The sequence below is a fragment of the Pseudoxanthomonas sp. 68-E7 genome, assembly GCF_057773145.1.
This window is the reverse complement of the sequence record NZ_JBYMTI010000007.1, coordinates 224215-279834: the sequence shown is the minus strand read 5'-3', so window position 1 is coordinate 279834 and position 55620 is coordinate 224215. Positions and strand designations below refer to the sequence as shown.

The window sequence follows — 55620 nt, the reverse complement described above, 5'->3', positions numbered from 1 at the left end:
GGATGGAGCTTTCGGCGGCATCGTTGCCGCCCTGCGCGGGCGCGGCGGGTGCGCCCGCGGTGGCTGCGAGGCTGATCGCCTCCAACGGCGCGGGCGGCGCGGCGATCGCGGCGGGAATCGGCTGGATGTCCAGTTCGCAGTCGTCGGCGACCCAGGCGAAGGCTTCCTCGACCGCGTTGCGCGGGACCGCGCCGAGCAGGCCGAGGTCCCAGGCCAGGTAGGCTTCCAGCGGATCCATCTGTTCGAAGCCGGGCAGGCGGTCCAGCCGGCAGGCCACTTCCAGCGGCGCCAGGTGTTCGAGTTCGCGCAGGATCCGCAGCGGATCGTTGCCGGTCATGAACAGCGACGGCGCCGGGGTGAAGCCGATGCGCCAGCCTTCCGGCGGGGCGTCCTTCGTCGCCGGCGTGGCTGCCGCGGCCGGGGCCGCATCGCCGGCCAGCACCGCGGCCAGGCGCGCGTGCACGTCCTTCACCGCGGTGGGATCGGCGGGATGGCCGTGCTCGGCTTCCGCCAGCAGGCTGCGCAGCACGTCGACCGAGGCGAGCATCGCATCGATGGCCGGCGTGGCGACTTCGCGCTTGCCGGCGCGCAGTTCATCCAGCAGGGTTTCCAGCACGTGGGTCAGGCCGGCGACCGCGTCGAAGCCGAAGGTGGCCGCGCCGCCCTTGATCGAATGCGCCGCGCGGAAGATCGAGTTGATCAGTTCGCCGTCGCGGTTGCCCTGTTCCAGCTGTAGCAGGCCCGCTTCCATCGCTTCCAGCCCTTCGCGGCTTTCCTCGAAGAAGGTGGCGTGGAAACGTTGCATGTCCATGTTCATCGATGCGGAACCCGGGCGGCGTCAGGAGAGGGCGGAAATCGTCGGAAAAAGGGCGGATCAGCCCAGGACTTTCTGGATGGTGGCGACCAGCTGTTCGGGATTGAACGGCTTGACCAGCCAGCCGGTCGCGCCGGCGGCCTTGCCTTCGGCCTTCTTGTCGGCGGCCGACTCGGTGGTGAGCATCAGCAGCGGGGTGAACTTGTAGTCGGGCAGGCCGCGCAAGGCGCGAATCAGCGCGATGCCGTCCATGTTGGGCATGTTGACGTCGGTGACCACGGCGTTGAAGCGCTGTCCCTGCGCGCGTCCCAGGGCGACCTGGCCATCCTCGGCCTCGTCCACGGCGTATCCGGCGGAGGTCAGGGCGAAGGCGACCATCTGGCGCATCGAGGCCGAATCGTCCACCACCAAAATACGTGCGCTCATGCGGCGTTCTCCACAGTTTTCGAATCGTTGTTGTCGGAAGAGGAAAGACCCAGCCGGTCGGCCAGCCCGAGCAGGCGGGCGGCGTCGCGGAAGGCGGGGCTGCTGCCGGCGAAGGCGGTGGCGCGGCCGGCCTGTTCGCGTTCGCGGAAGAAGGTGCACAGCACCTGCAGGCTGGCGGTGTGCACGCGCTGCACGGTCCCGGCATCCAGCAGCAGGGGCTGCGGCTGGGCCAGGTGCGGCGCCAGTTGCTGCTTCAGATCGCTGGCGGCCTCGATGCCGAGGTCCGCGCCCAGGGGTACTGCGCTCATCTTCGCTCCGATGGGTCGGTTCCTGCGAGGTATCGGCCGAAGCGGCCAGGTCTTGAGCGGCACCGTGAAAAAATGGGAAGCGCGTCGCGGATGGGGCGCAGATTCCGCTCGATCCCGCGGGAGGGCGAACATGGCGCCGTTGACCGGCCATTCGGCGGAACGCACGCGAAAAGCAAATCCCCCTCGGTCCCCCTTCTTCGAAGGGGGAGGAAAAGCTCAGCTTTCCCTAATCCCGAATCCCGAATCCCCAATCCCCAATCCCCGCCTTACTTCAGCAACTCCGAGGCGTCCAGCAGGATCACCGTGCGACCGGACAGGCGGGCCACGCCGCGGAACAGGGGATGGGTGATGCGGCACATGCGGGTGTTGTCGGGCGGTTCGATCTGCTGCTCGCTCAGGGAGGTGACGTCCTCCACCGCGGACACCCGCAGACCGAGGATTTCGCCGTTCTCCTCCAGCACCACGATGCGGACATGGCTGTCCGGGGTGATCGCGGCGCGACCCAGGTACAGGCCCAGGTCGAGTACGGGCACCACCTGGCCGCGCAGGTTCATCACCCCGAGCATGTGCGGGGCGGCGCCGCGCAGCGGCAGCAGGGTGGCCGGCAGCACCACCTCCTGCACCTTCAGCAGTTCCAGCGCGTAGTGCTGCTCGTCGCAGCGCATGCGCAGCCAGCGGGTGCTGCGGTCGCTGGCGCGACGGCGCTCCCCGTGCGGGGAACTGGCCGGGGCCTCGTCGTCCTCGTGGCGGCGACGCTGGAGCATGTCGAACACCGGCTTGGCGTACGCCGGCATCGATGGCATCGCCGGCGGCGCGGCGACGGGCGCGGGCGCAACGAAAGGGGCCTGCAGCGCGGGAGGGACGGGTTCGGGTACCGCGCGCTCGGCGACGGCGCGCTCCGGCGCGACGGGTTCCGGCGCAGGCGGCTCCCGCCCGCGCGCGGCATCCGCGGCACGCGCGCCGGGCGCGGCGCCGCCGTGCAGTTGATCGAGCAGGGCTTCGAACTCGTCGTCGCTGATCAGATCGCCGGCGGGCGGCGCGATCGTCGCGGGTGTCGCCTCGACGGGTGTCATCGGGATCTCCCCGGTCTCTGGAAGGGGCGTGGGTGGATCGGACGCCACCGGAGTGGCGGCGGGCTGCGCGACTTCCATCCGTTGCAGCGCCAGGATGGCGTCCGGGTCGTCGGCCACGGCGATGCCGCGGGTCGTGGCGAGCAGGCGTTCCAGCACGTCTTCGTGTTCGGCGTCGAACGCGTCCGTGCCGTCGCCGGCGTCCCCGGCGGGCGTGACGAGGCTCAGCGCGACGGTGGCCGGCGTTCGGTCGGCGTCGTGATCGATCGGCGGCGGGTTCGCCACCGCCTGCAACACCGGCGGCGGGGCCGGCGCGGCGACCACCGGCGCGGGCGCGGGCGCGATATCCGCGCCCAGCAGATCCCGCAGGTAGTCGTCGAGCGCCGGCTGCGCGCTCACGCGGCCTGCTCCATCTGCACGCGCTCGCTGCTCAGCAGCCAGTCGAGCGCGCGCCGATAGGCGGACAGGCCACGGCCCGGATACTGATCCGCCGCCAGCGGCTTGACCAGTTCATCGACGCTGCAGATGCGGGTGTCGTTGGGAATGGCGTCTTCCCACACGCGCTCGCCGTGGGCTTCCTGCATCTGCCGCAGGGTGTCGTTGCCGGTGCGGGTGCGCTTGTCGTGCAGGGTGGGCAGCACGGAGGCCGGCAGCGGACGGCGGCGCGAACGTTCGATCATGTCCACGGTCCGGCACATGCCGGCCAGGCCGTGCAGCGCCAGCGGCTCGGTCTGGGTGGGGATGATCACGCGATCGGCGGCGGCCAGCGCGTTGACCATCAGCAGGCCCAGCGTGGGCGGGCAATCGAACAGCACGTAGTCGTAGTCCTGGCCGCCGCGCGCCAGTGCGTTGGCCAGCGCCAGGCCAAGGCCGGGCTGGGTGGCGCTGCGGCGTTCCAGCGTGGCCAGCGCGGTCTGCGCGGCGACGAAGGAGAGATTCTCGATGCCGGTCGCGCGCACCAGCGGCGCCAGTTCCGCGCTGGCCTGGTCGAACAGGTCCAGCACGCCGGCGGGCGCCGGTTCGGCCGGCACGCCGAAGGCGCGGGTCAGCGAGGAATGTGGATCCAGATCCATCAGCAACACGCGGTGGCCGCGCATCGCCAGGCCACGACCCAGCGCCAGGGTGGTGGTGGTCTTGCCCACGCCGCCCTTCTGGTTGGCGATTGCCCACACGCGCATCAGTTCAATCCTCCTTCAAGGGTGGGCGCCAGCGCATCGGCGTCGGCGGCCGTGGCGGGCGTCAGTGTTTCGACCGGCGTCGGCGCGATGGCCGGCGCGGCGGGCGAGGCGGCAATCGCCGGCAGCGAACCGCCCGGCGCGTGCTCGCCCTCGCTGGCCAGGATCACCAGCAGCACCCGGCGGTTGCTGTTGCGGCCTTCGGCGGTGGCGTTGTCGCCGATCGGACGGAACTCGCCGTAGCCGATCATCGCCAGCCGTTCCGGCGGGATGCCGTCGCGCACGAACAGGTGCACCACGCTGGCCGCGCGCGCGGCCGACAGTTCCCAGTTGGAAGGGAACTGGAACGTGCGGATCGGGCGGTCGTCGGTATACCCCTCCACCCGCACGCCGTTGGGCACGCCGGCCAGCACGTCGGCCAGGCTGGACACGGTGCGCTGCGCGGCCGGTTCCAGCGCGGCCGAGCCGGTGGCGAACAGGATGTCGCTGTTGATCTGCACTTCCAGCCACAGCTCGGCGCGGCGCACCACCACCAGTTTTTGGTCGACCAGCGGCGCCAGCGCCTTCTCGATGTTGTCGGCGATGGTGTCCAGTTGCTGGTGCGCGTTCTGCATGCCCTTGGCGTCCACGCTCATGTTCATCTGCGAGGCCATCGCCGCCAGCAGGGTGACGTTGGGTGCGGGCGAGGGCGCGGACGGGCCCTGCTTGGCGCCGGACTTGATCGGCGAGGGGCGATCGAAATCGGCGCCCTGCAACTGGTGGTTGCCGACCTGGACCGGATTGATGGTGCGCGGCGCGCCGCCGAACGCGGCGGTGAGCGCGTCGGCCATCACCCGGTACTTGCCCTCGTTGAGGGTGGAAATGGCGTACATGACCACGAAGAAGGCCAGCAGCAGCGTCATCAGATCGGCGTAGGGAATGGCCCAGGCCTCGTGGTTGACGTGTTCCTCGTGGGATTTCCGGCGTGCCATGCGGGTGCCCGATCAGTGCAGGAAGCCGGCCAGCTTGGATTCGATGTTGCGCGGGTTCTCGCCCTGGGCAATCGCGATCAGGCCCTCGATGATCATCTCGCGCTCGCGGCTCTGTCCGCCGATCACGCTTTTCAGCTTGCTGGCGACCGGCAGGAAGAACAGGTTGGCCGAGGCGATGCCGTAGATGGTGGCGGTGAACGCGGCGGCGATGCCGTGGCCCAGCTTGCTCGGGTCGGCCAGGTTCTTCATCACCGCGATCAGGCCGAACACGGCGCCGATGATGCCCAGCGTGGGCGCGTAGATGCCCATCGCCTCGAACACCTTGGCGGCGGCCAGGTCCTGGTGTTCCTGGCTGTTGAGATCGATTTCGAGCATGTGCCGGATGGCTTCCGGCTCCAGGCCGTCGACCAGCATCTGCAGGCCCTTCTTCAGGAACGGATCGTTCTGTTCGTTGACCAGTGGTTCCAGCCCCAGCAGGCCCTGCTTGCGGGCGATGTTGCTCCACTCGACGATCTGCGCCACCAGGCTATCGTGGTTGGCGCCGGGGGGGCGGATCACCCAGCGCGCAATCGACACCGCGCGCTTGAACACCGCCGGTGGCGTGTGCACCAGGATCGCGGCGACGGTGCCGAGGATGACGATGACGAAGGCCGCCGAGGACCACAACGACGACACGCCGGCACCCTTGAGGATGCTGCCACCGACGAGGGCGACCAGGGCGAGGATGAGACCGATGAGGCTGAAGATATCCATATGCGGTGGTATCGGCCGTGGCGGCGCGGACTTGAGTTGGCGGGGGCGATCCGGTCCTGCCCGGTCTTCGGCCGCGGGCGGCTTGCCGGGACGAATCGACAAGTCCGGGATTCGTGTCGGGGGCGGGATATCAGCGGAGCAGGCTCAGCACCACGGGTGTCGCATGCGCCCCCATCCGCCCCCGTATCAAGTACGGGGCAGGCTCTTCGGGCACCTTCCCCCGCGGGCGGGGGAAGGGAAGCGGGACGGTCACGCGGCCGCTTCGCGCAGGCCGTCCACGTCCAGGATCAGGGCCATGCGGCCATCGCCGATCAGGGTCGCGCCGGCGTAGCCGCGCAGGCCGCGCACCGCGCGCGGCAATGGCTTGATCACCACTTCCTCGCGTCCGCGCACCTGGTCGACTACCAGGCCGAAGCGCTGGTCGCCCATCTGCAACACCACGATGGTCAGCAGCGGCGCCTTGATCGCCTCCACGCCCAGCCAGCGGCGCAGGTCGACCAGCGGCAGCGTGTTCGATTGCCGGTCCAGCACGGCCTGGCCGTCGAACCAGCGCAGGCTGGAGGCCGGTGCATGCAGCACCTCCATCACCCGCGCCAGCGGCAGCGCGTAGACCGGGTCGCCGGCCTGCACCAGCAGGGTCGGCAGGATCGCCAGGGTCAGCGGCACCCGGATCAGGAAACGGCTGCCGCGCCCCAGCTGCGAATGGATCTGGATCTGTCCGCTGAGTTCGCGGATGCGCGACTGCACCACGTCCATGCCGACGCCGCGGCCGGAGATGTCGGTGATCTCGGCCTTGGTGGAAAAGCCCGGCAGGAAAATCAGTTGCAGGCATTCGTCGTGCGACAGGCGAGCCGCCGCTTCCGGATCGATCAGGCCCTTTTCCAGCGCCTTGTCGCGCAGCCGTTCGGGATCGATGCCGGCGCCGTCGTCGCGGATCTCGATGGTGACGTAGTCGCCTTCCTGCTGCGCCGCCAGCCGCACCTGGCCGCTGCGCGGCTTGCCGGTGGCCTCGCGCAGGTCGGGCAGTTCGATGCCGTGGTCGATGGCGTTGCGGACCAGGTGCACGAGCGGATCGGACAGCGCCTCGACCAGATTGCGATCCAGTTCGGTGTCCGCGCCGATCAGTTCGAGGTCCACTTCCTTCTTCAGCGAGCGGGCGACGTCGCGCGCGACCTTGGGGAAGCGCGAGAACACCTTGCCGACCGGCTGCATGCGGGTGCGCATGACCGCGTTCTGCAGGCGCGCGGTGGCGATATCCAGGCCACTGACCGCGCGATCCAGTTCCTCGTCGCGCAGGCGCGCGCGCAGGGTCTTCAGGCGATTGCGCGAGAGCACCAGTTCGCCGACCAGGTTGACGATCGCGTCCAGTCGCCTGGTGTCCACGCGGATGGTCTGCTCGGCCTCGCTGGCGCGCGCGGCCGGACGCGGTGGCGCGGGCGAAGGCGCCACGGGGCGCGGTGGCGCGGCCGCCGGCGGCGCGGCCTTCGGTGGCGGGACGACCGCCGCGCCGGGCACGGCGCCGCCATGCAATTGATCCAGCAGCGCTTCGAACTCGTCCTCGCTGATCAGATCGCCTCCGGCGGATGGCGCCGTGGTCGGCGCGCCGCCGCCGTGCAACTGGTCGAGCAGGGCTTCGAACTCGTCGTCGGTGATCAGGTCGCCGCCGGCGGCGGCGACCGGACGCGGCGCGGCCCGGGCCGCGGGCGCGTTGCCGGTATCCACGTTGAACTGGGCGATCAGCGCGGCGGGCGCGTGCGGCGGCTCCTCGCCCGCGCCGACCGCGTCGAGCATGCGCTGCAGCCAGTCCAGCGATTGCTGGGCGGCGTCGAAATGATCCGCCTCCAGGGTCGCCTTGCCGGCGCGGACCATGCCCAGCGCTTCCTCGGCGGCATGGCACAGGTGCACCATCGCCTGGATGCCGAGGAAACCGGCGCCGCCCTTGAGCGTGTGGAAGCCGCGGAACACCGCGTTGAGCTGTCCGCTGTCGCCGGGATCCTGCTCCAGCGTCACCAGCTGTTCGCCGAGGCGTTCCAGGATTTCCTGGGCCTCGATGAGGAAGTCGGCGGCGATTTCAGGCGTGACGGCGGACATGGTTCGGCTCGGTGGCGGAGGCTGCGGAGGGCGGGCGGCTAGAGGCCCAGGCCCGACAGCAGGTCGTCGGCGTCATCCTGCGAGAACGCGTTCTTGTCCAGGCCGGCGACGGCGGGGCCGGCCAGGCCGCCGTCCTTCTTTTCCGGCGGCGGCAGCCCGAGTTCGCCGAAGCCTTCGTGCACGCGGCGGACGATGCCGGCGACGCGGCGGATGATCTGGCCGGTGAGATCCTGGTAGCTCTGCGCCAGCGCCATCTCCGACAGCCCGGCGCGGATCTCGTCCACCACCCGGGTCTGCTCGGCGCTGAGCGCGGTCGCCTTGAGCTGGTCGGCCAGGCCGCGGCACTGTTCGGCCAGATCGAGAGTCTTGTGGCTGGCCTGCTCGGTCATCGCGACCACGTGATCCAGGCGCGCGCAGGCGTCGTCGAGATCGCCGGCGCCGTGGGTGGGCGGCAGTTCGCCGAGGGTCTGCGCGAGCTCGCGGGCCAACCGGCCCAGGCCCTGCATCATCGGCTGCGTGCGCCAGGCGGCGATGGTGTCCAGTTCGCGCCGCCAGCCGGCCTCATCGCCCTGTTCCAGCGCGTCCAGCGCGTGCTGCAGGCGCTCGACCAGCGCGGCGCGGGCGCTGCCGGCTTCCATGACCGCCGCCATCAGGCCGCGGCTCCGAGGCGTTCGAAAATCTTGCCGAGTTTCTCTTCCAGGGTCTGCGCGGTGAACGGCTTGATGATGTAGCCGTTCACGCCGTTCTGCGCAGCCTCGATGATCTGCTCGCGCTTGGCCTCGGCGGTGACCATCAGCACGGGCAGGGTCTTGAAGCGGTCGTCGGCGCGGATCGCCTTGAGCAGTTCGATACCGGTCATGCCCGGCATGTTCCAGTCGGTGACCACGAAATCGAAGCTGCCCTGGGCCAGCGCGGTCAGCGCGCTGGAGCCGTCGTCGGCCTCGGCGGTATTGGTGTAGCCCAGATCGTTGAGGAGGTTCTTGATGATGCGGCGCATCGTCGAGAAGTCGTCCACGATCAGGATCCGCATGTTCTTGTTGGCTGTCACGAAAGGCTCCGGGTGAAGCAGGGCAAGGGTGGTCTCGAGGACCTTATCGGCAGGAAGCGGGGAAACTTTTGGGTCGGGATTGGAGGCTTGGGCGGGGATTGGGGATTGGGGATTCGCAAGAGCTTTTGCTTTGCCTCCCCCTTTGCAAAAGGGGGATTGAGGGGGATTTGCTTTTGGCGCCAAAAGCAAGCGCTTTTCAACCGCCGAATGGCGGGTCAATCCCGGTCGCCCGCTCCGCGGGCGCCCGCCCCCTTTTCCAAAGGGGGCTCTTCCAATCTCGACTCCCCAATCCCCAATCCCCGCCCAAGCCCCAATCCCGGCTCAATCCTCCAGCCCGGCGTCCACGCTCTCGAATACATTCAGCCGGCCGCGCAGGCGCAGCATGGCCTGGCCGTGGATCTGGCAGACGCGCGATTCGCTGACGCCGAGCACCGCGCCGATTTCCTTCAGGTTGAGCTCCTGCTCGTAGTACATCGACAGCACCAACTGCTCGCGTTCGGGCAACTGGCCGATGGCCTTGATCAGCGACTGGCGGAACTCGCCGCGTTCGAGCTGCTGCTGCGGGCTGGGGCCGCCGGTGACCGCGGTCTGCGGTTCGCCGTGGTCCTCGATGTGCGATTCCAGGCTCAGCACCTGGCCGCGGGCGGCGTCCTCAAGCAGGCGCAGGTACTCGGGCAGCGGCATCTCCATCGCCGACGCCACTTCGGTGGCGATGGCGGCGCGGCCGGTGCGCTGCTCGATCTCGCGCACGGTGGCCGCGGCCTGGCGGGCGCGCCGGTGCACCGAGCGCGGTACCCAGTCGCCGCGGCGGATCTCGTCGATCATCGAGCCGCGGATGCGGATCGAGGCGAAGGTCTCGAACGAGGCGCCCTGTTCGGCGTCGTAGCTGCGCGAGGCTTCGAGCAGGCCGATCATGCCGGCCTGGATCAGGTCGTCGACCTCCACGCTGGCGGGCAGGCGCGCGGCCAGGTGGTGGGCGATGCGGCGGACCAGGTCCGCGTGCACCGTGACGAAGTCGGTGGCCGCCGCTTTCTGGACGGCACGGTATTGGGCGGCGCCGGTACTCATGCAGGCACGCTCCGGTTGATCATGCGTTCGACGAAGAACTCGACGTTGCCGCGGGCGCCGGACGGCGGCTGCCAGCGTGCGGCGACCCGGGCGATTTCGTTGATGGCGCGCGCGGACGGACTGCCCGGATACGCCTTCACCACCGCCTGCTGGCGCTGCACCGCGCGGCGCAGCCAGTCATCCTGCGGCACCGCGCCCAGGTAGTGCAGGGCGACGTCGCCGAGGAAGCGCTCGCACACGCGGGCCAGCTTCTCGTACAGCTTGCGGCCCTCGTTGGGGTCGCGGACCATGTTGGCGATCACGTGCACGCGGTCCACGCCGCGCTCGCGCGAAAGCACCTTGATCAGGGCGTAGGCGTCGGTGATCGAGGCGGGCTCGTCGCACACCACCACCACCGTGTCCTGCGCGGCCTGGCAGAAGGTCAGCACGCTGTCGGTGATGCCGGCGGCGGTATCCACCACCATCACGTCCAGGGCGCGCTGCAGTTCGGAGAACACGTTGACCAGGCCGACGTGCTCGGCCGGCGAGAGTTCGGCCATGTGCCGGAAACCCGACGAGGCCGGGACGATCAGCAATCCCTCCGGGCCTTCCAGCAACACGTCCTCCAACTGGCAGCGTTGGGCGACCAGATCGGCCAGGGTGTACTTGGGGGTCAGCCCGAGCAGCACGTCGACGTTGGCCAGGCCGAGGTCGGCGTCCATCAGCAGGGTGCGCTTGCCCATTTCGGCCAGCGACGCCGCCAGGTTGACCGACACATTGGTCTTGCCGACGCCACCCTTGCCGCCGGTCACCGCGATCACGCGGACCGGATGGAAGGCGCCGGTCAGCGGCGGGGTGCTGCGCGGATTGGTCTGCAGCAGGTGTTCATGCGACATGGATGGTCTCCGCGTGGCTGGGTTCGTCGGCTTCCCGACGCAGTTGATCCAGGCGCAGGACCAGGTTGGGCGCGCTGGCGCGATGCAGGTCGTCCGGCACGCGCTGGCCGTCGGTGATCCAGGCCATCGGCAACTGGTGATCGACGATGACGGACAGGGCGCTGCCGAGCCGGCCGGTCTCGTCCACCTTGGTCAGCACCACGCCGTGCGGCTGGGCGCCGCTGAAGCGGCGGACCACTTCGTCCAGATCGCCGAAATGCGAGTTGGCCGGCAGCACCAGAAGGGTATGCGCCTGTCCGGCGGCGCGCAGCCAGTTGAGCTGGCCGACCAGGTTGCGATCGCGCTGGCCCATGCCGGCGGTGTCGATCAGCACCAGCTTGTAGTCGCGCAGGCGCTCCAGGGTCTGCGCCAGGCGCACGTCGCTGTCGGCCTCGTGCACGGCGATGCCCAGTTGGCGGCCGTAGCTGTGCAGTTGTTCGCGGCCGCCGACGCGCACGGTATCGGTGGTGACCAGGGCCACGTCGCGCGGATTGTGGCGGTCGGCGTAGGCCGCCGCCAGCTTGGCGATGGTGGTGGTCTTGCCGGCACCGGTCGGGCCGACCAGGGCGATCACGCCGCCCTGTTCCAGCGGATCCTGCGGCAGGATCGGCAGCTTGCGCGACAACAGGCCCAGCATCAGGCCGCGGCCACGATGCAGTTCGGTGTCGGCGGGAATCTGCAGGGCGACGTCGCGGGTGATGCCGGCATCGAAGCCGTAATCGTCCAGCAGGTCCATCGCCTGCGCGCGCACCGGCGAACCGCGCAGGCGCTCGTCGGTGAGGCGGTGCATTTCGCCTTCGATCATTTCGCGCATCGCCGCCAGTTCGGCGCGCATCTGCACCAGTTGTTCGTCCTCGGCGCGGGCGCGCGCGGCGTTGTCGGCGACCACGCTCAGGGTCGGCGCGGCCGGCATGTCCGCGTGAGGCGCGGCGGCCACCGGCTCGGGGGCGGGTGCGGATGCGGGAATGTCCACCGGAACCGGCGGCAGGCTGGCGGCCAGGCGCGCGGCGAAGGACTGCGGATCCACGGCGAAGGTGGCCGGGGCGGGGCGTTCGGATTCGAACGCGGCGATCGGCGCGGCGGGTGCGCTCGGCACGACGGACGCGACGGGCGCGACGGGCGCCTGCGGGTCGTTGGTCGCGGGCGCGGCGGCCACCCGGCTGAAGTAGGCGGCGGCCGCTTCGGCCGGCGACAGCGCGGGCGCGGTGGAAGTGGAAGACGCGGGCGGTTCGTTTCGAACCTGCGCCTGCGCGCCACGCGCGAACGACGGAACCACCGGCGCCGGTTCGGCGGGCGCGGCCGGACGCATCGCTTCCAGCGTCCGCTGCACCAGGGTCTCGTCGTAGTTGGAGGCCGCCACGATCTCGACGCCGTCGTCGGTCATCCGGTTGGACAGGATCACCGCGTCCGGTCCCTGTTCCTGCCGGACCAGCGCGAAGGCGGTGCGCATGTCGGGAGCGACGAAACGTTTGATTTTCATTTTAGGGGCCGGGATTGGGGATTCGGGATTGGGGATTGGGTAAAGCAGGGCGACGGCAAACCGTTCGCAGCGGTGGAGCATCTAGGTCGTGTCGTGTTCGTCTTCATTGCTGCATCCCCGTCATGAACCCGCTTCTGCGAATCCCCAATCCCGAATCCCGAATCCCGTCGCTTCAGCTAATCGTTCCCACCAGCTTCAACCGCTTGTCCTCCGGCACTTCGCTGTAGGACAGGACCGACAGCGTGGGAACGCTGTGCCGGACCAGTCGCGCCAGCGCGGCGCGGACGCCACCGGGGACCAGCACCACCGCCGGCTCGCTGCGCGCGTCCTGCTGGGCGACGCAGTCGGCCAGGCTCTGGTGGAGCCGTTCGGCCAGGCCGGGTTCCAGCGCGGCGCCGGTGCCCTGCACGCTGTCCTGCAAGACGCGTTCCAGTTGCGGCGCCAGGGTGTAGACGGGAAGTTCCGGCGCCATGCCGGAAATCTCCTGGACGATGAAGCGGCCCAGCGAGGTGCGCACGGCGGCGGTGAGCGCGGCCGGATCCGGGTTCTGCGGGCCGAATTCGACCAGCGCTTCGACGATGCGGCGCAACTGGCGGATCGGCACGCGTTCGATCAGCAGGTTCTGCAGCACCCGCACTACCGTCGACAGCGTCAGGGTCTTGGGGGTCAGGTCCTCGACCAGCTTGGGCGCGGTCTTGCCGAGGTTGGCGAGCAGTTGCTGCACTTCCTCGTGGCCCAGCAGTTCCGGCGCGTGTTCGCGCACCAGGTGCGAGAGATGGGTGGCGACCACGGTGGAGGCGTCGACCACGGTGTAGCCCAGCGACTCGGCCATCGCGTGCTGGGCGGGGGTGATCCAGGTGGCGTCCAGGCCGAACGCGGGATCCCGTCCGGGAATGCCGTCGAGCGCGCCGAACGCGCCGCCCGGATCCAGCGCCAGTTCGCGGTCCGGGTGGATCTCGGCGGTGGCGACCGGCACGCCATGCACCAGCAGGCGGTAGCCGTTGGACGGCAGTTCCAGGTTGTCGCGGATGTGCACCGGCGGCACCAGGAAACCCAGATCCTGGGTGAGCTTGCGGCGCACCGCCTTGATCCGCGACATCAGTTCGCCGCCCTGCGCCTTGTCCACCAGCGGAATCAGCCGGTAGCCGACCTCCAGCCCCAGCGGATCCACCGGCCGCACTTCGTCCCAGGTCAGTTCGGCCTGCGGGTTGGACGGCGCGGGCAGGGCGGGATCGGCGGCCGCGCCGCTCTCGCCGCCGGTGCCGGGCTGCTGCTTTTTCCACAGTTTCCAGGCGATGTAGCCGAGCACCGCCGCCAGCGTCAAAAACACGACATTGGGCATGCCCGGGACCAGCCCGACCACGCCAATCAGGCTGGCCGCCACCGCCAGCGCCTTGTGCTGGCCGAACACCTGGCCGACCATCGCGCCGCCCATATCCTGGGCGCGCGAGGCGCGGGTGACCAGCATCGCCACCGCCGAGGACACCAGCAGCGCCGGCAGCTGCGCCACCAGGCCGTCGCCGATCGACAGCAGGGTGTAGATCTTGGCCGCCTCGCCGACCGGCAGGCCGTGCTGCAGCACGCCGATCGCCAGGCCGCCGACCAGGTTGATGAACAGGATCAGGATGCCGGCGATGGCGTCGCCGCGGATGAACTTGCTGGCGCCGTCCATCGCGCCGTAGAAGTCGGCTTCCTCGCGCACTTCCTCGCGCCGGGCCTTGGCCTCCTCGCGGGTCAGCAGGCCGGCGTTGAGGTCGGCGTCGATCGCCATCTGCTTGCCGGGCATCGCGTCCAGGATGAAGCGCGCCGACACTTCCGAGATGCGCCCGGCGCCCTTGGTGATGACCACGAAGTTGATGATGGTCAGGATCGCGAATACCACCAGGCCGACCGCGAAATTGCCGCCGACCACGAACTCGCCGAACGCCTCGATGACCTTGCCGGCCGCGCCGTGGCCGTCCTGGCCGTGCAGCAGCACCACGCGGGTGGATGCCACGTTGAGCGCCAGCCGCAGCATCGTGGTCATCAGCAGCACGATCGGGAAGATGGTGAAGTCGAGCGGGCGGCGCACGTAGACCACCGCCAGCAGCACCACCAGCGAGATGGCGATGTTGAAACTGAAGAGCGCGTCCAGCACCGGCGGCGCCAGCGGGACGATGACCATGGCCAGCATCGCCAGCACGATCAGCGGCGCACCCAGGCCGTGGCGCAGCATGTCCATCATCCGCGAGGTGGGGCTGGGGACCGCGCTCATGCCGGCTTGCCCTCATCCACGTCCACGGCAGGCAGATCCGGGTGATCGGCCAGGGTGCCGTCGCGCCAGGCGCGCAGCTGGTAGACGTAGGACAGGATCTGGGCGACGGCGGTATACAGTCTCACGGGGATCTCCCTCCCGAGTTGCCCTTCGCGATACAAGGCCCGTGCCAGTGGCGGCGCCGAGACGATGGCGACCCGGTGGGCCTCGGCGACCTCGCGGATGCGCAGGGCGATTTCGTCCACGCCCTTGGCGACCACCCGCGGCGCGCCCATCTGCCCGGCTTCGTACTTCAGGGCCACCGCGTAGTGGGTCGGGTTGACCACGATGACGTCGGCGGTCGGCACTTCCTCGATCATCCGGCGCTGCGACAACTGGTGCTGCATCTGCCGGATCCGGCCCTTCACCTCCGGCCGGCCCTCGCTTTCCTTCAGTTCCTCGCGCAATTCCTGGCGGGTCATCTTCAGCTTCCGCATCCAGTTCCACTTCTGGTATGGGGCGTCGATGGCGGCCAGCAGCGCCAAGGCGCCGGCGCAGGCCAGCAGCAGGCCCCCGGCGAAGCCCATGCCCGAACGCACCGCCTGTTCCAGCGGCATGGTCAGCAGCTCGCGCAGGGCGTTCAGGCCCAGCTTCAGGCTCAGCCCCGCGGCCAGGCCGACGAAGGCCACGCGCAGCAACGACTTCAGCAGTTCGGCCACGCTCTCGGCGCCGTACAGGCGCTTGATGCCCGCCAGCGGGCTGAGCCGCTTCAGGTCCGGGGTCAACGCCTTGCCGGAGAACCGCAGTCCGCCCATCAGGACCGGACCGATGAACCCGGCCAGCACGCACAGGACGACCATCGGCAGGACCACCCAAAGCAGTTGCAGCATCAGCGCGCCGACGTGGCCGAACAGTTGATCCGGGTGCTTGAATAGCTGCGGGTCCGGGCTGAGCGCGATCTTCATCCAGCCCAGCGAGCCGCGCGCCAGCGGCGCCGACATCGTCAGCAGGGCGACCACGCCGGCACCGAACACCGCCGCCGTCGCCAGTTCGCGGGAGCGCGGGATGTTGCCCTGCTCACGGGCCTCGCGCAGGCGTTTTTCACTGGGTTGTTCGGTGCGTTCGCCGCTTTCGTCCTGCTCGGCCATGGGGGTGTGTCAGGGAAACCTGGTCGCCTTCGTGCAAGGACTGTTCCAGTCCGGTGACGGAAACCGGGCGTTGCCATTGGGAGGCGCCTTTTTCGCCAACAAGGAACAGGAGCCCCCGTGGAGCGGAGTTTGCTGCGCTGCTTGTGTGGTTCGCTGTTGAGTTTCGCTTGGGCAGGCTGCGGGGCTGCTGGGCGCTGAAGCGCATGGTTGCTATCGGTGGTCGCAGATGGTGCGCTTGCCGCGGGGCGTCACTTTGACCAGCCATTCGGCTGTTGAGAGGCGCTTCTTTGCTTGTGCAAAGAAAAGTAACCAAAAGAAACACACCCCTGGCGGCGTGCCCTTCGCTGCGCGAAGGGTCCGCAATCGGACCGGGAATTTTCGGAAGGGGCATCCTGCCCCTGCCGAAAACGGCGCACGTCCTTGTGCGCCGCCCTGCGGGTTTTACCCGGCCCGCTTGCCACGCCTGAACGGGGGCCCGAAGAGCCAAAGCAAAGCAACAGCAACGGCGGCTATCGGGAAGTCGGGCCTTTGCTCTTGGGGGCCCCATCCGCAGCGGTGGCGACGGTGGGTAAACCCGCAGGGCGCCGCCCACGACGCGCGGCGTTTTGGGCCGGCACACGGATGTGCCGTCCCAAAATTCCCACCGGCGACACGGACCCCAGCCGCGCAGCGGCTGGGGCGCGAGGACCGGGGTGTGCTTTCTTTTGGTTACTTTTCTTTGCACAAGCAAAGAAAAGCAACGCCCCGCGGCGAGCGCGCCATCGGCGAGAACCGATAGCAACGCCCCGCGTCAGCGCCAGGACGACAACGAAAAAACCCCAGCGAGCGTCTGCCCTGTCCGGGCGGATCATTTCTAGAAGAGCCGACTCAAAACAAATCTTCGGCGATCACATAACTGTCCCGCCCATTGGACTTGGCCCGATACAACGCCGCATCCGCCCGCGAAAACCAGTCATGCCAGTCCCGCTCATGCCCCAGCAGCGCGCCGCCCAGAGAAATCGTGATGCGTCCCCCCGGCCCGCGCAGCGAACCCCGCACCGCCTTGCGCAGGCGTTCCGTGGCCGCCTCCAGCTCGTCGCGGCTGGTCACCTGCAACAGCACCACGAATTCCTCGCCACCGAACCGGTACACCTGATCGTCCTTGCGCATCTCGTAGCGCAGGATCGAGGCCAGATCGGCGATGGCGTCGTCGCCGGCCGCGTGGCCGTAGAGGTCGTTGACCTCCTTGAAGCGGTCCAGATCCAGCACGATCAGTCCGTACCTGCCGCGGCCCTGCGCCTGCTGCTCCACCGCCAGGGTCAGGGCGCGCTCCATCATCCGGCGGTTGGGAACGTTGGTCAGCGCGTCCAGCGAGGCCAGTTCCTGCAGTTCCACCCGGTCGTCCTGGCTGCGGGTGGCGAAGGTGTAGGAGAACAGCGCGGTCAGCGCCGCCGTCACCAGGGTGGAGACGGCATGGAACATGTCGGGGAACACCCCGGGCAGCAGGCACAGGGCCACCAGCATGGCCAGCCCGGCGCCCAGCGCCAGCCGCCGGTCGGCGAGGAAGAAATTGGTCAGCAGCACCAGGTACAGCCAGGTCAGGGCGATCGGGCCGATCAGGCCGACCGCCAGCAGGCAGCCGCAGGAGTTCAGCAGGCACATCAGGTTGCCGGCGCGCTGGCTGTTGCCGCTGGCCCGGGCATACACCACCACGCCCAGGATGGCGCCGGCGATCACCGTGTCCACCAGCAGCGCGGTCAGGTTGCCGTGCGCGAGCCGGTAGATCGCGAAAGCGGCGATCACCACGGTCGTGGTCACGCCCAGCAGGGTGATCAGTTCCAGGCGGATGTCGCGATTCTTGGGGGTCATCCCGGTAACGGTTCGGCGCCCCGTGGCGCCATCATCGGTGATTTCGTCGTGTTTCCGGATGCAAGTCTAGTGCCGGAAATCCGACTTCGGGTGAATCCCGTCAAGGAACCGTTGTGGCGACCTCCCGGACACGGACCTCCGGCAGGAGCGACATGGGGCGCGAGCTCGGAGTGTCCGGCTGGCGGCCGGCTGGGTGGTCGCGACTCACGTCGCTCCTACGGCCCGGCGGCAGGCGGGCGTGGCTCAGCGGTTTGGAATCAGGCTCAGGTCGACCCGATATTCCCAGGTCTCGATATCGGCCGAGATCACGGAGTCCGCCAGCGCCGCCGCGACTACCTTGGCCTGCGGATCGGACGAGCGGGCGAGCAGGGCGTCGAGATCGTCGGCGCCGCGATCATGATCGCGCCAGCCCTGCCGGGCGACCAGCCGCAGGTAACCTGGCGCGTCGCCGCTGACCGGTTCGTACCAGGTGTGCGCGGGGGCGTCGGCGGGCAGCGCGGCGCGGGCCAGCCGGACCGCCTGTTCGAAGGCCGCGCGCGCGCCCGGCCGGACCACGTAGCGGGTGACCTGGAGCCGGGGCGAGGGTTGCCAGCGTTCCAGCGGGAAGCCGCTGCTCAGATCCCGCCGCAGCCGGTAGCTGGCGCGGAAGGCCGGCTCGACGAACGGGGTGACGTTGCGACCCGCGTCGGCGCTGTCACCGGCCGGATCGACGCGCTGGTCGAACGCGGCGAACGGTGCGCCGAAACTGCCATCGACGAACATGCCCGCGCGCTTGCCGTCGCTGACATACCAGCCGTACCAGACCAGCGGGTCCCCGGCCTGGCGATGCCAGGCCAGGTGCCGGCGATAGCCTTCGTCGAACGCGGCGCGCTGGCCCGGCTTGGGCCAGTAGCCGAACAGGTGCGCCGCGTCGCCGCTGTCGCGGGTGGAACCGGCGGGCGAGGCGGCGTGGGCGGTGGGCAGGGCGGCGGCCAACAGCAGGCAGGCGAACAGACGGCGCATGGAATGGTTCCGGCGAGGGGATGGCCACAGGCTAGGCGCTGGCGCGGCCGGCGGCCATTTCAAATACCCGCGCCCCCGTTCGATGCGATGGAACGACCGCGCACGCCGTACCATCCGGGTTCCCCCGTTCGCCGATCCGCCGATGCTCCCCGATTTCCGCCGCCTGGCCGTATTCCGCACCGTGGTCGCCGAAGGTGGCGTCAACGCCGCCGCGCGCGCCCTGCACAAATCGCCTTCGGCGGTCACCTACGACCTGCAGCAGCTCGAAGGCCAGCTCGGCACGCCACTGTTTCGTCGCAGCGGCAGCCGGCTGGTGTTGACCCCGCGCGGACGGGTGCTGGCCGCGTCGATCGAACGCGCCTACCTGGACTTGGGCCAGGCCTGGGAGAACGTGCGCGAGGACGTGGCCGCCGAACCGCTGCGGATCGCCTGCGTATCCGGCTTCGGCCGCTATCGGCTGGTGCCGCGCCTGCTGGGCCTGCTGCCGGAGGGACGTCCGCTGGAAGTGCTGTTCCGCACCGCCAGCCAGGTGCTCGCGTTGCTGGAGACCGGACGGGTGGCACTGGGCGTGAGCTACCGGCCGCTGGTGACCACCGGCATCGCCTCGGTGCCGCTGGGCAGCGAGGAACTGGCTTTGGTGGGACCGAAGACCCGCAAGGCGACACCGAGAGCCGGCGACATCGCCGCGCTGCCGTTCGTCACCTACGAAGAGTTCGAATACGTGTTCTTCCGCTGGTTCGAAAGCCAGCAATTGCCGCTGCCGGCGCGCTGGCTGCGCAGCGATCATTTCGACGAGTTGGAAGAAGCACTGGAAAGCGTGGCGCAGGGACGCGGCTGGTCCATCGTGCCGCTGGATTCGGCGTTGGGGAGCGCGTATCGCTCACGGGTGCGGGTGCATCGGTTGGGGCGGCCTTGCCTCAACGAGGTGCATTTGATCGGGCGGGAGCGGGATTTGCGGAGTGAGGATGCGGGGTTGTTGCGGGCGGCTGCCGGGTAGGGCGTGGCTGGCCGGCATCGGTGTCTGTGCGGGAACGGATGCTCGTAGAGCGGAGCTTGCACCGCTGCTGCTGTTTGTTCTGGACTTGCCGCTTTGGAGTCTTTGCGGTTGCTGTGTGCTGACGCGCAGGATTGCTGTCGGTCAACACCCAAGGCGCGCTTGCCGCGGGGTGTCACTTTGACCAGCCATTCGGCTGTTGAGAGGCGCTTCTTTGCTTGTGCAAAGAAAAGTAACCAAAAGAAGCGCTTCTCAACAGTCGGAGGCTGGTCCAGCACACCCTGGTCGTCGTGCGCAGCCCCCCCGTGTCAAGTACGGGGCAGGCTCTGCGGGTTTGCCCATCGTCGCCACCGCTGCGGATGGGGCCCTCGGGAGCGAAAGCAAAGGCCTTGCCTTGTCTTTGCCTTTGTAGGGCGCTGGCGCGCATATATTTGCCATCGGTTGCCACCGATGGTGCGCTTGCCGCGAGGCGTCACTTTTCTTTGCTTGTGCAAAGAAAATTAACCAAAAGAAAGCACACCCCGGTCCTCGCGCCCCAACGGCTTTGCCGTTGGGGTCCGTGTCGCCGGTGGGAATTTTGGGACGGCACATCCATGTGCCGGCCCAAAACGCCGCGCGTCCTGCGCGGCGCCCTGCGGGTTTGCCCACCGTCGCCACCGCTGCGGATGGGGCCCCCATAGAGCAAGAACAAAAGCCAAAGCCCGAAGCTCAAAAAGCCAATAGGGCAGCTCCGGAAGGAGCGGCTTCCAGCCGCGAACTTCTGCTTTGCTGTTGCTGTTGCTTTCGCCTTTCGGGCCCCCGTCAAGGCGTGGCAAGCGGGCCGGGTAAAACCCGTAGGGCGGCGCACAAGGATGTGCGCCGTTTCCGGCAGGGGCAGGATGCCCCTTCCGGAAATTCCCGGAACGATTGCGAACCCTGCGCGCGCAGCGCGCAGGGCACGCCGCCAGGGGTGTGTTTCTTTGGTTCCTTTCTTTGCACAAGCAAAGAAAGGGACGCCCCGCGGCGAGCGCGCCATCTGTGACCACCGAGAACAACCAGGCGCGTCAGCGCCCAGTAACCCCAACAACCCGCCCAAGCGAAACCCAACAACAAACAGCACAAGCGGCGGCGCGAGCTCCGCTCTACCGAATTCGGCATTCCCCCGTGCTGGTACGGGCAAGACGGCGCCTCCCCAACAGGAGAACGGTCAAGCGACTACGCCGTAATCCGCCGCGCAGCCTCAAACGTCTGATCAAAAATGCGCTGCACCGGCGGCCCCAGCTCCCCCGACAACAACGCCAGCAGGAACAATCCCAGCAACAACGCCGTCGGCAATCCCAACTGGATCGGATTCAACGCCGGCGCCGCACGCCCCAGCACGCCGAAGGCTAGGTTGACCGCCAGCATCGCCACCATCACCGGCAGCGCCAGGCTCAGCGCCGCGCGCAGCATCTGCATGAAGAACGCCGGCGCGACCTGCAACACCGCCTGCGGATCCGGCAGCGCGGTACCGATGGGCAGGGAGTGGTAGCTGTCGACCAGCAGCGCGATCAGCGCCAGATGGCCGTTGAGGGTGAAGAACACCAGGCCGAACGCCAGGTAGAACCACTGGCCGACCACGCCTGAATTGACGCCACGCAACGGGTCGGACATCTGTGCGAAAGCCAGGCCGGTGCCCTGCGAGATCAGTTCGCCGGCCAGCGCGCCCGCCTCGAAGGCAAGGCGCAGCAGAAAGCCGATGCAGGCGCCCACCGCCAGCTCGCGCGCGGCGGTCAGCACATTGGCCGAGTCGAAGGCGATCTGCGCCGGTGGCGACGGCAGCATCGGCGCCAGTGCCAGCGACAATGCGCCGGCCAGGATCACGCGTACCCGCACGGGCACCGCGCGGGTGCCGATCAGCGGCATCGCCATCAGCATCGCGCCGGTGCGCAGCATCACCCACATCAGCGCGTTGACCAGGCCGAACGCCTGCTGTCCGTCGATGACCATCTGGGTGGCGGCATTCATCCGCGCCGCTCCATGAAATCATCCGTGCTCGCGGTAATCCACCGCGCCCGGAGAGACGAAACGGCCACCGGACATTCCCCCCTTTGCAAAAGGGGGGGCAAGGGGGGATTCCCGCGCGATGTCGAATCCGCCGCCACCCCTTCACCCAATCAGATGCGGCAGCCGCTGGAACAACGCCGTGGTGTACTCCACCAGCGTGCCCATCAGGTAGCCGCCCATCGCGAACAGCGCAGCGGTCAGCGCGATGGCCTTGGCGACGAAGGCGATGGTGGGTTCGTTCAACTGGGTCGCGGCCTGGATCACGCCAATCACCACGCCGACGATCAGCACCACCAGCAACAGCGGTCCACCCACCCACAGCGCGATTTCAAGGCCGCCACGCAGTTCGGTCAATGCGGTTTCGGGAGTCATGGGGGTGCCGGGATTCGGGATTGGGAATTAGGGATTGGAGAAAAGGCTCTTCGGTTCTTGCGAATCCCGAATCCCCAATCTCCAATCTCCGCCTTCAATTGAAACTCGCCGCCAGCGAGCCGACGATCAGCACCCAGCCGTCGACCAGCACGAACAGCAGGATCTTGAAAGGTGCGGAGACCAGCATTGGCGAAAGCATCATCATGCCCATCGACATCAACACGCTGGCGACCACCAGGTCGATGATCACGAACGGGATGAAGATCAGGAAGCCGATTTCGAAGGCGGTCTTGAGTTCGCTGGTGATGAACGAGGCGACCACGATCGGGAACGGCACGTCGGCCGGGCTGGCGTAACTGGCGTGGCCGGCCATGCCGGCGAAGGTCATCAGATCGGTTTCGCGCACCTGCGCCAGCATGAAATCGCGCAGCGGGCCGGTGGTCAGGGTCCAGGCGCTGGCGAAATCGATCTGGCCGTCGAGATAGGGCGCCATGCCCTGCGCCCAGGCCTTTTCGCCGACCGGCATCATCACCAGCATGGTCAGGAACAGCGCCAGCCCTACCAGCACTTGGTTGGACGGGGTCTGGCCGGTGCCCAGCGCCTGCCGCAGCAGGCCGAGCACGATGATGATGCGGGTGAACGCGGTCATCGCCAGCAGGATCGACGGGATCAGGGTGATCGCCGTCATCAGCAGCAGCGTCTGCAACGGCAGGCTGACGTTGCGATCGCCAATCTGGCCGACGTTCACGTCCGGCAGCGCCGGCAGGGTCGGCTTGCCCGGCGGCGTCGGCGCGGCGGGCGCGGTGGCGGCGTTCGCGGCGGCGGGCGCGGCGGGTGTCGCGGCGGCCTGAGCGTTCTGCGCGAAGGCCAGCACGGGCGCGGCCAGCAGCCACAGGCACAGCAGGAAGGGCAACAGGCGACGCATCGTCATTTCTCTTTGCGCAGGCGCTTGGCCAGCAGTTCGGCGAAGTTGGGCAGGGGTTGCACCGGCACCGGCGGCAGGGCCTCCGGCAGGCGATGCAGGGCGGTGATGCCGCCGGGGCTGACGCCGACCAGCAACTGCTCGCCGCCCACCTCGATCACCAGCAGGCGTTCCTTGGTGCCGACCGACAGGCTGGTGATCACCCGCAGCTGATCGTTCGGACGCAGGCCCAGGCCGGCGCCGGGCAGGCGCTTGAGCAGCCAGGCCAAGCCGAGAATCAGGCCCAGCACCAGGATCAGGCCGACCAGCGCGCCGCCGATGCCCGGCGTCGCGGGTGCGGCGTGGCCGATTTTCTGCGCGGGCGCGGTGGCCGCGGCGAGGAGGGGAAGCGCGAACGACATGGGAATCAGCGCAGGCGGCGGATGCGTTCGCTGGGGCTGACCACGTCGGTCAGGCGCACGCCGAAGCGTTCGTTGACGACCACCACTTCGCCGTGGGCGATCAGGGTGCCGTTGACGAACACGTCCAGCGGTTCGCCCGCGCCGCGCTCCAGTTCCACCACCGAGCCCTGGTTGAGCTGCAGCAGGTTGCGGATCGGAATGCGGGTGCGGCCGACTTCCAGCGACAGCACCACCGGCACGTCCAGGATGACGTCCAGGCTCATGTCGCTGAGGCTGCGCCCGGCGTCGGCCTGCAGGGCCTCGAATTGCGCGGCGGCGGCTTCTTCGGAGAGGGGTTGGTTCATGGCTGGGAATCCTGGATGACGATGTCGGAAGCGAGCGCAGGCGCCGCGGGTGGTGGCGTGACCAGCGCGCCGGGTGGACGGTGGGCGACGATCTTCACGGCGTTGTTGCCGTTGGAGGTGCCGAATTCGCCGGTGAACACCGGCACCTGTTCGACGCACACCGGCACCGTGCGTGGCAGGTCGATGGGCAGCACGTCGCCCACCTTCAGGCGGGTGAGGTCGCGCAGGCTGATGCGTTTCTCGGCCAGCACGCTGGACAGGGTGACCTCGGCGCCGCGCAGCAGCTCGTTGACGCTGTCGCGGAAGGTGTCGTCGTCGTGCACGCGGTCGGACTGGATGCCGGCGTCGAGCAGTTCGCGGATCGGCTCCAGCATGGAATAGGGCAGGGTGATGTGCAGATCGCCGCCGCCGCCGTCGAGTTCGACGTGGAAACGGCTGACCACCACGTACTCGCGCGGACTGACGATATTGGCGAAGTGCGGATTGACTTCCGAGTTGATGTACTCGAAATCCACCGGCATCACCGGTGCCCAGGCGTCGATCAGGTCGGTGAAGGTCTGCTTGAGCAGCAGGTGGATGACCCGCATCTCGGTCGCGGTGAACTCGCGGCCCTCGATCTTGGCGGGATAGCGGCCGTCGCCACCGAAGAAGTTGTCGACCACGGTGTAGACCAGCTTGGGCTCGAACACGATCAGGCCCACGCCACGCAGCGGCTTGAGCCGGATCAGGTTGAGGTTGGTCGGCACGTACAGCGAATGCAGGTATTCGCCGAACTTGATCATCTCGATGCCGCGCACCGACAGGTCGGCCGAGCGGCGCAGCAGGTTGAACAGGCCGATGCGCCAGGTGCGGATGAAGCGTTCGTTGATCATCTCCAGCGTCGGCAGGCGGCCGCGGACGATGCGGTCCTGGCTGGCGAAGTCGTACAGGCGGGCGACGCCCGGATCCGGCGGCGGCTCGTCGGTCCCGATCGCGCCGGAATCGACGCCATGCAGCAGGGCGTCGATTTCGTCTTGCGAAAGCAGGTCGCTCATCATCGCGCGCTTCCCCTCACTGCATCACGAAGCTGGTGAACAGCAGTTGCTCGGCGCCGGGCTTGCCGGTTTCGGCCTTCATCAGCTTGCGCACTTCGGCCAGCGCTTGTGCCTGCAGCTTTTCCTTGCCGGCGCGGGTGATCAGTTCCTCGGCGTTCTGCTGGGCGAACAGCATCAGCAGCTTGGCGCGCAGGGCCGGGGCGTGCAGTTCGATGGCCTTGAGCGATTCCGGGTCCCGGGTCATCAGCTGCACTTCGACCTGCAGGTAGCGGGCGCCGCCGGCCGAGCCGATCAGGTTGACGACGAAGGGCGGTTCCAAGGCGAAGTACTGGGCCGGCAACGGAACCTTGCCGGCTTCCGGGGTTGCCTTGGCCTCGGGTTTGGCGGGGCCGGCGTTGCGGGACGCGAAGAACCAGGCGCCACCACCGGCCGCGCCGGCGGCGATGATCGCGACCAGGCCGATGATCAGCCAGGGCTTGCCCGCCTTGGGCGCGGGTTTGAGCAGCTTGGGGTCGGGTTTCTCGGCGGGGGGCACGCGGGGCATCTCCTGGGTGGACGGGGGAGGGGATGCAAGGGGTGTGCCGAGGGGATGGGGTGGGGGTGTCGGAAAACCGGCGGGGAGGCTGTTATCCAGGTGGGGCCGGGATCGTCATTTGTTCGACGGGGATGGATGTGGGCGCCGGTTGGGCTTGGGCTTGTTGGCTCTTGGGCGCTGACGCGCTTGATTGCTATCGGTTTTCAACCATGGTGCGCTTGCCGCGGGGCGTCACTTTTCTTTGCTTGTGCAAAGAAAAGTGACCAAAAGAAAGCACACCCCGGTCCTCGCGCCCCAGCCGCTGCGCGGCCGGGGTCCGTGTCGCCGGTGGGAATTTTGGGACGGCACATCCTTGTGCCGACCCAAAACGCTGCACATCCATGTGCAGCGCCCTTCGGGTTTACCCACCGTCGCCACCGCTGCGGATGGGGCCCACAGGGCAAGAGCAAAAGCCAAAGCCGGTAGGTAGCTTCGGAAGGAGCGGCCTCCGGCCGCGAACTTCTGCTCTGCTGCTGTTGCTTTGCTTTTGCTTGGCCTTTCGGGCCCCCGTTCAGGCGTGGCAAGCGGGCCGGGTAAAACCCGTAGGGCGGCGCACAAGGATGTGCGCCGTTTCCGGCAGGGGCAGGATGCCCCTTCCGGAAATTCCCGGAACGATTGCGAACCCTGTGCGCGCAGCGCGCAGGGCACGCCGCCAGGGGTGTGTTTCTTTGCCTACTTTCTTTGCACAAGCAAAGAAAGTAGGGCCCCGCGGCGAGCGCGCCATCTGGGGCCATCGATAACAACACTGCGCGCCAGCGCCCAGCAACCCCGCAACCCCGCAACCCACCCAAGCAAAACTCACCAGCAAACCGCACAAGCAGCGAAGCAAGCTCCGCTCCACGCGTGCGATATCAAGTATCGGCCGGAAGATGAAGCTCCCCGAAAACGGTCACGCGTAGGCGTCCAGCAACCCGCGCAACGTCCGCACCGTCGTCGTCACCACCCCCTGCCCGGACTCCACCGCACTCCCGTCACCCCGACCACCCGCCGACGATTGCGAAGGCGTCGATGACTGCGATGAAGACTGCTGCCGATGCCCCACATCCGCCTGCGCCAGTTGGAACCCCTGTTGCCCCAGCATCTCGCGCAGCTTCGGCAGGCTGTCCTGCAAGGCCTGCCGGACTTCCGGCTGCGCGCTGCTGAAATCCGCGTGCACGCGATCGCCGTCCAGGCGCAGGCTGACCTCGATCGCGCCCAGGTCGCCGGGACTGACCCGGATATGCGCGTGGCCGATCTTCTGCTCGGCCATCCAGGTCATCTGGGTGCCGAGCGTGTCGCCGAAACGATCGCCGCGCAGATCCGGCGTCATCGCGGTCAGCGGGTTGACGGTGGCGGTGCGGGCGAGGCCATGATCGGACACCGGCGACGGTGCGCCGAACAGGGCGGCGGACGTCGGCGCGGGCGCGTCGGCGTCGTTGCCGCTGGCGTCGCCGGCCAATTCCTTGAGCGCGGCGAAACCGAGAGCGAGCGGGGACGGCAAGGACTCGCCGGTGGCGGCGATGTCGGGCAACGCGATCGCGGCGACGGGCGAGGGGGGCGTGGACGGCGTCGCGATCGGTTCGCCCGTCGTGCGGGCGGAGGTCGCAGCGGCTTCGCCGGACGCGGGCGCGATGGTCGCGGCGACGGTCGTGCCGATGGGCAGCGCGGCGTCGCCCGGAGTGATGTCGCCTGTCCATGCAGATGCGGCATGGCCGGACAGGCGCAGTCCCGACGCGGACAGCGGGGGCAGTGTCGGTGCTCCGGTGAGCAGGGCATCCGTGGCCGGCGCGGCGACGGCGCCCGCGTCGACGGCATCCACGGGCAGCGGGATCGCCGGCAGGATCAGGCCCATCGGCGGCCATGGCGCCGCGGTGTCGCGGTCGTCTTCGCCGGAGGCGCGCGCAGGTTCGCGCTCCGTCCCGGCGCTTGCATCGTCGACGGGTGTCTCGTTGGCGGAGCTCTTGTCGGCGCGGCGCGAGGCGCCGGTGCGGGTGTCGCGGGTGTCGGTGCGCGAGGACGGGGCGGATGATTGCGACGTGCGTTCGCGCGGGGCGGCGGCGGTATCGCGTTCGCGCGCTTCGGCCGCGGCCGCGCGTTCGCCGCGCGCCGGCGGCGAAGCGCGGCGCAGCAGGCGGTCGAAGGCGGGCGCCTGCTCCGCCGTGTCGGCGGGACGCGAACCCGGCGCACCCGCCGGCCCGGGCGCGGCGCCGCCGGCGAGGCCGGACAGCCAGCCGGAAGCGTCGGCCTTCACTTGCTCTCCTCGGTTTCCTCGGCGGCGGCGGTCGCCGCCAGGCGCGCGCGGCGCGCGCCCAGATCGTCCATTTCGCGCTGGTTGCGGCGCTCGACCACCTGGTGCTCCTGCACCCGGTAGCTGGCGGCCAGCTGCTCCAGCACCTGCTTGTCGCGGCTGGCCAGCAGCAGCCGATCGCGCTCGATGTCCACGCTGGCGCGGCTGCGGTCCACGGTCTGCACCTGCTGCTGCACCGCGTTGTCCAGGCGGTCCAGGAAGGCGCGCCGGTTGGCCAGCTGCGCCGGGCTGGTCGCGGCCATCTGGCTGCCGGCGTACTCGTCGGCGTAGCGGCGCAGTTCCTCCAGCCGGGATTCGTGCATCGCCAGGGTGCGCTGGCGCTCGGCCAGGTCGCGCGCCACCGCGTCTTCCTTCTCCTGGGCGCGGCGCAGCAGCGGGTCGATTCGACGGGATTGCATCATGGCTTAAGGTTCCTTGCGGGCTTGCGCATTGCGTTCGACCAGTTGCTCCAGCGCATCGCGGCTGTCGCGAAGATCCGCCGAGCGGGCCACGTCCTGGCCGAGGAATTCGACGATTTCCGGCCAGCGTTCCAGTGCTTCATCGACGGTCGGATCGCTGCCGCGCTGGTAGGCGCCGATGGCGATCAGATCGCGGTTGCTGGTGTAGGCCGACAGCAGCCGCTTGAGTTTGCGGATGCGGTCGCGCCAGGTTTCGTCGGCGATCTCGGTGACCACGCGGCTGACCGAGGACTCGACGTCGATGGCCGGGTACAGGCCGCTGTCGGCGACCCGGCGCGAGAGCAGGATGTGGCCGTCGAGGATTGCGCGGGCCGCGTCGGCGATCGGATCCTGCGGATCGTCGCCTTCGGTCAGCACGGTGTAGAAGGCGGTGATGGAACCGCGCCCGGCCGAACCGTTGCCGGCGCGCTCGACCAGCGCCGGCAGGCGCGCGAACACCGACGGCGGATAGCCGCGGGTGGTCGGCGGCTCGCCCACCGACAGGCCGATTTCGCGCTGGGCCTGGGCGAAGCGGGTCAGCGAGTCCATCAGCAGCAACACGTTCAGCCCCTGATCGCGGAACCACTCGGCGATCGCGGTGGCGCGGTAGGCGCCCTGCAGGCGCGCCAGCGGCGGACGATCGGCCGGACTGGCGACCACCACCGCGCGCGCCAGGCCCGCCGGGCCCAGCGTGCTTTCGACGAAGTCGCGCACTTCGCGGCCACGCTCGCCGATCAGGCCGACCACGATCACGTCGGCGGCGGTATAGCGGGTCATCATGCCGAGCAGGGTCGATTTGCCGACGCCCGAGCCGGCGAACAGGCCGACGCGCTGGCCGCGGCCGATCGGCAGCAGCGCGTTGATCGCGCGCACGCCCACGTCCAGCGGCTGGGTGATGGGTTCGCGCGAGAGCGGATTGATCGCCACGCCCGACAGGCTCACGGTGGATTCGGCGCGGATCGGACCGCGGCCGTCCAGCGGCACGCCATCCGAATCGATGACCCGGCCCAGCAGGCCTTCACCGACCTCCACGCCGCCGCGCCGGCGCAGCGGCACCACCCGCGCGTTGGGCAGCAGGCCATGCAGTTCGGCGCTGGGCATCAGGTAGGTGCGCTCGCCGGCGAAGCCGACCACTTCCGCATCCACCCAGCCGCCGTCGACGACTTCGACCTTGCAGGTGGCGCCCAGTGGCGCCTCGCAACCGATCGCTTCCAGGGTCAGGCCGACCGCGCGGCGCAGGATGCCTTCGCGGATCAGGCCGTGGCTGCCCAGGTTGGGGCGGATCTGCGACAGCCGCGCGGCCAGCCGCAAGTCGCGGGCGTTCAGCCATTCCAGCGGTTGCGCGCTCATCCGGCGGCGCCTCCGCGTTGCAACACGTTTTCCAGCGCGCCACGCAGGCGCGCTTCCAGGGTGCCGTCGATGCGCACGCTTTCGGCGTGCACGCGCAGGTCGCCGCGGCTGAGCGAAGTGTCGGCGGTCAGGCGGGTGGACGGCATCATCGACAGCACCGGCGTCAACGCGGCGATGTCGTCCGGATGCAGGCGCAGCTCCACCTCGCGGCTGGTGCCGCCGACCGCGTCGAGCGCGGCGCTGGCCAGTTCCGACAGCAGCATCGGATCGGCCTGGTAGGCGCGGCCGACCAGGCTGCCGGCGATGCGCACCGCCAGTTCCGACAGCGCGCCCATCACTTCGTTTTCCAGCCGATCCAGCGGACGCGAGAAGTTGTCCAGGATGCCCTCGATCTGCGCGGTCAGCCGGCGCACCTCGGTCTGGCCCTGGGCGAATCCTTCGGCATGCCCCTCGGCGCGGCCCCGCTCCAGGCCTTCGCGGTAGGCGGCCTCCTCGATGGCCTGGACTTCCTCCAGGCTGGGCGGGCGCGGCACCGGCACTTCGACGGACTGCTCGCGGCGGGCCACGAAATCCAGCGGCGGGGCCATCCAGCGCACGGGGTCGTTCATACCATCTCCTCACTGCTGGCGTTGAGCGAGATGACGCCCTGGTCGGCGAGGCGGCGGACGATGGCGAGGATTTCCTTCTGCGCGCCTTCCACGTCGGACAGGCGCACCGGGCCGCGCGCCTCCATGTCCTCCATCAGGATCTGTGCCGCGCGCTGGGACATGTTGCGGGTGATCTTCTCGCGCACCTTGGCGTCGGCGCCGCGCAGGGCCAGGCCCAGGCGATCGTTGGGCACCTCGCGCAGCATCGCCTGCAGCTCGCGGTCGTCCAGGTCGATCAGGTTGTCGAACACGAACATCAGGTCCTGGATGCGCGCGCCCAGGTCGGCGTCGATCTGGTTGATGGTGCCCAGGATGGTCTGGTCCTGGCCGCTGTCCATGAAATTGAGGATGTTGGCCGCGACCTTGATGCCGCCGATGTTCGAGGACTTCAGGTTCTGGTTGCCGGAGAACTGGCGCTCCATGATCTCGTTGAGTTCGTTGAGCGCGTTCGGCGGGATGCCGTCGAGGGTGGCGATGCGCAGCAGCACGTCGGAGCGCGCGCGCTCGGGCAGCAGCTTGAGGGTTTCGGCGGCCTGGTCGCCGTCGAGGTGCGAGAGCACGATGGCGATGATCTGCGGGTGCTCGTTGCGGACCAGATCGGCGATGGCGCGCGGGTCCATCCACTTCAGGGTGTCCAGGCCGGTGGTGTTGCGGCCCAGCAGGATGCGGTCGATCAGGCTGCCGGCCTTGTCCTCGCCCAGCGCCTGCACCAGCACCTTGCGCACGTAGTCGTCGGCGCCCATGCCCAGCGAGGTCTGCTTGTCCAGCGAGTGGTTGAAGGTGTCCATCACCTGCAGTACCTGCTCGCGGCTGATGCCGCTGATGGTGGCCATGGCGATGCCGAGTTTCTGCACTTCCTTGGCGTTCATGTGCTTGAGCACTTCGGCGGCGTCCTGCTCGCCCAGCGAGAGCAGCAGGACGGCGGCGCGCTGCACGCCGGTCAGGCCGGGATCGTTCGGGTTAGTCATCGCTGGCCACCCAGTCCTTGACCACCTGCGCGACCTGCTTGGAGTCGTTCTTCACCGCTTCACGCGCCTGGCGCAGCCGGTCCTCGTAGGCGTCGGAGGCGAGCGCGCGCGGCACGCTGATCTCGGCGCGGTCCTGGCGCAGGGCGGCGACGATGCGGGCATCCTCGTCGCCGTCCTCGACCAGGCTCACGTCGACCTCGGCCGGCGCGCTCTTCTTCGCGCGCGGCTGGATGATCTGGCGCATCGCCGGGCGCAGCACGCCGAACAGCAGCGCCAGCACCACGATCGCGCCCAGGCCATAGCGGGCGACGTCGCGCACCATCGGGTTCTGCAGCCACGGGCTTTCCCACAATGGCACGTCCTCGACCGGCACCGGCTCGCGCACGAACGGCGCGTTCATCACCGACACCGAGTCGCCGCGCGCGGCGTCGAAGCCCACCGCTTCCTTCACCAGCGACTCGACCCGGGCGAGGGTGGCCGCGTCCAGCGGGACCATCGTGGTCTTGCCGTTGGCGCCGGCGCGCGGCACGTGGTCGACCAGCACCGCGGCGGTGACCCGGCGCACCCGGCCGGCGGGCTGGCGGGTGTGCTGCAGGGTGCGGTCCATCTCGAAGTTGCGGGTCGCGCTGCTGGCGGTTTCCACCGGCGCATTCGGGTTGGGCGCGGCGGCCGCGTTGGGGCCGGGCGGGGTGTTGCTGGTCGCGCCGGGCACGCCTTCCGGACCGGGCTGGGCGACGGTGTTCTGGCTGACCTGTTCACTGCGCACCTTGGCCGGATCGTTGGCGAAGGTCTCGCGCGCTTCCTCGACCACCGAGAAGTCCATGTCCACCGCGACTTCGGCATTGACCCGGCCGGGGCCGGTCAGCGGCTCCAGCAGTTCCTTGATGCGCTGGTTGAGCGAGGTCTCCAGCTTGCGCACGCGCTCGAACTGGGCGGCATTGAGCGCGGCCTCGCTGTTGGGATCACTGATGGTCAGCATGCGGCCGCTCTGGTCGACCACGGTGACCCGCTCGGGCGCCAGATCCGGAATGCTGGAGGACACCAGATGGACGATGGCGTCGACCTGGTTGCGTTCCAGCATCGCGCCCGAGCGCAGTTCCAGCACCACCGAGGCGCTGGCGACCTCGCGCTGGCGGGTGAACGCGCTGGGCTTGGGAATGGCCAGGTGCACGCGCGCGTCGCGGACCGGGCGCAGGGTGGTGATGGTGCGCACCAGTTCGGTTTCCAGCGCATGCTGGTAGCGCGCGTTCTCGACGAACTGGCTGACGCCGAAGCCGGGATCGCGTTCCATCAATTCAAAACCCAGGCGGCCGCTTTCGGCCAGGCCGGAGCCGGCCAGCTTCAGGCGGGCGTCGTGCAGGTTTTCCGCCGGCACCGAGATGGCGCCGCTGGCCTGGTCCAGCTTGAACGGAATCTGCGCGGCGCGCAGCAGGTCGGCGGCCTCGGCGGTGGCCTTGGCATCCAGGCCGGTGTAGAGCGGGGTGAAGTCGGGCTTCTGCGACCAGAAGAACACCATCAGGCCGACCGCGACCGCGCCGGCGATCATCAGCAGCGTGCCGAACTGGCGGAACACCGGGAAGTCCTGGATTTTCGACAGCGCCGCACCCGCCTTCTCGGCGTTCAGCGATTCCTTCAGCGATTCCTTGGACAGGGTCAGGGCCATGGGCGTGCGGTTCCGGTGCGTTCGGGCTCAGGCGAGGCGGTGGGATTACAGCGGCATGTTCATCACGTCCTGGTAGGCCTGGACGAGACGGTTGCGGACTTCGACGGTGGCGCGGAAGGCGACCTGCGATTGCTGGGCGGCGACCATCACCCGCGCCAGATCGGCGCGCGGGTCGCCGAGTTCGAACGCCTGCGACAGCGCGCCGGCGGTCTTCTGGGCGTCGTTCACGCCCTGCAGGGCGTTCTGCAGGGTTTCGCCGAAGCTGGGCGCCTTGACCGCCGGCTGGCCGAACTGCACCGCGTTCGGGTTCTGCACCGGCTCCAGCGTGCGCGTGCCCAGCTGGTGCTGGTAGCTGCGGATCTGGGAGAGGATGGAAGCGACGGAATCGGACATGGGCGCTGGCGTTCGACGGAGTGTCTGGGGCTATCGGTGCAAGATGCGTGCCGCAACCCTCGCGCCCGGCCTGTCAGTTTTCCGTCGCCAGCGCGTCCTCGCGTTCCACCCCGTACTTGCGCAGCTTTTCCACCAGGGTGGTGCGGCGCAGGCCGAGCAGCTGGGCGGCATGGGCGACCACGCCGCCGGCGCGATCCAGGGCGTCGCGGATCAGGTTCAGTTCGATCCGGGCGATGTGCTCGCGCAGGTCGATGCCGTCTTCCGGCAGGCGATCGGTCGACGCCTGCGTCGGTGCGGCGGGGGCCTCGGCGACGTTGGCCGACAGCGGCGCGGCGGTGGTGGCCGACGCTTCGACCGCGGGCAGCGCCGGCATGGCGCCGTCTTCCGGCAGGTAGCGGCGCGGCAGGTCCTGGACGCGGACCAGGCCACCGGGATGCAGCACCGCCATGCGCTCGACCAGGTTGGTCAGCTCGCGCACGTTGCCCGGCCAGGGATAGGCGCGCAGTGCCTGCAGGGTCTCGTCGGCGAAGCGGACCTCGCCACGGCCGGTGCGCGCCAACTGCATCGCCAGGGTGGTGACCAGCGCCGGCAGGTCGTCCACGCGTTCGCGCAGGGCGGGCATCTCGATCGGGAACACGTTGAGGCGGTAGAACAGATCCTCGCGGAAGTGGCCTTCGGCGATGCGATCTTCCAGGTTGCGGTGGGTCGCGGCGATCACCCGCACGTTGCAGCGGATGGTCTGGTTGCCGCCCACCCGTTCGAAACTGCGTTCCTGCAGCACCCGCAGCAGCTTGACCTGCATCGGCAGGCTCATGTCGCCGATTTCATCGAGCAGCAGGGTGCCGCCCTCGGCCATCTCGAAGCGGCCCTTGCGCGCGCTGAGCGCGCCGGTGAAGGCACCCTTCTCGTGGCCGAACAGTTCGCTTTCCAGCAGGTCCGGCGGAATCGCGCCGCAGTTGATGGCCACGAACGGGCCGTCGCGGCGCGGCGAATGCTCGTGGATGGCGCGCGCCACCACTTCCTTGCCGGTGCCGGACTCGCCCAGCACCAGCACGGTGGTGTCGAACGCGGCGACCTGGTCGATCAACCGGCGCAGGCGCACCACCGCCGGACTGTTGCCGGTCGGGCCGTTGCCCTGCGCGGTCTGGGCCTGGTGTTCGGTATCCAGGCGCTTGAGGCTGGCGCGGCGCAGGCAGCTTTCCAGCTGGCTGTGGCGGATCGGCGTGTCCAGCGGCCACACCCCGGCCTCGTGCAGGCCATGGGCGTTGGCAAAGCTGGCCGGTTCGTCGTCCAGCAGCAGCACCGGTGGCGGCAGCGGGACGTTGCCCAGCCAGGCGAAGAAGGCGCGGGTGGCCGGGTTCTCCTCGATCCGGCCGACGATCACGGCCATGAAGTCGTGCGGCCGGTGCCGGCCGATGTCGACGTCGCCGGTCTCGGCGGCCCAGCGCGGGGTCAGGTCCATGAACTCCAGCAGGTCGGTCACCCGCACCGCGCGGGCGGCATCGGCGTCGAGGACGAGGATTCGGGATTCACTCATGGCGGTTGTCTCTGAACTTTTCCAGGATGGGCAGCACTTCCTGGATGTAGGAAAGCTTGCTGACGAATTCGTCGGCACCGGCGCGGGCGGCGTGCTCGCGGTGTTCGGCATCGTCGAAATGGCTGGCGATGACCACGAACGGGGGCTGGTCCTGGGTCTTGATCAGGCGGGTGGCCTGCAGGCCGCCCATCTCGGGCATCGCCAGGTCCATCAGCACCACGTCCGGGCGCAGCGCCTCGGAGCGCTCGATGGCCTCCAGGCCGTTGCCGGCGCGGCCGACGACCTCCAGCCAGTCCAGCTTGCGCAGGTGGCGGATGGCCGCGTTGATGAAGCCCTCGTGGTCGTCCACCAGCAGTACGGTGATCTTGTTCATGCGCGTGCGTCCTATCCGGCCCTGGCCAAGGTCGCCACGTTACCGCGACGGCGGTCGCGCGCGGAGGCGATGTCCAGCTGTTCGCGGTACTTGGCCACGGTGCGGCGGGCGATGTGGATGCCCTGGCGGGCCAGCAGCCCGGCGATGGCCTCGTCGGCCAGCGGCTTGTGCGCGGGCTCGTTCTCGATCAGCCGGCGCACCATCGCGCGCACGGCCGGGCCGGACACGCTGGCGCCTTCCAGCCGCACTGCGAAGAAGTGCTTCAGTTCGAAGGTGCCGCGCGGGGTCTGCATGTACTTGCCGGTGGTGATGCGCGAGACGGTGGACTCGTGCATGCCGATCTCGTCGGCGATTTCCTTCAGGGTCAGCGGCGCCATCGCCTCGTCGCCGTGGGCCAGGAAGCCGGCCTGGCGCTCGACGATGGCGCGGGCGGTGCGCAGCAGGGTTTCGTAGCGCATCGACAGGCCGCGGGTGAGCCAGCGGGCTTCCTGCAGCAGTTCGCGCAGGCGGCGGGCGCCCTCGTTCTGTTCGGCCTTGGGATCCAGCTGGTCCAGCGCGCGCTCGTGCAGCGGCGACACCGACAGGCGCGGGGTGGTGGCCGGGTTCAGCGCGACCCGCCAGGCGCAGTCGGCGTGCCAGGCGACCACGTCCGGCACGATGTGGCCGGTCGGCGCCGGCGCCAGGGTTTCGGCCGGGCGCGGCTGCAGCGACAGGATCAGGCGGATGCCTTCGCGGATCTGCTCCGGATCCAGGTGCAGGCGGGCGGCCAGCGCGGTTTCGTCGTGCGCGGCCAGCAGGTCCAGGCCCTCGGCGAGGATGCGGCGGGCAATCAGCCGGGCCGGCGCGCGGCCGGGCAGGGCGGCCAGTTGCACCAGCAGGCATTCGCGCAGGTCGCGCGCCGCCAGGCCGGTGCATTCGCCGTGCAGGATGCGCTGGCGGATGGCCTCGGCGGCGGCGGCCTCGATGGCGAAGCGTTCGGCGGCCTGGCCGGCCAGCGCCAATGCGTCGGCGGTCAGGTAACCGGCGTCATCGGTGTGTTCCAGCCAGAAGGCGGCCACGTCCAGCGCGGCCGGATCCAGCTCCAGTGCGAGCGCCTGCAGCGCGCGCACCTGCGGATCGGTGCTGCCGCCGTCTTCCAGGCGCTGCAGGCGATCCTCGTCGCCGTCCTGCCAGCCGCCGCCCTGCACGTCCCACATGGAGGCTTCGGGCAGTTCGTCGAAAGCGGCGGTTTCCAGGCGGGCGCCGTCGGCGTCGTCGCGCTCCTCGGCGGCCACGGGCTCTTCTTCCAGTTCCAGCAGCGGATTGGCGTCCAGCGCGCGGCGGACTTCCATTTCCAGTTGCAGGCCATCCAGCTGCAGCAGCCGGATCGATTGCAGCAACTGCGGCGTCAGGTGCAGTTGCTGGCCGAGCTGTGTGGCGAGTCCCGTCTTCATCCCCAAATCCCCATTTGCCCCGTTGCGCCGATTCGACGTTCACGTGGACTTCACGTCGTGGGGAAACTTTGCGCCGCGCGCGGCGGAAAAAGAATCAGGGCGTTTCTGGTCGTGGTCAGGGCACGCCCGAGCGCGCTGTCGGGGTTTCCCCGACATCGCCGGACTTTGGACGCTGGAAGGTGTCGGGGCGGTGGCGGGGGAAGCGCTGCGAACGGTTCGGGGGACGGTGCGGTGACGGTGCGCCGCCGCGGGGACGGCGGACGCCCCTTGTCCTGCAAGGCTCAGGCCAAATCGTTCTGGTGGCGCGCGGCCAGCAGCAGCAGATCGTTGGCGCGCCGGCAGCCCAGCGACTCCATCATGCGCGCGCGGTGGGTTTCCACGGTCTTGACGCTGATGCCCAGGTGGGCGGCGATTTCCTTGCTGCTCATGCCGCCGCCAAGCTTGCGCAGGATCTGGCGCTGGCGCGGCGACAGCGCGTCGATGCCGGTCGGCCGGGCCTGGCCCAGCATCGGCGCGAGCATCTTCGACGACACCTGCGGGCTCAGGAACACCTGGCCGGCCGCGGCCGCGCGCAGGGCCAGTTCCAGTTCCATCGGCGCGGCTTCCTTGACCACGAAACCGGCGCAGCCGCGATCCAGCGCGCTGCGCACCTGGCCGGGATCGTTGTGCATCGACATGATCACCACCTTGGTCTGCGGCAGCGATTCCTTCAGCGGCTTGAGCAGATCAAGTCCGCTGCGGTCCGGCAGCGACAGGTCCAGCAGGATGACGTCGGGCCGGTGGATGGCGGCCATGTCCAGTGCCTGCTGTGCATCCGAGGCTTCGGCCACCACGTCCACGTCCGCGATCGACTGGAGCAGGCGGCCGATGCCGGCACGCACCAGGGTATGGTCATCAACGATCAGGACACGCACTGGACGGGGAGGGCTCGTTGGGGGAGTCGCGCCACGATAGCGGCACGTCGGGATCCCGCCAATGTTACTTAAGTGTCGAAGCCATCAAAGCTTGAAGTTCGTCACATTAGATTGGGCGTGGGCGACGGATTCCCGGCGGGTCGCGGCGGGGCAATCGGCCATCCGGTCCCGCGTGTCGCGGCGCGGCCGCACCCCGTCGGCTCAGTTGGCTCAGTCGGCTTGCCGCGCCATCAGCCGCGCTTCGGCGATCTGCCGGCGGTGCAGTCGGAACAGGTGGCGTTCCAGCGCATCGGCCAGGCCGGCGCCGAGCGGTGCGAAGCGCAGCCACAGATGATGTTGGCCATCGGCGGTGGTGGATGTCGCCAGGACCCGCGCCGGCAATTCGATGTGATCGCTCAGCCAGCTGGCCGGTTCGATCAGGGCCACGCCGGCATCGCCCTGGGCCACGCCGAAGGCCTGCGCCGCGTCCAGGCGCAGGCCCAGGTGCGACCAGCGCAGGCCGCGCAGGGGCAGGGCGTCCTCGCGCTGGCGGGCCAGTTTGCCGACCAGGTTCATCAGCAGATCGACCTTGGCTTCCAGGCGCTGGAAGGACACCGGCAACTCGCTCTTGCGATCGTCGGCGTCATCGCCGCGCGCATCCTCGGCTACCGCCAGCGCATGCAGCAGTGATTCGGCGGCGGTCGGCGGCTGGCGCGGCTCGCCGGCATGGAAGCCGGCCGGCAGCCAGGCCTCGCAGGTGAGGGCGTCGCCGAACAGTTCGTTTTCGGCCGGATGGGACAGCATGGGCACGCGCGTGGGCATGGCTCAACCTCCCGGGGTGGACAGATAGGCGCGCGCCGCGCGCTCGGCCTGCTGTGATTCGCGCAGCTTGCGGGCGGCCGCGTCGCGCGCGTCGCGCAGGCGATCCTGCAACTGCAACTGCGCGTACAGCAGGTTGGACAGGGTATCGGCGCCGGCATCGCGGCCGCCATGGCCCTGCATGAAGCCGCGCACGTCGTGGTCGTGCTGCTCCAGCAGGCCTTGCACGGTGTCCAGATCGCCGTTCTGCAGGCAGTCGTGCATCGCCTGCAATTGTGCGAACAGCGTATCCACCGACACCGCCGACATCTCAGGCTCCCTGGGTCACGGCCGGGCGCTGCCGCTGTTCGGCGGGAATGGCGTTCCAGGCCGATTCGATTTCGCCCAGCAGTTCCAGCGACTCGCGCAGCGCGCCGCCGTCGTTGTGCAGGTTGGCCTCGATCAGGCGGCCCTGCAGGTAGTCGTACAGCGCCGACAGGCTGCCGGCGATTTCACCACCGGCCTCGTGATCCAGCGAGCCGTTGAGATGCCCGATGATCGCGCAGACCTCGCCGATGGCCTTGCCCTTGCGGGCCAGGTCGCCGTGCTCCATGCAGGCCTCCGCCAGCCGGATGCGATCGCAGGCGCCGGCCAGCAGCAGTGCCACCAGGCGGTGCGGATCGGCTTCCATCACGGCACTGCTGAGGCCCGTGTTGCGGTACTGCGCGGCGTAAGAATGGGCTGACATTCCTTCTATCTCCTGGTCTTCCGCGGAAATTCCTTCCGTGGAGGTGGCCTCACTGCGAGGCCAGGGCAGCAAGCTGCTGCGAAAGGTAAGAACTGGTGCTGTTCATGCGCGACATCATGTTGTCCAGCGCCACGAACTGCGCCTTGTAGCGGTTGCCGACCGATTCCATCCGCGCGTCCAGCGCCTTGCGCTGGTTGCCGATGTCCTTGATCTGGGCGTTGAGGCCATCGGTGCGGCGGGTGAGCGAACCTTCCTTGCCGATGTAGGTGGCCACGGTCGCCTGCAGCTTGCCGGCGAAACCGGTGTCACCGGTGAACGCGGCGCGCACCTTTTCCGGGTTGGACGTCATCAGCGCGTCGAACTTGGCCGTGTCCAGGGTCAGGGTGCCGTCCGAGGCCGGATAGCCCTTGGTCTGCAGGCCCAGGGTCTTGGCGTCCAGGCCCTGCTCGGCCAGGTTGCCGAGCAGATCGCCCAGCACGCCGCGCATCTGTCCGGCGATGCCGCGCATCTGCGCGTCGCCGGTCAGCGCGGACGGCGTATCCGTGCCCGCGTCGTACTTGGTCGAACTGTTGATCGACGTGATCACGGCGTTGTACGCGGTCACGAAGTCCTGCACCAGCTTGCGGCTGGCGGCCACGTCGCTGGAAACGCTGACGGTGCTGGTGCCCTTGGCCTTCAGGTCCAGGGTCAGGCCGGGCACGGCGTCGGTGATCTTGTTGCTGCTGGCGGTCACGGTCAGGCCGTCGATCTTGATCCGCGCGTCCGTCGCCGCGACCCGCTCGACCATGCTGTTGGCCAGGTTCTGCAGGTCCGTGCCGCCCTCGCTGAAGGCCAGCGAGATGGCGTTGGCGGCGCCGGGCTTGTCCGAGACCACCGAAAGAAAAAGGCCCTCGTTGGAGGTGATCACGCTCGCCTGCACGCCCTTGCTGCGCGCGGCGTCGTTGATCGCGCTGCGCACGTCGACCAGCCGGGAGCCCTCGGCGATGGTGATGTCGAGGGTCTCGCCCCCCACCGTCAGCGTCAGTTTGCCGGCGCCGAAGGTCTGTTCGGCCGTCACCGGCTGGTTGGCGGTCCATTTGTTGGCGCTCGCCAGGTCCAGCACCTCGATGGTGTAGTCGCCGCTGGGCGTGCCCTTGCCGACGGTCGCGCCGAGCACGGTGTCGGTACCGACCTTGCTGGTCCGGCTGTCGAAGGCGTCGGCCGCCTTGAGTGCCTTCAGCGCGGTTTCCAGGGTGCTGAAGGCCGAGCTGACCGTGCCCAGCGCGGAGATCTTGAACTTGGCGCTCGATTCGATGCGGTTGAGACGGGCATCGGCGGGCTTGCGGTCCGCCGCCACCAGTTTCTCCACCATGCCGGTGATGTCCAGGCCGGAGCCCACACCACCATAACCGAGCGAGTAGTCTGCCATTGGCGATCTCCTGTCGTGCCCGTTCCGGAACGGGCGTCGGGGCGGCCCTGACATCCCTGATGGATGGCGGTGTCGCCCGTGTAGTGGTAGCGGCCTCCGGAGGCCGATCTTTAGCCCGCATTTCTCCGTCTCCCGCCGCCCTGGCTTGGGCCAGGGTCGGCGAGAAATGCGGGACGGAGGGGGTGATGCAGGATTTGTGCCACGGGTGGGGGACGGACTGGTCTGTGGCAATCGTTCAAGGCGCTGACGCGCGGGTTTGTTATCGGTGGCCACAGATGGTGCGCTTGCCGCGGGGCGTCACTTTCTTTGCTTGTGCAAAGAAAGTAACCAAAGAAAGCACACCCCGGTCCTCGCGCCCCAACGGCTTTGCCGTTGGGGTTCGTGTCGCCAGTGGGAATTTTGGGACGGCACATCCGTGTGCCGACCCAAAACGCCGCGCGTCGTGCGCGGCGCCCTGCGGGTTTACCCACCGTCGCCACCGCTGCGGATGGGGCCCCCATAGAGCAAGAGCCAAAGGCCAGTACGACAAGCATCGGTAGGAGCGGCCTCCGGCCGCGAACTTCTGCTCTGCCGTTGCTGTTGCGCTGCTTTCGCTTTGGCCTTTCGGGCCCCCGTTCAGGCGTGGCAAGCGGGCCGGGTAAAACCCGTAGGGCGGCGCACAAGGATGTGCGCCGTTTCCGGCAGGGGCAGGATGCCCCTTCCGGAAATTCCCGGGCCGATTGCGGACCCGGAGCGAAGCGCAGGGCACGCCGCCAGGGGTGTGTTTCTTTGCCTACTTTCTTTGCACAAGCAAAGAGGTGCTTTTCAACAGCCGGAGGCTGGTCAAGTAGGGCCCCGCGGCGAGCGCACCATCGGCGACGACCGATGGCAATGGCGCGCGCCAGCGCCCAAAGAAAAAACCAACCCCAATCCCGAATCCCGAATCCCGAATCCCCAAAAAGAAACCCCTCCCGTTTCCGGAAGGGGTTTGGGTACTGCCAAGACGGAGGGAGACGAATCCGCCCGTATGCGACAGGAAGCTGAAACAGTGGAGCGGGTGAAACCGATCAGCGCAGCAGGCTGAGCACGTTCTGCGGCACCTGGTTGGCCTGGGCCAGCATGGCCGTGCCGGCCTGCTGCAGGATCTGGGTGCGGGTCAGTTCGGCGGTTTCCTTGGCGAAGTCCGTGTCGCGGATGCGGCTGCGCGAGGCGGCCAGGTTTTCCGAACTGGTCTGCAGGTTGGCGACCACCGAGGTGAAGCGGTTCTGGATGGCACCCAGGTCGGCGCGCGCGCTGTTGACCGAGGTCAGCGCCTTGTCGACGATTTCCAGCGCCTGCTGCGCGCCCTTGAAGCCGGAGATGTCCAGGGCCGACACGAAGGTGTTGGTGGCAGTGGTCGTGGCGGCGGTCTTGGCCGTGTAGGTCTGGCCCGAGTCGGCCGCGTTCACGCCGGTCCAACTGCCGACCGTGGCGGTGATCGCCTTGAACGAACCGTCGGCGTTGGTGCTGTCCTTGACCGAGGTCAGGGTGACGCCGGTGGTGCCGTTGACTTCGGCATAGACGCCGGTCTCGCCCATCTTGGCGTTGATCGCGGTGACCAGCGCGCTGCGCGCGGCGGCGGCGGTTTCCGCACCGCTGGCGCCCTGGGCGACGTTGACCTCATCGATGCTCACGCCGTTGACCTTCAGGCCGGTGACCTTGACCGCCGCGTTGGTGGTCAGGTCGGCCAGGGTCAGGGCGTTGGCGTCGAACTTGGCGCCGCCCAGCGCATCGGCCTTGGCGTTGACGACCTTGTCGATGGCGATGGCCTGGCCGGCATTGGCGCCGACCTGGAACAGCTGACTGGAGAACGAGCCGTCCAGCAGCTTGGTGCCGTTGAAGTCGGCCTGCTTGGCGACGCGGTCGATTTCCGCGCTCAGCTGCTTGACTTCGGCGTTCAGCGCGGCGCGGTCGGAACCGGAGTTGGAGGCGTTGGCCGACTGCACGGCCAGTTCGCGGATGCGCTGCAGGTTGTTGCCGATTTCGGTCAGCGAACCTTCCGCGACCTGGGCCAGCGAAATGCCGTCGTTGGCATTGCGCACGGCCACGTCCAGGCCACGGATCTGGGTGCTGAAGCGCTCGGAGATGGCCAGGCCGGCGGCGTCGTCGCGCGCGCTGTTGATGCGCAGGCCCGAGGACAGGCGCTGGATGGTGGTGGCCAGCGATGATCCGCTGGTGCCCAGGTTGCGCTGGGCATTCAACGAGATCGTGTTGGTGTTGATGACTTGTGCCATGAGAGGTTTCCTTTGGCGTTGATGCGAAGTTCGAAAGTGGTGCCTGGCCGGGGCGGACGGGGAAAGAGTCCGCCCCGGCTTTGTTCTCCGTGATTAGCGGAGCAGGCTGAGGACGTTCTGCGGCACCTGGTTGGCCTGGGCCAGCATGGCCGTGCCGGCCTGCTGCAGGATCTGGGTGCGGGTCAGTTCGGCGGTTTCCTTGGCGAAGTCCGTGTCGCGGATGCGGCTGCGCGAGGCGGCCAGGTTTTCCGAACTGGTCTGCAGGTTGGCGACCACCGAGGTGAAGCGGTTCTGGATGGCGCCCAGGTCGGCGCGCGCGCTGTTGACCGAGGTCAGCGCCTTGTCGACGATCTGCAGCGCCTTCTGCGCGCCGGAGAAGGTGGAGATGTCCAGGTCGTCCACGAACTTGGAATCGGTGGCGGCGATGGCCGTGTTGGTCAGGGTGCCGCCGGCCAGCGTGCTGGTGATCTGGTCGCCGACCTTGCCTTCCTTCCACGACGAGAACGCGACCGCGCCGGTGGTGGTGTTCACTTCCGCGGTGATGCCGGTGTCGCCGGTCTTGGCGTTCACCGCCGCGGCGATCGCGGTGCCCTTGGCGACCTGGCTGGCCGTGGCCGCGTCGGCCGCGGTCGCGTAGGTGGCGCCCGAGGCGGCGATGTCGATGGCCGCGAAGCTGGTGGTGACGCCGCCGTTGGTGACCGTGAACGCGGCGATGGTGCCCGCGTCATAGCTGTACGGACCGGCGCCGGCGGTGGTGCTGGCGGTGGCGGTGAAGCTGGCCTGGGCGAACATCGAACCGCCCAGCGCCTCGGCCTTGGCATTGACCACCTTGTCGATGGCGATGGCCTGGCCGGCATTGGCGCCGACCTGGAACAGCTGGCTGGAGAACGAGCCGTCCAGCAGCTTGCTGCCGTTGAAATCGGCCTGCTTGGCGACGCGGTCGATTTCGGAGGTCAGCTGCTTGACTTCGGCGTTCAGCGCGGCGCGATCCGACGACGAGTTGGTCGCGTTGGCGGACTGCACGGCCAGCTCGCGGATGCGCTGCAGGTTGTTGCCGATCTCGGTCAGCGAACCTTCCGCGACCTGGGCCAGCGAAATGCCGTCGTTGGCATTGCGCACGGCCACGTCCAGACCGCGGATCTGGGTGCTGAAGCGTTCCGAGATGGCCAGGCCGGCGGCGTCGTCCTTGGCGCTGTTGATGCGCAGGCCGGACGACAGCCGCTGGATGGTGGTGGCCAACGAGGATCCGCTGGTGCCCAGGTTGCGCTGGGCGTTCAGCGAAATCGTGTTGGTGTTGATCACTTGTGCCATGGGTTCGACTCCTTGGGCGTTCTCTGCACGGGGAACGAGTTTTCAACGATTCCCCGCCGTGCCATCGGGGACGCGAGGGTTAGCGTTGCAACAGGCTCAGGACGTTCTGCGGCACCTGGTTGGCCTGGGCCAGCATGGCCGTGCCGGCCTGCTGCAGGATCTGGGTGCGGGTCAGTTCGGCGGTTTCCTTGGCGAAGTCCGTGTCGCGGATGCGGCTGCGCGAGGCGGCCAGGTTTTCCGAACTGGTCTGCAGGTTGGCGACCACCGAGGTGAAGCGGTTCTGGATGGCACCCAGGTCGGCGCGCGCGCCATTCACCGCGGTCAGCGCCTTGTCCACGATCTCCAGCGCCTGCTGGGCGCCGGCGAAGGAGGTGATGTCCAGATCCTTGACGAAGCTGCCGGTGACGCCGGTCAGGGCACCGCCGTTGGTGCTGGTCTGGGTCAGGCCGATGTTGGCCAGGGTCGCCGGCGTGGCGCCGGTCACCGTCGGGCCGGCGAAGGCCAGGGCGAAGGTCTGGCCGGCCTCGACCGAGGTCAGGTTCAGCACGCCGGACTTCACGTCGGCGTACACGCCGGTCTCGCCCAGCTTGGCGTTGATGGCCGCCGCGGTCGCCTGGGAGATGGACTGGCCGGCCTTCACTTCGAAGGCGCCGATGTTGACCGTGCTGGCGGCGCCGCCACCCGGCGGGGTCACCGTGAGCTGCAGCTGCGAGAAGACGGTGTCGGTGGTGGCCAGGTCTTCGTTCACGCCCGCGGTGCCGGCGTTGTCCAGCGCGGTGCCCACGTAGACGTTGGCGAACTGCACGCCGCCCAGGGTCTGCGAGCGGGCGTCGACCACCTTGTCGATGGCGATGGCCTGGCCGGCGTTGGCGCCGACCTGGAACAGCTGGCTGGTGAAGGTGCCGTCCAGCAGCTTGGTGCCGTTGAAATCGGCCTGCTTGGCGACGCGATCGATTTCCGCGCTCAGCTGCTTGACTTCCGCGTTCAGTGCCGCGCGGTCGGTCGAGGAGTTGGAGGCGTTGGCCGACTGCACGGCCAGTTCGCGGATGCGCTGCAGGTTGTTGCCGATTTCGCTCAGCGAGCCTTCGGCGACCTGGGCCAGCGAGATGCCGTCGTTGGCATTGCGCACGGCCACGTCCAGGCCCCGAATCTGGGTGCTGAAGCGTTCGGAAATGGCCAGGCCGGCGGCGTCGTCCTTGGCGCTGTTGATGCGCAGGCCGGAGGACAGCCGTTGGATGGTGGTGGCCAGTGAAGTGCCGCTGGTGCTCAGGTTGCGCTGAGCATTCAACGACATCGTATTGGTGTTGATTACCTGTGCCATGGGTCGTCTCCTCTTATTTGGGTCCCGGCGTTGATGGAAAGAGGGTGCTGCCGGTTTGTTGGTTTGTTGGCTAGTCGCCCTCTGCTTGCGAAAGGGATAACGGCGTTGCCCTGGAAACCTTTAGCCCCGGGATTGAAATTCCGTGCGGGGAATGCGATGGCGGTCGCGCGATGGCGCGCCTTATTCGGCCGGTCGCGGCGGAACTTTAGGGACGGGAAAAAACGCCGCCGTACGTGGGGCGGAGCCGGCTCCGTTGCCGGGATGCGTCGGGCGTGAAAGCCATCCGCGGTCGCGCAAGCCCGAGCCCGTGCCGGGGACCTGCCGCCTGCGGAATCACGCGCCGGACGCGCGGATCGAAGCCTGCTTCCCGGCGCTACCCATCGGCCGTGAAAGCGCGCCGCCGCCGGGCAGTCTGGACCCTACGGAGCCGGCGGCACCGGCACCTTGCGCCAGGCGTCTTCGGGATCGTCGAGCAGCGACAGATCCGGCAACCGGTATTCGCAGCCAATCAGCACGCGCTGCCGCAGGCCGGGACGATCCTCGGTGTACAGCACCAGTGCGTGCTGGTCGTCGAGCGGGCCGGACAATGGCGTCGCGTCACTGTCGGACAGGCTCGCCTCCAGGGCGCGGGCCACGGCATCGGCGCTGCCGTCCACCACCATCAGTACCCGATTCGCGGTGATGACCACCGCATCGCTCTGCTGGCCCCAGGCCTGGATCGGGACGTCGAGCCGATACAGATCCATCGGTGGATCCGCGTACTGCCGTTCGGTCTGGGTGAAGTCATTCGGTTGGTCGCGCCGCAGGCGCGGCAGCAGGCGCGCGATTTCCGTGCCGCTGCGGCAGGTCAGGGCATCGAACAACGGGTCGCCGGTGTCCGTGCCGCCGTCCTGGAGGGTGACCGCGGCGGCCACCGGTGGCGATGCGGAGTCCGATACCGCAGGGACCGCCACGGGTGCGGCCGGACGCTGTTGCGCCTGCGCCATTCCCCCCGTGCACGCCAGCAATACCGCCAACGCGGGGAGCCTACTCGAGCTGCTCGTTCGCATAACGGGCATCGAGGGCCTCCATGGCGTCGCGCGGTTTCAGCTTGCCGGCCTTCTCGAAGGCCGCCGCCGCCGCATCTTCCTTCTTGTCGCCGTACAGCAACAGGAGCACGTTGGCGTGCTCGACGTGGGCAATGGGCGAATCGGGCGTCAGCTTCAGCGCGGTCTTGATGTGCGACTCGGCCTCGGCGGCCTTGGCGCCGTAGGTCAATCCGCCGATCATCGCGCCGATCTTGTCGATGATCTCGGCGTGGTAGAGCGCCAGCGCGGTATGTGCCTCGGCATGCCTGGGCGCCAGCGCCAGGGTGGTGTCCAGCGCCTCGCGCACCTTGCCGGCGATACCCTGCTTGAGCGCCTTCACGATGCTGAGGCCCTGGCTGTAGCGGCCCAGCGCGAACGCATGACGATAGTGGCTGTTGGCCTCGTCCGGCAACGCCTTGACCGCGGCTTCGGCCAGTTTGGCGGCCTGTTCGAAGCGCTTGAGTTTCTCGTCCTCGTCCTCGACCAGATAACTCGCATGGATGCCCAGCGCCTTGACCGCGACCGACGCGCCCAACGGGCCGAGCGCCTGGCCGGCCTCGAACGCGGCCTGGAAATCACCACGATGGAATGCCCGCCAGGCGTCCTGCAACGCGGTCGCCAGCGAGGCCGCGTCATGGCCCTTGGCGGCCTTGCCGGCCGCGTCGAACAATGCCTGGGCGCGCTTGGCGTCCGGATAGGGTTCGGCATCGCCGGCATGCAGGGCCGGCCAGGCCTTCTTCAGCGCATCGCCAGCATAGGCGAACGCCTTGGCGTCCCACGGAAACGGCGCCCATTTCGCCTGCTTGCCTGCCATGCCGACTGTCTCCCTGGTTGGTTCGAATGAGCATGGCCGCAGCCATTGCCGCTGACAAGCCCCGCGCCGCTAGTGTGTTTGCTCGATGCCCCGGCGTCAGCATCGTCGCCGGAAGCCTGCCACCGTGGCCGGCGTCGAGGAGTCTCCCCCATGACTGCCAGGAAGAAGGCCACCCCGCGGGCCAAGGCCCCGGAACCGAATCTCCGCCACGTGTGGCTCGCCGGCCTCGGCGCGGTCGCCATCGCACGTCGCCACGGCGCCCGGCGCCTGACGACGGCGAAGCAGGACATTGAACGCATCGTGCAGCGGGCACAGGCCACGTTGCGGGATGTGCGCATGCAGGGCGGGGCGGGCGTGGAGCGGTTCAGCGCCGATGTCGAGGCGCGGTTGGTGCCGGTACTGGAGAAGTTGGGCCTGGGCGCGGGGCGTCCGGCGCCGAAGGGACGCCGCAAGCCGGCGGCTGCGAAGCAGGCGCGGTCGGCGCCGCGGAAGCGGGCGGGTGTTGCGCGCAAGGCTGCGGGGCGCAAGCGCGCTTGAGTTTGTAGAGCAGAGCTCGGTCCGCTGCTATTGCGCTCTGTTTTTCTCTGCTGGGCGCTGGCGCGCGGGATTGCTATCGGTTCTCGCCGATGGCGCGCTTGCCGCGGGGCGTCACTTTTCTTTGCTTGTGCAAAGAAAAGTAACCAAAAGAAAGCACACCCCGGTCCTCGCGCCCCAGCCGCGTTGCGGCTGGGGTTCGTGTCGCCAGTGGGAATTTTGGGACGGCACATCCATGTGCCGACCCAAAACGCTGCACATCCATGTGCAGCGCCCTTCGGGTTTACCCACCGGCGCCACCGCTGCGGATGGGGCCCCAAGAGCAAAAGCCGACCTCCGGATAGCCGCCGTTGCCGTTGCCGTTGCTGTTGCTTTGCTTTGCTTTGCTTTGGCTCTACGGACCCCCGTTCAGGCGTGGCAAGCGGGCCGGGTAAAACCCGCAGGGCGGCGCACATGGACGTGCGCCGTTTTCGGCAGGGGCAGGATGCCCCTTCCGAAAATCCCCGGGCCGATTGCGACCCCTGCGCGCGCAGCGCGCAGGGCACGCCGCCAGGGGTGTGTTTCTTTTGGTTACTTTTCTTTGCACAAGCAAAGAAAAGTGACGCCCCGCGGCGAGCGCACCATCGGTGGCTGCCGATAACACACCGCGCGTCAGCGCCCAACAGCGCAAACGAAAAAGGCAAAAGCGCAAAAGCAGCGGAGCAAGCTCCGCTCTACGCTCAATCGACGTAGGCGGACGTCAACGTATTCAAATGCATCCGCTCCGCATCCCGCAGGAACGGCGCCACCAGCATCATCACCTGCACAATCCCGTGACGGATGGCGATCTGCTCGTCCTTGTCCCCCCGAGCCGCCGCATAGTTCAACCAGAACGTCGCCACCACCAGCACATTGGTCGCCGTCGCCGCCAGTTCCGCCGCCGAGGCGCGCATCACCCCGGCCTGGCCCAGCCCCCGCATCACCGCGTGCGCACTGTCGTCGGCACGCTTCAGCAGGCGGGCGAAGCGGATCCGCAGGCGTCGGTTGCGACTCAGGATCTCGACCAGATCCCGGTACAGGAAGCGATAGTCCCAGATGCACTCGAACACCAGGTGCAGCTGCAGCCAGATGTCCTCCAGGCCGGGCAACCGGTCCACCGGCGCGGTGAGGGCGACATCCATCCGCTCCTCGTAGCGGGCGAACAACTGCTCGATGATGTCGTCCTTGTTGCGGAAGTGGTAGTACAGATTGCCCGGGCTGATCTCCAGCTCGTCGGCGATGTGGTTGGTGGTGACATGCGGCTCGCCCTGCGCGTTGAACATCGCGAGCGACGCATCGAGGATGCGCTGGCGGGTATCGCGTGCCACGGACTCAGGCGGTCAGTTTCTTCACCAGATCCACGTACTTCTTCTGCGCGTCCCCGGGGGCGGTGCCCTTGAGCTTGGCCCAGGCCTCGTATTTGGCGGTGCCGACGAAGTCGAAGAAACCGGGCTTGTCGCCCTTCACATCGCCCTCCGAGCCCTGTTTGTACAGCGCGTACAGGCGCAGCAGGGTCTCGTTGTCGGGGCGTTCGGCCAGGCCCTGGATGTCGCGGGAAGCCTGTTCGAAAGCGGAATTCAGATCGGACATGAGGACTACCTCCCAATAGTGGCCGCATCACACCACGCGGGGCATGACCGGTCAATCCGGGCGGGATTGTGGAACCCAAACGGCTCTGGCAAGTTAGCCGCGCAGGGCAGGCGGAGGGCCTGCCCGCCTACTCGGGACGGTATCCATGAGCTACTTCGTCACCGGCGCCACCGGATTCATCGGCCGCTACCTGGTTTCCAACCTGCTCAAGCGCAGTGGCACGGTGTACGTGCTGGTACGCAAGGACTCGCAGAAGAAGTTCGACGCCATCGCCAAAAAGTCCGGCTGGGATCCGAAACGGGTGGTGGCGGTGGCCGGCGACATGACCAAGCCGCGCTGCGGGCTCACCCCGACCCAGCTGCGCAACCTGACCGGCAAGATCAAGCACTTCTTCCACCTGGCCGCGGTCTACGACCTGACCGCCAGCGCGGAAACCCAGCAGGCCGCCAACATCGATGGCACCCGCCATGCCCTGGACCTGGCGGCCGCGCTCAAGGTGCCGCTGTTCCACCACACCAGTTCGATCGCCGCCGCCGGCCTGTACCCGGGCATCTTCCGCGAGGACATGTTCGAGGAGGCCGAGGGCCTGGAGGATCCCTACCTGCGCACCAAGCACGATTCCGAGGCGATGGTGCGCCGGGAAACCCGCTTCAAGTGGCGCATCTACCGGCCGGGCATGGTGGTCGGCCATTCGAAGACCGGCGAAATCGACAAGATCGACGGGCCCTATTATTTCTTCACCCTGATCAAGAAATTGCGCGAACTGCTGCCGCAGTGGGTACCCGTGCTGGGCATCGAGGGCGGCCGCATCAACATCGTGCCGGTGGATTTCGTCGCCGACGCGATGGACCACATCGCCCACAAGCCCAAACTGGACGGCCATACCTTCCACCTGACCGATCCGGAGCCGATGCGGGTGGGCGAGGTGCTCAACACCTTCTGCCGCGCCGGCCATGCGCCGGAGATGACCATGCGCCTGGACGCGCGCATGTTCGCCTTCGTGCCCAGCGGCATCCGCGCGGCGGTCGGCAACCTGCCGCCGGTGCGCCGCTTCATCGGCATGCTGCTGCGCGACTTCAAGATTCCGAAGGAAGTCCTCAAGTTCATCACCTATCCGACCCGCTTCGACAGCCGCGAGACCGAGCGCGCGCTCAAGGGCACGAACATCGTGGTGCCACGCCTGGACGAATACGCCTGGCGGCTGTGGGATTACTGGGAACGGCACCTGGATCCGGATCTGTTCGTGGACCGGTCGCTCAAGGGCAAGGTACGCAACAAGGTGGTGGTCATCACCGGCGGTTCTTCCGGCATCGGCCTGTCCACCGCCCAGCGGGTGGCCGAGGCCGGTGCGGTGACCGTGATCGTCGCGCGCGGCGAGGAGGAACTGTTCAAGGCTCGCGACGAAATGAAGGCCAGGGGTGGCAAGGTGTTCGCCTACACCGCCGACCTGGCGGACATGGCCGACTGCGACCGCTTGATCCGGCAGGTGCTGGACGAGCACGGCCATGTCGACGTGCTGATCAACAACGCCGGCCGCTCCATCCGCCGTTCCATCGAGCTCAGCTATGACCGCTTCCATGATTTCGAGCGGACCATGCAGCTGAACTACTTCGGCAGCCTGCGCCTGATCATGGGTTTCCTGCCCAGCATGACCCACCGCCGCAAGGGCCACATCATCAACATCAGCTCGATCGGCGTGCTGGCCAACTCGCCGCGCTTCTCCGCCTACGTCGCCTCGAAGGCGGCGCTGGACGCGTTCAGCCGCTGTGCGCAGGGCGAACTGTCGGGCAAGGGCATCAGCTTCACCACCATCAACATGCCGCTGGTGAAGACCCCGATGATCGCCCCGACCAAGATGTACGACAGCGTGCCGACGCTGACCCCGGACGAGGCAGCGGACCTGGTGGTGAAGGGCATCATCGAGAAGCCCAGCCGCATCGCCACCCGCCTGGGCATTTTCGCCGCGCTGGTGAATGCGGTGGCGCCGAAGGCCTACGAAGTGATCATGAGTACCGCCTTTGAACTGTTCCCGGATTCGGCGGCGGCCAAGGGGGATCGGCAGGCGCTGAAGGAAGCGGCGCCGAGCCAGGAGCAGATTGCGTTTGCGGCGTTGATGCGAGGGGTGCACTGGTAGTTGCGATGCACTTGGCGAGACTTGGTGTGCGAAGAACGGTTGCTTGAGTTGTCTTGAGCGATTGCGGGTGTGGTTGCCGCTGGGTGGCTGGGTTCCGTGTCGCCGGAGGGATTTTTGGGACGGCACATCTGTGTGCCGGCCCAAAACGCCGCGTGTCCTGCGCGGCGTGCTGCGGATTTGCCCGCGTCGCCACCGCTGCGGATGGGGGCTAGGAGTAAGAGGCTATCGCCTTGTCTTTTTGGGCGCTGGCGCGCGGGTTGCTATCGGTTCTCGCCGATGGCGCGCTCGCCGCGGGGGCATTCTTTCTTTGCTTGTGCAAAGAAAGAATCAAAGAAACACACCCCGGTCCTCGCGCCCCAGCCGCGAAGCGGCTGGGGTTCGTGTCGCCGGTGGGAATTTTGGGACGGCACATCCGTGTGCCGACCCAAAACGCCGCGCGTCCTGCGCGGCGCCCTTCGGGTTTACCCACCGTCGCCACCGCTGTGGATGGGGCCCCAGAGCAAGGGCCAAAGCCGAAGCCGAAGCGCTAGGGCGGACTGGTTCTCGATAGTCCGCTGTTGCTGTTGCCCTGTTTTTGCTTTGGCCTTTCGGGCCCCCGTTCAGGCGTGGCAAGCGGGCCGGGTAAAACCCGAAGGGCGGCGCACAAGGATGTGCGCCGTTTCCGGCAGGGGCAGGATGCCCCTTCCGGAAATTCCCGGACTGCTTGCGGACCCGGAGCGAAGCGCAGGGCACGCCGCCAGGGGGGTGTTTCTTTGGTTCCTTTCTTTGCACAAGCAAAGAAAGGGACGCCTCGCGGCGAGCGCGCCATCGGTGGTAGCCGATAACAACACCACGCGTTAGCGCCAGATAACTCCGGCTACCCGGCAAACAGGCCCAAAGGGAGGAAGCAAACTCAAAACCGTAAAAGCGGAAGTGGCTTTGAGGAGACGCTCAAGTCCCCGTCCACCCCATCGGCAACACCTGCTGATTCCGCATATGCAACGCCAGCGGCTCAATCCGTCCCCACAGGAACTCCCGCAGTTCCGCATCGGCCACGGTTTCCTGCATGGCCTGGTGGAAGCACGCCAGCCAGCCGCTGGCTTCCTCCATCCCGATCGCGAACGGCAGGTGGCGGGCGCGCAGCATCGGCGCGCCCCGGCGTTCGGTGAACAGGGGCGGGCCACCCAGCCAGCCGCTGAGGAACTCGAACAACTTCTGTTCGCTGTCCGTCAATTCGGAGGGATGGATCGCGCGGACCGCCGCGGCTTCGGGCAGCGTATCCATCAGCTGGTACATCCGGCGGGTCAACCGGCGAACGCCCGCTTCGCCGCCGATGCGCTGGTAGGGCGTCAGATCGTCTTGCATTGGCGCCAACGTACCGGCTCCTGGCTGCCGGCGGGAGGATTGAGCTGCACGCGCACCGTGCGCAGGGCCGGATACAGTTCGACCTGCTGGCAGATGCGCGGCCAGACCTCGGTTTCATCGCCCTGGTAATCCACGACCAGGGTCAGGCGGGTCTGCCAGACTCCGCGGACCACGCCGGGCGTGCCCGAAAGCGCGCGCGACACCGCCAGGCGCTGTTCCTGCATTTCCGCCTCGGTCGGTTCACGGTAGGCCACCACCTCGGTGGCGGCGGAAGCGGCGGCCGGCTTCTGCTGGGTGGAGGGGGCAAGGGGCGGCGAATCGCCCGTGCCCAGCCCGGAATTGGCCAGTGCCGTCGCCACCAGCGCGCCCAGGGTGATGCTGGCCAGCCAGCCGATTGCGATGTGGCGTTTGGCGCGGGCGGAGGCCTGCCCGACGATCTGCTGGCGCAGGTCGGTTTCGACCAGGGGGGCGAGTTCGTCCCACAGGCGCGGGCCGTCCAGCACCTCGATATTGTGGCCCTGTGCGGCAACCCGGCCTTCCTGCTCGAGTTGCCCTTCGGTGGCGAGGATGCCGCCGGTCGCGTTGCCCATGCGGACGCTGGCGGCCAGTTCCTCCACCGGGGCGGCGCCGATGCGGTAGGCGGAGCCGTGCTTGCATGAGAGCAGCCAGCGCTGGCCGTCGCGGGTGAGCGGAAAGATGCCGCGCGGATCGCGGGTCTCGTCCGGCGCGGCGGCGACCATGGTCATGCCACGGCGTTCGAGCGCGGTCAGCACCAGCCGGGAGAACTCGCGCCAGCGCAAGCCGGACAGGGCGTGCAGGCCCGCGGCGATTTCGTTCTTGCGGCGGCGAACCCACCACAGATAGGCGCTGACGGCCACGCCGGTCAGCAGGGCAACGGCCAGTCCAGACAGCCAGAAGAGCATGAGTACCGCGTAAAGGTTCCGAAGAGTCCGCGAATTCTAACCAAGCGGTCGGCAAATCGCTGTCAGGAAAATCTGTACAGCGTTGCGGAGCGAGCGGGAGGTGCGAAGCGGGCTGCTTCGAATCGCCATGCGGGCGACGGACACAAGAAGGCCCGCCAGTCCGAAGCCGTAAGGGGAGGGGAGCATACGTACTTGGGGACTGGCGGGCCCGGGACTGATTGTTGCGCGATCCATGTTGCCTTGCAACAAGAAATTCGACCGGATTGCGGTTGCACCGGCGGGGTGCATTCAGTCGCTGTTTTTCTTCACCGCGCGCTTCGTCGTGGTGCGCTTGCCACTGCTGGCGGCGCGTTTGGCGGGCGCCTTCTTCGCGCTGGTTTTCTTCACGGCGGCTTTCTTCACGGCGGGGGCGGACTTCGTGCGCGCCGGTTTGCGCGCGGAAGGCATTCCGCCCAGGCGGCGCAGCTCGGCGTTGAGCGCGTCAACACGATCAAGCAAGGCGCCGAGATCCTCGCGGCTGGGTACTTCCAGGCGGCGCAGCGCGCGCTGCACGCGATCCTCGAACACCTTTTCCAGCCGATCCCAGGTATCCGACGCGCGTTCGCGGGCCTGGCCCACGGTCGTTTCGACCGCATCGCGCACCGCATCCACGCGGCCACCGGCCAGCTTGCGGGTGGTCTGCTCCAGCGACAGGCCCTCCTTGACCAGGGTTTCGAACAGTTTGCTGCCTTCGGCCTGGGCGCGACCGAACGCGCCGACGCCGGCCAGCCAGACCTGCTGCGCGGACTCGCTGAGGTTCTTCGAAAGGCGTTGTGCCTGTGCCTGCAGGTTGTCCTGCTGGGCGGACGAGGGGGACTTCTTGCGGGCGGACTTCTTCAGGGTGGCCATGGGATTCCGTCGATGGAGGGATGGGACGACGGCCAGAATCGGCCGCCGGTCTAGAGTTTTCACACCAGCGCGCGGCGACTCAGGCGCGTGCGGCGCGATGCGCGGCGATCCATTGATCCACGTCGTCCAGCGCCCGCCGCAGCCGCGCCGTGGCGTCGGTCATGCGCGGCGTGATCTCCAGGCCATCCAGGATGGAGCGCTGCGGGTCGTCGATGATGTCGCGGCGCAGGCGGATGCCGTGCGCGGCCAGCATCGGTGCCAGCACCGGCGCGCGCCGGCGCAGATCGGCCAGGGTGTTGCGGTAGGCCAGTTGGCAGACCCGGTGGCGCGAGGAAAAACTGAACAGATTGGTGAAGAACAGCTCGCTGTCGCTGGCGTTGGGCTCGAACACCAGCTGATCGATGTCCGGATATCGCAGCGGATACTTTTCCAGGCCAATCTGCATGCGCGATTGCAGCAGGGTGCGCAGGGTCTGCGAGAGCACCGCCGGCAGGCCGCCGCTGGCCAGTCCGACCTGTTCGGCCTCATCGGCCCGTGGCGCCGCGCGGGTGGCGTCGAACGGCACCAGCGGGTTGATGCCGATCATCAGGTCGATATCGCGATCCAGCACGGTGGATGCGTGCATGGTCCGGCGCAGGGCGCCGTCGAGGAAATGCCGGCCACGGATTTCCACCGGCGGATACAGGCCGGGCAGGGCGGCGCTGGCCTGCACCGCCTGCGAAATCGGCACATCGTCCCAGCCGCGCTCGCCGAACCGGACCGCTTCGCCGGTATCCAGGTCCACCGCCACCACGAACAGATCCGCACCCAGGGTGCGGAAATCGTTGCTGCGGCCACGCCGGCTGAACACGTCGCGGAGGAAATCCTCCACGCCGGCGTTGTCGAACAGGCCGGTGGGGACCAGCCCGCCGAACCGCAGGATCAGGTCCGACCAGCGCACCGCCTTGCCGGGATTGCGCAGCAGCCGCTGCGCCCACTGCGCATACAGGCCGGGCAGGCTGGCCAGCCGGCGCAGGTATTCGTTGACGTTGGGACGCAGGAAGGTCTCGGGCCGGAATTCGGCGTCGTCGCTGGTGCCGGTGATGAAGATCCGGCAGATCTCCGCGGTGCTCATCCGGTTGGCCAGGCCGGCGGCGAGGAACGCGCCGGAACTGACGCCGACGTAGCAATCCAGCCGGGTCAGGTCCAGCCCGTCCAGGGCCTCGTCCATCGCGCGCAGCGCGCCCAGTTCGTACATGCCGCCGATGGGCCCGCCTCCGGCGATGGCCAGGCCGATCCGGCCGCCATCGCCGCGCTTCCGGGCACTGTGGATGGAGAGCATGCGGTTCCCGCACAGGAAGATGCGGCGAGTGTAGCCGACCGGCGGGGCCGCTTGCGGCCGGCGCGACGGGCCCGGATCATCCCTTGCATGGCCCGTCCTTCTTCCATCGGCGAGCGGCTCGGCCGCCGCCTGGCCTGCCACCAGGCCCTGCAC

Annotated in this window: 54 protein-coding genes (2 of these 54 cut by a window edge); 4 read left to right on the top strand and 50 right to left on the bottom strand. The window is 68.4% G+C overall.

Annotated elements, in window-relative coordinates; genetic code table 11:
* From AC3DE2_RS17855 to AC3DE2_RS17775, 17 genes are all read right to left on the bottom strand, one after another.
* Positions 1-817, bottom strand: partial view of a chemotaxis protein CheA gene (locus tag AC3DE2_RS17855; protein ID WP_488427244.1) — the start only. It extends 1154 nt beyond the left edge of the window; only the first 817 of its 1971 coding nucleotides appear in the window; the start codon lies at positions 815-817; its stop codon lies beyond the left edge, outside the window.
* Positions 818-874: 57 nt separating this feature from the next.
* Positions 875-1240 carry a response regulator gene (locus tag AC3DE2_RS17850; protein ID WP_183636985.1) on the bottom strand — a complete coding sequence of 122 codons (366 nt, stop codon included), beginning with the start codon at positions 1238-1240 and terminating at the stop codon, positions 875-877.
* Positions 1237-1548 carry an STAS domain-containing protein gene (locus AC3DE2_RS17845; protein ID WP_295377394.1) on the bottom strand — a complete coding sequence of 104 codons (312 nt, stop codon included), beginning with the start codon at positions 1546-1548 and terminating at the stop codon, positions 1237-1239. Before AC3DE2_RS17845 ends, AC3DE2_RS17850 begins: the two co-directional genes overlap by 4 nt.
* Before the next feature lie 266 nt (positions 1549-1814).
* Entirely contained in the window at positions 1815-3017 is a 1203-nt protein-coding gene (locus tag AC3DE2_RS17840; RefSeq protein ID WP_488427243.1) for a chemotaxis protein CheW, read from the bottom strand.
* Complete coding sequence (locus AC3DE2_RS17835; protein WP_295377006.1) at positions 3014-3796, bottom strand: ParA family protein; 783 nt, start codon at positions 3794-3796, stop codon at positions 3014-3016. Before AC3DE2_RS17835 ends, AC3DE2_RS17840 begins: the two co-directional genes overlap by 4 nt.
* A complete protein-coding gene (gene motD, locus AC3DE2_RS17830; RefSeq protein ID WP_295377004.1) occupies positions 3796-4764 on the bottom strand; it encodes a flagellar motor protein MotD in 969 nt (322 codons plus the stop codon). Before motD ends, AC3DE2_RS17835 begins: the two co-directional genes overlap by 1 nt.
* A gap of 12 nt (positions 4765-4776) precedes the next feature.
* On the bottom strand, positions 4777-5517 hold the full coding sequence (locus AC3DE2_RS17825; protein WP_295377001.1) for a flagellar motor protein: 741 nt from the start codon (positions 5515-5517) through the stop codon (positions 4777-4779).
* 249 nt (positions 5518-5766) lie between these two features.
* Positions 5767-7608 (bottom strand): chemotaxis protein CheA, encoded by a 1842-nt coding sequence (locus tag AC3DE2_RS17820; protein ID WP_488427242.1) that lies wholly within the window; start codon positions 7606-7608, stop codon positions 5767-5769.
* 38 nt (positions 7609-7646) lie between these two features.
* Complete coding sequence (locus tag AC3DE2_RS17815) at positions 7647-8258, bottom strand: protein phosphatase CheZ (RefSeq protein WP_488427241.1); 612 nt, start codon at positions 8256-8258, stop codon at positions 7647-7649.
* The gene (gene cheY, locus AC3DE2_RS17810) at positions 8258-8638 is read right to left on the bottom strand and encodes a chemotaxis response regulator CheY (RefSeq protein ID WP_141452861.1); all 381 of its coding nucleotides are present in this window, start codon (positions 8636-8638) and stop codon (positions 8258-8260) included. The genes AC3DE2_RS17815 and cheY overlap by 1 nt, the downstream gene beginning before the upstream one ends.
* A 339-nt stretch (positions 8639-8977) precedes the next feature.
* On the bottom strand, positions 8978-9724 hold the full coding sequence (locus tag AC3DE2_RS17805; RefSeq protein ID WP_295377321.1) for an RNA polymerase sigma factor FliA: 747 nt from the start codon (positions 9722-9724) through the stop codon (positions 8978-8980).
* Positions 9721-10599 carry a MinD/ParA family protein gene (locus AC3DE2_RS17800; protein ID WP_488427240.1) on the bottom strand — a complete coding sequence of 293 codons (879 nt, stop codon included), beginning with the start codon at positions 10597-10599 and terminating at the stop codon, positions 9721-9723. Before AC3DE2_RS17800 ends, AC3DE2_RS17805 begins: the two co-directional genes overlap by 4 nt.
* Entirely contained in the window at positions 10589-12118 is a 1530-nt protein-coding gene (gene flhF / locus AC3DE2_RS17795) for a flagellar biosynthesis GTPase FlhF (protein ID WP_488427239.1), read from the bottom strand. Before flhF ends, AC3DE2_RS17800 begins: the two co-directional genes overlap by 11 nt.
* Before the next feature lie 172 nt (positions 12119-12290).
* Entirely contained in the window at positions 12291-14372 is a 2082-nt protein-coding gene (gene flhA, locus AC3DE2_RS17790; RefSeq protein ID WP_488427238.1) for a flagellar biosynthesis protein FlhA, read from the bottom strand.
* The gene (flhB, locus tag AC3DE2_RS17785; RefSeq protein ID WP_488427237.1) at positions 14369-15499 is read right to left on the bottom strand and encodes a flagellar biosynthesis protein FlhB; all 1131 of its coding nucleotides are present in this window, start codon (positions 15497-15499) and stop codon (positions 14369-14371) included. The genes flhA and flhB overlap by 4 nt, the downstream gene beginning before the upstream one ends.
* An 867-nt stretch (positions 15500-16366) precedes the next feature.
* Positions 16367-17347, bottom strand: coding sequence for a GGDEF domain-containing protein (locus AC3DE2_RS17780; protein WP_295377332.1), 981 nt, complete (start codon positions 17345-17347; stop codon positions 16367-16369).
* 243 nt (positions 17348-17590) lie between these two features.
* On the bottom strand, positions 17591-18349 hold the full coding sequence (locus AC3DE2_RS17775) for a hypothetical protein (protein ID WP_488427236.1): 759 nt from the start codon (positions 18347-18349) through the stop codon (positions 17591-17593).
* A gap of 142 nt (positions 18350-18491) precedes the next feature.
* On the opposite strand from AC3DE2_RS17775, the gene AC3DE2_RS17770 reads away from it, so the two are divergent.
* Complete coding sequence (locus AC3DE2_RS17770) at positions 18492-19346, top strand: LysR family transcriptional regulator (protein ID WP_488427235.1); 855 nt, start codon at positions 18492-18494, stop codon at positions 19344-19346.
* A gap of 1191 nt (positions 19347-20537) precedes the next feature.
* On the opposite strand, the gene fliR is transcribed toward AC3DE2_RS17770, so the two are convergent.
* The 27 genes from fliR to AC3DE2_RS17635 all read right to left on the bottom strand — a co-directional run bounded on the left by fliR (position 20538) and on the right by AC3DE2_RS17635 (position 46715).
* Positions 20538-21329 carry a flagellar biosynthetic protein FliR gene (gene fliR, locus AC3DE2_RS17765; RefSeq protein ID WP_488427234.1) on the bottom strand — a complete coding sequence of 264 codons (792 nt, stop codon included), beginning with the start codon at positions 21327-21329 and terminating at the stop codon, positions 20538-20540.
* A 141-nt stretch (positions 21330-21470) separates the two neighbouring features.
* Positions 21471-21740: a flagellar biosynthetic protein FliQ gene (locus tag AC3DE2_RS17760; RefSeq protein WP_488427233.1), complete on the bottom strand. Its 270-nt coding sequence runs from the start codon at positions 21738-21740 to the stop codon at positions 21471-21473.
* A gap of 94 nt (positions 21741-21834) precedes the next feature.
* Positions 21835-22665 (bottom strand): flagellar type III secretion system pore protein FliP, encoded by an 831-nt coding sequence (fliP, locus tag AC3DE2_RS17755; RefSeq protein ID WP_488427232.1) that lies wholly within the window; start codon positions 22663-22665, stop codon positions 21835-21837.
* 2 nt (positions 22666-22667) lie between these two features.
* Complete coding sequence (gene fliO, locus AC3DE2_RS17750; RefSeq protein WP_295380927.1) at positions 22668-23063, bottom strand: flagellar biosynthetic protein FliO; 396 nt, start codon at positions 23061-23063, stop codon at positions 22668-22670.
* A 5-nt stretch (positions 23064-23068) separates the two neighbouring features.
* Entirely contained in the window at positions 23069-23407 is a 339-nt protein-coding gene (fliN, locus tag AC3DE2_RS17745; RefSeq protein ID WP_295380935.1) for a flagellar motor switch protein FliN, read from the bottom strand.
* Entirely contained in the window at positions 23404-24441 is a 1038-nt protein-coding gene (fliM, locus tag AC3DE2_RS17740; RefSeq protein WP_295380955.1) for a flagellar motor switch protein FliM, read from the bottom strand. Before fliM ends, fliN begins: the two co-directional genes overlap by 4 nt.
* Before the next feature lie 16 nt (positions 24442-24457).
* Positions 24458-24985, bottom strand: a complete 528-nt coding sequence (locus AC3DE2_RS17735; protein ID WP_488427231.1) for a flagellar basal body-associated FliL family protein — start codon at positions 24983-24985, stop codon at positions 24458-24460.
* Positions 24986-25904: 919 nt separating this feature from the next.
* Complete coding sequence (locus AC3DE2_RS17730) at positions 25905-27245, bottom strand: flagellar hook-length control protein FliK (protein WP_488427230.1); 1341 nt, start codon at positions 27243-27245, stop codon at positions 25905-25907.
* Positions 27242-27703, bottom strand: a complete 462-nt coding sequence (gene fliJ / locus AC3DE2_RS17725) for a flagellar export protein FliJ (protein ID WP_488427229.1) — start codon at positions 27701-27703, stop codon at positions 27242-27244. The genes AC3DE2_RS17730 and fliJ overlap by 4 nt, the downstream gene beginning before the upstream one ends.
* Before the next feature lie 3 nt (positions 27704-27706).
* Positions 27707-29089, bottom strand: coding sequence for a flagellar protein export ATPase FliI (gene fliI / locus AC3DE2_RS17720; protein WP_295382283.1), 1383 nt, complete (start codon positions 29087-29089; stop codon positions 27707-27709).
* Positions 29086-29697: a FliH/SctL family protein gene (locus tag AC3DE2_RS17715; protein ID WP_488427228.1), complete on the bottom strand. Its 612-nt coding sequence runs from the start codon at positions 29695-29697 to the stop codon at positions 29086-29088. The genes fliI and AC3DE2_RS17715 overlap by 4 nt, the downstream gene beginning before the upstream one ends.
* Positions 29694-30680 (bottom strand): flagellar motor switch protein FliG, encoded by a 987-nt coding sequence (fliG, locus tag AC3DE2_RS17710; RefSeq protein ID WP_295382288.1) that lies wholly within the window; start codon positions 30678-30680, stop codon positions 29694-29696. Before fliG ends, AC3DE2_RS17715 begins: the two co-directional genes overlap by 4 nt.
* A 16-nt stretch (positions 30681-30696) precedes the next feature.
* A complete protein-coding gene (fliF, locus tag AC3DE2_RS17705) occupies positions 30697-32367 on the bottom strand; it encodes a flagellar basal-body MS-ring/collar protein FliF (RefSeq protein WP_488427227.1) in 1671 nt (556 codons plus the stop codon).
* A 45-nt stretch (positions 32368-32412) separates the two neighbouring features.
* The gene (gene fliE, locus AC3DE2_RS17700) at positions 32413-32760 is read right to left on the bottom strand and encodes a flagellar hook-basal body complex protein FliE (protein ID WP_295382278.1); all 348 of its coding nucleotides are present in this window, start codon (positions 32758-32760) and stop codon (positions 32413-32415) included.
* 73 nt (positions 32761-32833) lie between these two features.
* Complete coding sequence (locus tag AC3DE2_RS17695) at positions 32834-34297, bottom strand: sigma-54 dependent transcriptional regulator (RefSeq protein ID WP_488427226.1); 1464 nt, start codon at positions 34295-34297, stop codon at positions 32834-32836.
* Positions 34290-34670: a response regulator gene (locus AC3DE2_RS17690; protein ID WP_295382276.1), complete on the bottom strand. Its 381-nt coding sequence runs from the start codon at positions 34668-34670 to the stop codon at positions 34290-34292. Before AC3DE2_RS17690 ends, AC3DE2_RS17695 begins: the two co-directional genes overlap by 8 nt.
* Positions 34671-34681: 11 nt before the next feature.
* The gene (gene rpoN, locus AC3DE2_RS17685; RefSeq protein ID WP_488427225.1) at positions 34682-36103 is read right to left on the bottom strand and encodes an RNA polymerase factor sigma-54; all 1422 of its coding nucleotides are present in this window, start codon (positions 36101-36103) and stop codon (positions 34682-34684) included.
* A gap of 281 nt (positions 36104-36384) precedes the next feature.
* Complete coding sequence (locus tag AC3DE2_RS17680) at positions 36385-37017, bottom strand: response regulator (protein WP_141452599.1); 633 nt, start codon at positions 37015-37017, stop codon at positions 36385-36387.
* A gap of 210 nt (positions 37018-37227) precedes the next feature.
* Complete coding sequence (locus tag AC3DE2_RS17675) at positions 37228-37818, bottom strand: PilZ domain-containing protein (protein WP_488427224.1); 591 nt, start codon at positions 37816-37818, stop codon at positions 37228-37230.
* A gap of 3 nt (positions 37819-37821) precedes the next feature.
* A complete protein-coding gene (locus AC3DE2_RS17670) occupies positions 37822-38124 on the bottom strand; it encodes a hypothetical protein (protein WP_295382272.1) in 303 nt (100 codons plus the stop codon).
* Position 38125: 1 nt separating this feature from the next.
* On the bottom strand, positions 38126-38542 hold the full coding sequence (fliS, locus tag AC3DE2_RS17665; protein ID WP_295382271.1) for a flagellar export chaperone FliS: 417 nt from the start codon (positions 38540-38542) through the stop codon (positions 38126-38128).
* Positions 38543-38591: 49 nt separating this feature from the next.
* A complete protein-coding gene (gene fliD / locus AC3DE2_RS17660) occupies positions 38592-39950 on the bottom strand; it encodes a flagellar filament capping protein FliD (protein WP_488427223.1) in 1359 nt (452 codons plus the stop codon).
* A gap of 1046 nt (positions 39951-40996) precedes the next feature.
* Entirely contained in the window at positions 40997-42202 is a 1206-nt protein-coding gene (locus tag AC3DE2_RS17655; RefSeq protein ID WP_488427222.1) for a flagellin, read from the bottom strand.
* Positions 42203-42295: 93 nt separating this feature from the next.
* Positions 42296-43513: a flagellin gene (locus AC3DE2_RS17650; protein WP_488427221.1), complete on the bottom strand. Its 1218-nt coding sequence runs from the start codon at positions 43511-43513 to the stop codon at positions 42296-42298.
* A 79-nt stretch (positions 43514-43592) separates the two neighbouring features.
* Positions 43593-44834, bottom strand: coding sequence for a flagellin (locus AC3DE2_RS17645; protein ID WP_488427220.1), 1242 nt, complete (start codon positions 44832-44834; stop codon positions 43593-43595).
* A 419-nt stretch (positions 44835-45253) separates the two neighbouring features.
* Positions 45254-45820: a hypothetical protein gene (locus tag AC3DE2_RS17640; RefSeq protein ID WP_488427219.1), complete on the bottom strand. Its 567-nt coding sequence runs from the start codon at positions 45818-45820 to the stop codon at positions 45254-45256.
* A 40-nt stretch (positions 45821-45860) separates the two neighbouring features.
* On the bottom strand, positions 45861-46715 hold the full coding sequence (locus AC3DE2_RS17635) for a hypothetical protein (protein WP_488427218.1): 855 nt from the start codon (positions 46713-46715) through the stop codon (positions 45861-45863).
* Positions 46716-46865: 150 nt separating this feature from the next.
* On the opposite strand from AC3DE2_RS17635, the gene AC3DE2_RS17630 reads away from it, so the two are divergent.
* Complete coding sequence (locus tag AC3DE2_RS17630; RefSeq protein WP_488427217.1) at positions 46866-47252, top strand: hypothetical protein; 387 nt, start codon at positions 46866-46868, stop codon at positions 47250-47252.
* Between the two features lie 716 nt (positions 47253-47968).
* On the opposite strand, the gene AC3DE2_RS17625 is transcribed toward AC3DE2_RS17630, so the two are convergent.
* Positions 47969-48595 (bottom strand): TetR/AcrR family transcriptional regulator, encoded by a 627-nt coding sequence (locus AC3DE2_RS17625; protein ID WP_295382587.1) that lies wholly within the window; start codon positions 48593-48595, stop codon positions 47969-47971.
* A 4-nt stretch (positions 48596-48599) separates the two neighbouring features.
* Positions 48600-48857, bottom strand: a complete 258-nt coding sequence (locus tag AC3DE2_RS17620; protein WP_141452611.1) for an acyl-CoA-binding protein — start codon at positions 48855-48857, stop codon at positions 48600-48602.
* Between the two features lie 145 nt (positions 48858-49002).
* On the opposite strand from AC3DE2_RS17620, the gene AC3DE2_RS17615 reads away from it, so the two are divergent.
* Positions 49003-50991 (top strand): SDR family oxidoreductase, encoded by a 1989-nt coding sequence (locus AC3DE2_RS17615; protein ID WP_488427216.1) that lies wholly within the window; start codon positions 49003-49005, stop codon positions 50989-50991.
* Positions 50992-51921: 930 nt separating this feature from the next.
* On the opposite strand, the gene AC3DE2_RS17610 is transcribed toward AC3DE2_RS17615, so the two are convergent.
* The 4 genes from AC3DE2_RS17610 to AC3DE2_RS17595 form a co-directional block, all read right to left on the bottom strand.
* Positions 51922-52335, bottom strand: coding sequence for a group II truncated hemoglobin (locus AC3DE2_RS17610; protein WP_295382197.1), 414 nt, complete (start codon positions 52333-52335; stop codon positions 51922-51924).
* Positions 52320-53258, bottom strand: a complete 939-nt coding sequence (locus AC3DE2_RS17605) for a restriction endonuclease (protein ID WP_295382198.1) — start codon at positions 53256-53258, stop codon at positions 52320-52322. Before AC3DE2_RS17605 ends, AC3DE2_RS17610 begins: the two co-directional genes overlap by 16 nt.
* Before the next feature lie 288 nt (positions 53259-53546).
* Positions 53547-54146: a phasin family protein gene (locus AC3DE2_RS17600; RefSeq protein WP_295382199.1), complete on the bottom strand. Its 600-nt coding sequence runs from the start codon at positions 54144-54146 to the stop codon at positions 53547-53549.
* A gap of 79 nt (positions 54147-54225) precedes the next feature.
* Entirely contained in the window at positions 54226-55467 is a 1242-nt protein-coding gene (locus AC3DE2_RS17595) for a patatin-like phospholipase family protein (RefSeq protein WP_295382201.1), read from the bottom strand.
* Between the two features lie 87 nt (positions 55468-55554).
* Between AC3DE2_RS17595 and AC3DE2_RS17590 the strand changes: the two genes are divergently transcribed.
* Positions 55555-55620 carry the 5' end (the start) of a DUF8198 family protein gene (locus tag AC3DE2_RS17590; RefSeq protein ID WP_295382203.1) on the top strand. 645 nt of this gene lie beyond the right edge of the window, so the window shows 66 of its 711 coding nt (coding positions 1-66); it begins with the start codon at positions 55555-55557; the stop codon falls past the right edge of the window.

What these genes read in the sequence shown, in the direction of transcription:
- AC3DE2_RS17630 (WP_488427217.1), top strand. Translation starts at nt 46,866, where the DNA reads ATGACTGCCAGGAAGAAGGCCACCCCGCGGGCCAAGGCCCCGGAACCG.
- flhB (WP_488427237.1), bottom strand. Translation starts at nt 15,499, where the DNA reads ATGGCCGAGCAGGACGAAAGCGGCGAACGCACCGAACAACCCAGTGAA.
- AC3DE2_RS17600 (WP_295382199.1), bottom strand. Translation starts at nt 54,146, where the DNA reads ATGGCCACCCTGAAGAAGTCCGCCCGCAAGAAGTCCCCCTCGTCCGCC.
- AC3DE2_RS17735 (WP_488427231.1), bottom strand. Translation starts at nt 24,985, where the DNA reads ATGCCCCGCGTGCCCCCCGCCGAGAAACCCGACCCCAAGCTGCTCAAA.
- AC3DE2_RS17650 (WP_488427221.1), bottom strand. Translation starts at nt 43,513, where the DNA reads ATGGCACAAGTGATCAACACCAACACGATTTCGCTGAACGCCCAGCGC.
- AC3DE2_RS17825 (WP_295377001.1), bottom strand. Translation starts at nt 5,517, where the DNA reads ATGGATATCTTCAGCCTCATCGGTCTCATCCTCGCCCTGGTCGCCCTC.
- cheY (WP_141452861.1), bottom strand. Translation starts at nt 8,638, where the DNA reads ATGCGGATCCTGATCGTGGACGACTTCTCGACGATGCGCCGCATCATC.
- AC3DE2_RS17770 (WP_488427235.1), top strand. Translation starts at nt 18,492, where the DNA reads ATGCTCCCCGATTTCCGCCGCCTGGCCGTATTCCGCACCGTGGTCGCC.
- fliI (WP_295382283.1), bottom strand. Translation starts at nt 29,089, where the DNA reads ATGAGCGCGCAACCGCTGGAATGGCTGAACGCCCGCGACTTGCGGCTG.
- AC3DE2_RS17780 (WP_295377332.1), bottom strand. Translation starts at nt 17,347, where the DNA reads ATGACCCCCAAGAATCGCGACATCCGCCTGGAACTGATCACCCTGCTG.
- AC3DE2_RS17635 (WP_488427218.1), bottom strand. Translation starts at nt 46,715, where the DNA reads ATGGCAGGCAAGCAGGCGAAATGGGCGCCGTTTCCGTGGGACGCCAAG.
- AC3DE2_RS17675 (WP_488427224.1), bottom strand. Translation starts at nt 37,818, where the DNA reads ATGCCCACGCGCGTGCCCATGCTGTCCCATCCGGCCGAAAACGAACTG.
- fliE (WP_295382278.1), bottom strand. Translation starts at nt 32,760, where the DNA reads ATGTCCGATTCCGTCGCTTCCATCCTCTCCCAGATCCGCAGCTACCAG.
- fliD (WP_488427223.1), bottom strand. Translation starts at nt 39,950, where the DNA reads ATGGCAGACTACTCGCTCGGTTATGGTGGTGTGGGCTCCGGCCTGGAC.
- AC3DE2_RS17805 (WP_295377321.1), bottom strand. Translation starts at nt 9,724, where the DNA reads ATGAGTACCGGCGCCGCCCAATACCGTGCCGTCCAGAAAGCGGCGGCC.
- fliN (WP_295380935.1), bottom strand. Translation starts at nt 23,407, where the DNA reads ATGAACCAACCCCTCTCCGAAGAAGCCGCCGCCGCGCAATTCGAGGCC.
- AC3DE2_RS17815 (WP_488427241.1), bottom strand. Translation starts at nt 8,258, where the DNA reads ATGGCGGCGGTCATGGAAGCCGGCAGCGCCCGCGCCGCGCTGGTCGAG.
- fliJ (WP_488427229.1), bottom strand. Translation starts at nt 27,703, where the DNA reads ATGATGCAATCCCGTCGAATCGACCCGCTGCTGCGCCGCGCCCAGGAG.
- AC3DE2_RS17845 (WP_295377394.1), bottom strand. Translation starts at nt 1,548, where the DNA reads ATGAGCGCAGTACCCCTGGGCGCGGACCTCGGCATCGAGGCCGCCAGC.
- AC3DE2_RS17760 (WP_488427233.1), bottom strand. Translation starts at nt 21,740, where the DNA reads ATGACTCCCGAAACCGCATTGACCGAACTGCGTGGCGGCCTTGAAATC.
- AC3DE2_RS17690 (WP_295382276.1), bottom strand. Translation starts at nt 34,670, where the DNA reads ATGAACAAGATCACCGTACTGCTGGTGGACGACCACGAGGGCTTCATC.
- fliR (WP_488427234.1), bottom strand. Translation starts at nt 21,329, where the DNA reads ATGAATGCCGCCACCCAGATGGTCATCGACGGACAGCAGGCGTTCGGC.
- flhF (WP_488427239.1), bottom strand. Translation starts at nt 12,118, where the DNA reads ATGAAAATCAAACGTTTCGTCGCTCCCGACATGCGCACCGCCTTCGCG.
- AC3DE2_RS17715 (WP_488427228.1), bottom strand. Translation starts at nt 29,697, where the DNA reads ATGAACGACCCCGTGCGCTGGATGGCCCCGCCGCTGGATTTCGTGGCC.
- AC3DE2_RS17820 (WP_488427242.1), bottom strand. Translation starts at nt 7,608, where the DNA reads ATGTCCGCCGTCACGCCTGAAATCGCCGCCGACTTCCTCATCGAGGCC.
- fliM (WP_295380955.1), bottom strand. Translation starts at nt 24,441, where the DNA reads ATGAGCGACCTGCTTTCGCAAGACGAAATCGACGCCCTGCTGCATGGC.
- AC3DE2_RS17640 (WP_488427219.1), bottom strand. Translation starts at nt 45,820, where the DNA reads ATGGCGCAGGCGCAACAGCGTCCGGCCGCACCCGTGGCGGTCCCTGCG.
- AC3DE2_RS17695 (WP_488427226.1), bottom strand. Translation starts at nt 34,297, where the DNA reads ATGAGTGAATCCCGAATCCTCGTCCTCGACGCCGATGCCGCCCGCGCG.
- AC3DE2_RS17605 (WP_295382198.1), bottom strand. Translation starts at nt 53,258, where the DNA reads ATGCTCTTCTGGCTGTCTGGACTGGCCGTTGCCCTGCTGACCGGCGTG.
- fliS (WP_295382271.1), bottom strand. Translation starts at nt 38,542, where the DNA reads ATGTCAGCCCATTCTTACGCCGCGCAGTACCGCAACACGGGCCTCAGC.
- fliF (WP_488427227.1), bottom strand. Translation starts at nt 32,367, where the DNA reads ATGGCCCTGACCCTGTCCAAGGAATCGCTGAAGGAATCGCTGAACGCC.
- fliP (WP_488427232.1), bottom strand. Translation starts at nt 22,665, where the DNA reads ATGCGTCGCCTGTTGCCCTTCCTGCTGTGCCTGTGGCTGCTGGCCGCG.
- AC3DE2_RS17620 (WP_141452611.1), bottom strand. Translation starts at nt 48,857, where the DNA reads ATGTCCGATCTGAATTCCGCTTTCGAACAGGCTTCCCGCGACATCCAG.
- AC3DE2_RS17835 (WP_295377006.1), bottom strand. Translation starts at nt 3,796, where the DNA reads ATGCGCGTGTGGGCAATCGCCAACCAGAAGGGCGGCGTGGGCAAGACC.
- motD (WP_295377004.1), bottom strand. Translation starts at nt 4,764, where the DNA reads ATGGCACGCCGGAAATCCCACGAGGAACACGTCAACCACGAGGCCTGG.
- fliO (WP_295380927.1), bottom strand. Translation starts at nt 23,063, where the DNA reads ATGTCGTTCGCGCTTCCCCTCCTCGCCGCGGCCACCGCGCCCGCGCAG.
- AC3DE2_RS17655 (WP_488427222.1), bottom strand. Translation starts at nt 42,202, where the DNA reads ATGGCACAAGTCATCAACACCAACACGATCTCGTTGAATGCCCAGCGC.
- AC3DE2_RS17645 (WP_488427220.1), bottom strand. Translation starts at nt 44,834, where the DNA reads ATGGCACAGGTAATCAACACCAATACGATGTCGTTGAATGCTCAGCGC.
- flhA (WP_488427238.1), bottom strand. Translation starts at nt 14,372, where the DNA reads ATGAGCGCGGTCCCCAGCCCCACCTCGCGGATGATGGACATGCTGCGC.
- AC3DE2_RS17775 (WP_488427236.1), bottom strand. Translation starts at nt 18,349, where the DNA reads ATGCGCCGTCTGTTCGCCTGCCTGCTGTTGGCCGCCGCCCTGCCCACC.
- AC3DE2_RS17670 (WP_295382272.1), bottom strand. Translation starts at nt 38,124, where the DNA reads ATGTCGGCGGTGTCGGTGGATACGCTGTTCGCACAATTGCAGGCGATG.
- AC3DE2_RS17610 (WP_295382197.1), bottom strand. Translation starts at nt 52,335, where the DNA reads ATGCAAGACGATCTGACGCCCTACCAGCGCATCGGCGGCGAAGCGGGC.
- AC3DE2_RS17800 (WP_488427240.1), bottom strand. Translation starts at nt 10,599, where the DNA reads ATGTCGCATGAACACCTGCTGCAGACCAATCCGCGCAGCACCCCGCCG.
- rpoN (WP_488427225.1), bottom strand. Translation starts at nt 36,103, where the DNA reads ATGAAGACGGGACTCGCCACACAGCTCGGCCAGCAACTGCACCTGACG.
- AC3DE2_RS17595 (WP_295382201.1), bottom strand. Translation starts at nt 55,467, where the DNA reads ATGCTCTCCATCCACAGTGCCCGGAAGCGCGGCGATGGCGGCCGGATC.
- AC3DE2_RS17615 (WP_488427216.1), top strand. Translation starts at nt 49,003, where the DNA reads ATGAGCTACTTCGTCACCGGCGCCACCGGATTCATCGGCCGCTACCTG.
- AC3DE2_RS17850 (WP_183636985.1), bottom strand. Translation starts at nt 1,240, where the DNA reads ATGAGCGCACGTATTTTGGTGGTGGACGATTCGGCCTCGATGCGCCAG.